General features: G+C 66.1%; 56 protein-coding genes (1 of these 56 cut by a window edge). 26 read left to right on the forward strand and 30 right to left on the reverse strand.

Features of this window, described 5'->3' with window-relative positions:
* The 6 genes from DFP89_RS20490 to DFP89_RS03930 form a co-directional block, all read left to right on the forward strand.
* A partial coding sequence (locus DFP89_RS20490) for a hypothetical protein (protein WP_220269805.1) occupies positions 1-533 on the forward strand: 533 nt, incomplete at its 5' end.
* Between the two features lie 407 nt (positions 534-940).
* The gene (locus tag DFP89_RS03910; protein WP_114348093.1) at positions 941-1,960 is read left to right on the forward strand and encodes a galactitol-1-phosphate 5-dehydrogenase; all 1,020 of its coding nucleotides are present in this window, start codon (positions 941-943) and stop codon (positions 1,958-1,960) included.
* Between the two features lie 27 nt (positions 1,961-1,987).
* Entirely contained in the window at positions 1,988-3,508 is a 1,521-nt protein-coding gene (locus DFP89_RS03915) for an FGGY-family carbohydrate kinase (protein WP_114348301.1), read from the forward strand.
* Positions 3,505-4,488, forward strand: coding sequence for a sugar-binding transcriptional regulator (locus DFP89_RS03920; RefSeq protein ID WP_114348094.1), 984 nt, complete (start codon positions 3,505-3,507; stop codon positions 4,486-4,488). Before DFP89_RS03915 ends, DFP89_RS03920 begins: the two co-directional genes overlap by 4 nt.
* Positions 4,478-5,467 (forward strand): deoxyribose-phosphate aldolase, encoded by a 990-nt coding sequence (gene deoC, locus DFP89_RS03925; protein ID WP_425452629.1) that lies wholly within the window; start codon positions 4,478-4,480, stop codon positions 5,465-5,467. The genes DFP89_RS03920 and deoC overlap by 11 nt, the downstream gene beginning before the upstream one ends.
* Positions 5,468-5,478: 11 nt before the next feature.
* On the forward strand, positions 5,479-7,839 hold the full coding sequence (locus tag DFP89_RS03930) for an aldehyde dehydrogenase family protein (RefSeq protein WP_114348095.1): 2,361 nt from the start codon (positions 5,479-5,481) through the stop codon (positions 7,837-7,839).
* 43 nt (positions 7,840-7,882) lie between these two features.
* On the opposite strand, the gene DFP89_RS03935 is transcribed toward DFP89_RS03930, so the two are convergent.
* The 4 genes from DFP89_RS03935 to DFP89_RS03950 form a co-directional block, all read right to left on the reverse strand.
* Positions 7,883-8,644, reverse strand: coding sequence for an HpcH/HpaI aldolase family protein (locus tag DFP89_RS03935; protein WP_114348096.1), 762 nt, complete (start codon positions 8,642-8,644; stop codon positions 7,883-7,885).
* Positions 8,641-10,068, reverse strand: a complete 1,428-nt coding sequence (locus DFP89_RS03940; protein WP_114348097.1) for an FAD-binding oxidoreductase — start codon at positions 10,066-10,068, stop codon at positions 8,641-8,643. Before DFP89_RS03940 ends, DFP89_RS03935 begins: the two co-directional genes overlap by 4 nt.
* A 55-nt stretch (positions 10,069-10,123) precedes the next feature.
* Complete coding sequence (locus DFP89_RS03945; RefSeq protein WP_114348098.1) at positions 10,124-10,822, reverse strand: GntR family transcriptional regulator; 699 nt, start codon at positions 10,820-10,822, stop codon at positions 10,124-10,126.
* Between the two features lie 114 nt (positions 10,823-10,936).
* Positions 10,937-12,385 (reverse strand): NCS1 family nucleobase:cation symporter-1, encoded by a 1,449-nt coding sequence (locus DFP89_RS03950; protein ID WP_114348303.1) that lies wholly within the window; start codon positions 12,383-12,385, stop codon positions 10,937-10,939.
* Between the two features lie 194 nt (positions 12,386-12,579).
* Between DFP89_RS03950 and DFP89_RS03955 the strand changes: the two genes are divergently transcribed.
* Together DFP89_RS03955 and DFP89_RS03960 are read left to right on the forward strand one after the other, a co-directional pair.
* Positions 12,580-13,230: a GntR family transcriptional regulator gene (locus DFP89_RS03955; RefSeq protein WP_245948587.1), complete on the forward strand. Its 651-nt coding sequence runs from the start codon at positions 12,580-12,582 to the stop codon at positions 13,228-13,230.
* A 151-nt stretch (positions 13,231-13,381) separates the two neighbouring features.
* The gene (locus DFP89_RS03960; RefSeq protein WP_114348099.1) at positions 13,382-14,644 is read left to right on the forward strand and encodes an imelysin family protein; all 1,263 of its coding nucleotides are present in this window, start codon (positions 13,382-13,384) and stop codon (positions 14,642-14,644) included.
* A gap of 31 nt (positions 14,645-14,675) precedes the next feature.
* Here the strand turns inward: DFP89_RS03960 and DFP89_RS03965 are convergent, their stop codons facing one another.
* From DFP89_RS03965 to DFP89_RS03995, 7 genes are all read right to left on the reverse strand, one after another.
* The gene (locus DFP89_RS03965; protein WP_114348100.1) at positions 14,676-15,737 is read right to left on the reverse strand and encodes a DUF1513 domain-containing protein; all 1,062 of its coding nucleotides are present in this window, start codon (positions 15,735-15,737) and stop codon (positions 14,676-14,678) included.
* 1 nt (position 15,738) lies between these two features.
* Positions 15,739-16,722 carry an imelysin family protein gene (locus tag DFP89_RS03970; RefSeq protein ID WP_114348101.1) on the reverse strand — a complete coding sequence of 328 codons (984 nt, stop codon included), beginning with the start codon at positions 16,720-16,722 and terminating at the stop codon, positions 15,739-15,741.
* The gene (locus tag DFP89_RS03975; RefSeq protein ID WP_114348102.1) at positions 16,722-18,236 is read right to left on the reverse strand and encodes a di-heme oxidoreductase family protein; all 1,515 of its coding nucleotides are present in this window, start codon (positions 18,234-18,236) and stop codon (positions 16,722-16,724) included. The genes DFP89_RS03970 and DFP89_RS03975 overlap by 1 nt, the downstream gene beginning before the upstream one ends.
* Before the next feature lie 87 nt (positions 18,237-18,323).
* Entirely contained in the window at positions 18,324-19,145 is an 822-nt protein-coding gene (locus tag DFP89_RS03980) for a metal ABC transporter permease (protein WP_114348103.1), read from the reverse strand.
* Positions 19,142-20,002, reverse strand: a complete 861-nt coding sequence (locus DFP89_RS03985; protein ID WP_114348104.1) for a metal ABC transporter permease — start codon at positions 20,000-20,002, stop codon at positions 19,142-19,144. The genes DFP89_RS03980 and DFP89_RS03985 overlap by 4 nt, the downstream gene beginning before the upstream one ends.
* On the reverse strand, positions 19,999-20,898 hold the full coding sequence (locus tag DFP89_RS03990; protein WP_281271195.1) for a manganese/iron ABC transporter ATP-binding protein: 900 nt from the start codon (positions 20,896-20,898) through the stop codon (positions 19,999-20,001). The genes DFP89_RS03985 and DFP89_RS03990 overlap by 4 nt, the downstream gene beginning before the upstream one ends.
* A 26-nt stretch (positions 20,899-20,924) precedes the next feature.
* Entirely contained in the window at positions 20,925-21,830 is a 906-nt protein-coding gene (locus DFP89_RS03995) for a metal ABC transporter substrate-binding protein (protein ID WP_114348105.1), read from the reverse strand.
* Positions 21,831-22,072: 242 nt separating this feature from the next.
* On the opposite strand from DFP89_RS03995, the gene DFP89_RS04000 reads away from it, so the two are divergent.
* The 3 genes from DFP89_RS04000 to DFP89_RS04010 all read left to right on the forward strand — a co-directional run bounded on the left by DFP89_RS04000 (position 22,073) and on the right by DFP89_RS04010 (position 23,799).
* Complete coding sequence (locus DFP89_RS04000; protein ID WP_114348106.1) at positions 22,073-22,612, forward strand: PepSY domain-containing protein; 540 nt, start codon at positions 22,073-22,075, stop codon at positions 22,610-22,612.
* A 73-nt stretch (positions 22,613-22,685) separates the two neighbouring features.
* Positions 22,686-23,198: a hypothetical protein gene (locus DFP89_RS04005; protein ID WP_181870239.1), complete on the forward strand. Its 513-nt coding sequence runs from the start codon at positions 22,686-22,688 to the stop codon at positions 23,196-23,198.
* A 22-nt stretch (positions 23,199-23,220) separates the two neighbouring features.
* Positions 23,221-23,799, forward strand: a complete 579-nt coding sequence (locus tag DFP89_RS04010) for a helix-turn-helix transcriptional regulator (RefSeq protein WP_114348107.1) — start codon at positions 23,221-23,223, stop codon at positions 23,797-23,799.
* An 87-nt stretch (positions 23,800-23,886) separates the two neighbouring features.
* Here DFP89_RS04010 and DFP89_RS04015 read toward each other — a convergent pair whose 3' ends face one another.
* From DFP89_RS04015 to DFP89_RS04075, 13 genes are read right to left on the reverse strand one after another with little or no spacing between them, the layout of a single operon-like run.
* Entirely contained in the window at positions 23,887-24,729 is an 843-nt protein-coding gene (locus DFP89_RS04015) for a fumarylacetoacetate hydrolase family protein (RefSeq protein WP_114348108.1), read from the reverse strand.
* Positions 24,730-24,741: 12 nt separating this feature from the next.
* Positions 24,742-25,479 carry an SDR family oxidoreductase gene (locus DFP89_RS04020; protein WP_114348109.1) on the reverse strand — a complete coding sequence of 246 codons (738 nt, stop codon included), beginning with the start codon at positions 25,477-25,479 and terminating at the stop codon, positions 24,742-24,744.
* A gap of 28 nt (positions 25,480-25,507) precedes the next feature.
* Positions 25,508-26,695 (reverse strand): UxaA family hydrolase, encoded by a 1,188-nt coding sequence (locus DFP89_RS04025; protein WP_114348110.1) that lies wholly within the window; start codon positions 26,693-26,695, stop codon positions 25,508-25,510.
* Complete coding sequence (locus tag DFP89_RS04030; protein WP_220269806.1) at positions 26,692-27,030, reverse strand: UxaA family hydrolase; 339 nt, start codon at positions 27,028-27,030, stop codon at positions 26,692-26,694. Before DFP89_RS04030 ends, DFP89_RS04025 begins: the two co-directional genes overlap by 4 nt.
* The gene (locus DFP89_RS04035) at positions 27,017-28,117 is read right to left on the reverse strand and encodes an enolase C-terminal domain-like protein (RefSeq protein WP_114348111.1); all 1,101 of its coding nucleotides are present in this window, start codon (positions 28,115-28,117) and stop codon (positions 27,017-27,019) included. Before DFP89_RS04035 ends, DFP89_RS04030 begins: the two co-directional genes overlap by 14 nt.
* 2 nt (positions 28,118-28,119) lie before the next feature.
* On the reverse strand, positions 28,120-28,770 hold the full coding sequence (locus DFP89_RS04040; protein WP_114348112.1) for an RraA family protein: 651 nt from the start codon (positions 28,768-28,770) through the stop codon (positions 28,120-28,122).
* 26 nt (positions 28,771-28,796) lie between these two features.
* Positions 28,797-29,915, reverse strand: coding sequence for a mandelate racemase/muconate lactonizing enzyme family protein (locus DFP89_RS04045; RefSeq protein ID WP_114348113.1), 1,119 nt, complete (start codon positions 29,913-29,915; stop codon positions 28,797-28,799).
* Positions 29,916-29,953: 38 nt separating this feature from the next.
* Positions 29,954-31,084: a CaiB/BaiF CoA transferase family protein gene (locus tag DFP89_RS04050; RefSeq protein WP_114348114.1), complete on the reverse strand. Its 1,131-nt coding sequence runs from the start codon at positions 31,082-31,084 to the stop codon at positions 29,954-29,956.
* Positions 31,081-32,217, reverse strand: coding sequence for an ABC transporter substrate-binding protein (locus DFP89_RS04055; RefSeq protein ID WP_114348115.1), 1,137 nt, complete (start codon positions 32,215-32,217; stop codon positions 31,081-31,083). Before DFP89_RS04055 ends, DFP89_RS04050 begins: the two co-directional genes overlap by 4 nt.
* Positions 32,210-32,791: a MaoC family dehydratase gene (locus DFP89_RS04060; protein ID WP_114348116.1), complete on the reverse strand. Its 582-nt coding sequence runs from the start codon at positions 32,789-32,791 to the stop codon at positions 32,210-32,212. The genes DFP89_RS04055 and DFP89_RS04060 overlap by 8 nt, the downstream gene beginning before the upstream one ends.
* Before the next feature lie 45 nt (positions 32,792-32,836).
* Positions 32,837-34,126 (reverse strand): TRAP transporter large permease, encoded by a 1,290-nt coding sequence (locus DFP89_RS04065; RefSeq protein ID WP_114348117.1) that lies wholly within the window; start codon positions 34,124-34,126, stop codon positions 32,837-32,839.
* A complete protein-coding gene (locus DFP89_RS04070) occupies positions 34,123-34,578 on the reverse strand; it encodes a TRAP transporter small permease (RefSeq protein ID WP_181870240.1) in 456 nt (151 codons plus the stop codon). The genes DFP89_RS04065 and DFP89_RS04070 overlap by 4 nt, the downstream gene beginning before the upstream one ends.
* A gap of 11 nt (positions 34,579-34,589) precedes the next feature.
* Complete coding sequence (locus DFP89_RS04075; protein WP_114348119.1) at positions 34,590-35,570, reverse strand: C4-dicarboxylate TRAP transporter substrate-binding protein; 981 nt, start codon at positions 35,568-35,570, stop codon at positions 34,590-34,592.
* A gap of 134 nt (positions 35,571-35,704) precedes the next feature.
* On the opposite strand from DFP89_RS04075, the gene DFP89_RS04080 reads away from it, so the two are divergent.
* On the forward strand, positions 35,705-36,163 hold the full coding sequence (locus tag DFP89_RS04080) for a MaoC family dehydratase (protein ID WP_114348120.1): 459 nt from the start codon (positions 35,705-35,707) through the stop codon (positions 36,161-36,163).
* Between the two features lie 77 nt (positions 36,164-36,240).
* Here the strand turns inward: DFP89_RS04080 and DFP89_RS04085 are convergent, their stop codons facing one another.
* Positions 36,241-37,032, reverse strand: coding sequence for an IclR family transcriptional regulator (locus DFP89_RS04085; protein WP_181870241.1), 792 nt, complete (start codon positions 37,030-37,032; stop codon positions 36,241-36,243).
* Between the two features lie 59 nt (positions 37,033-37,091).
* Between DFP89_RS04085 and DFP89_RS04090 the strand changes: the two genes are divergently transcribed.
* From DFP89_RS04090 to tssH, 11 genes are all read left to right on the forward strand, one after another.
* Positions 37,092-38,249, forward strand: a complete 1,158-nt coding sequence (locus tag DFP89_RS04090; protein ID WP_114348121.1) for a CaiB/BaiF CoA transferase family protein — start codon at positions 37,092-37,094, stop codon at positions 38,247-38,249.
* A gap of 176 nt (positions 38,250-38,425) precedes the next feature.
* Positions 38,426-38,998: a DUF6931 family protein gene (locus DFP89_RS04095; RefSeq protein WP_245948588.1), complete on the forward strand. Its 573-nt coding sequence runs from the start codon at positions 38,426-38,428 to the stop codon at positions 38,996-38,998.
* Positions 38,999-39,004: 6 nt separating this feature from the next.
* Positions 39,005-40,180: a type VI secretion system-associated FHA domain protein TagH gene (gene tagH / locus DFP89_RS04100; protein WP_114348123.1), complete on the forward strand. Its 1,176-nt coding sequence runs from the start codon at positions 39,005-39,007 to the stop codon at positions 40,178-40,180.
* 30 nt (positions 40,181-40,210) lie between these two features.
* Positions 40,211-41,548, forward strand: a complete 1,338-nt coding sequence (locus DFP89_RS04105) for a type VI secretion system protein TssA (RefSeq protein WP_114348124.1) — start codon at positions 40,211-40,213, stop codon at positions 41,546-41,548.
* A gap of 68 nt (positions 41,549-41,616) precedes the next feature.
* Complete coding sequence (gene tssB / locus DFP89_RS04110) at positions 41,617-42,141, forward strand: type VI secretion system contractile sheath small subunit (RefSeq protein ID WP_114348125.1); 525 nt, start codon at positions 41,617-41,619, stop codon at positions 42,139-42,141.
* Positions 42,141-43,631 carry a type VI secretion system contractile sheath large subunit gene (gene tssC / locus DFP89_RS04115; protein ID WP_114348126.1) on the forward strand — a complete coding sequence of 497 codons (1,491 nt, stop codon included), beginning with the start codon at positions 42,141-42,143 and terminating at the stop codon, positions 43,629-43,631. Before tssB ends, tssC begins: the two co-directional genes overlap by 1 nt.
* Positions 43,632-43,669: 38 nt before the next feature.
* The gene (locus DFP89_RS04120) at positions 43,670-44,167 is read left to right on the forward strand and encodes an Hcp family type VI secretion system effector (RefSeq protein WP_114348127.1); all 498 of its coding nucleotides are present in this window, start codon (positions 43,670-43,672) and stop codon (positions 44,165-44,167) included.
* 111 nt (positions 44,168-44,278) lie between these two features.
* Positions 44,279-44,860 (forward strand): type VI secretion system baseplate subunit TssE, encoded by a 582-nt coding sequence (locus tag DFP89_RS04125; RefSeq protein ID WP_181870242.1) that lies wholly within the window; start codon positions 44,279-44,281, stop codon positions 44,858-44,860.
* Positions 44,857-46,767, forward strand: a complete 1,911-nt coding sequence (gene tssF, locus DFP89_RS04130) for a type VI secretion system baseplate subunit TssF (RefSeq protein ID WP_114348129.1) — start codon at positions 44,857-44,859, stop codon at positions 46,765-46,767. The genes DFP89_RS04125 and tssF overlap by 4 nt, the downstream gene beginning before the upstream one ends.
* Positions 46,764-47,768: a type VI secretion system baseplate subunit TssG gene (gene tssG, locus DFP89_RS04135; protein ID WP_114348130.1), complete on the forward strand. Its 1,005-nt coding sequence runs from the start codon at positions 46,764-46,766 to the stop codon at positions 47,766-47,768. The genes tssF and tssG overlap by 4 nt, the downstream gene beginning before the upstream one ends.
* Positions 47,765-50,398, forward strand: coding sequence for a type VI secretion system ATPase TssH (gene tssH, locus DFP89_RS04140; protein ID WP_114348131.1), 2,634 nt, complete (start codon positions 47,765-47,767; stop codon positions 50,396-50,398). Before tssG ends, tssH begins: the two co-directional genes overlap by 4 nt.
* Here the strand turns inward: tssH and DFP89_RS04145 are convergent.
* Genes DFP89_RS04145 through DFP89_RS04165 form a run of 5 tightly spaced genes read right to left on the reverse strand, consistent with a single transcriptional unit; the run spans position 50,395 to position 53,367 of the window.
* Positions 50,395-51,414 (reverse strand): dihydrolipoyllysine-residue succinyltransferase component of 2-oxoglutarate dehydrogenase complex, encoded by a 1,020-nt coding sequence (locus DFP89_RS04145; RefSeq protein ID WP_114348132.1) that lies wholly within the window; start codon positions 51,412-51,414, stop codon positions 50,395-50,397. The genes tssH and DFP89_RS04145 overlap by 4 nt on opposite strands.
* Positions 51,411-51,806, reverse strand: a complete 396-nt coding sequence (locus tag DFP89_RS04150; protein WP_147273267.1) for an ExbD/TolR family protein — start codon at positions 51,804-51,806, stop codon at positions 51,411-51,413. The genes DFP89_RS04145 and DFP89_RS04150 overlap by 4 nt, the downstream gene beginning before the upstream one ends.
* On the reverse strand, positions 51,803-52,285 hold the full coding sequence (locus DFP89_RS04155) for an ExbD/TolR family protein (RefSeq protein WP_114348134.1): 483 nt from the start codon (positions 52,283-52,285) through the stop codon (positions 51,803-51,805). Before DFP89_RS04155 ends, DFP89_RS04150 begins: the two co-directional genes overlap by 4 nt.
* A gap of 3 nt (positions 52,286-52,288) precedes the next feature.
* Complete coding sequence (locus DFP89_RS04160) at positions 52,289-52,918, reverse strand: MotA/TolQ/ExbB proton channel family protein (protein WP_114348135.1); 630 nt, start codon at positions 52,916-52,918, stop codon at positions 52,289-52,291.
* Positions 52,918-53,367 (reverse strand): DUF2059 domain-containing protein, encoded by a 450-nt coding sequence (locus DFP89_RS04165; RefSeq protein WP_114348136.1) that lies wholly within the window; start codon positions 53,365-53,367, stop codon positions 52,918-52,920. The genes DFP89_RS04160 and DFP89_RS04165 overlap by 1 nt, the downstream gene beginning before the upstream one ends.
* Before the next feature lie 223 nt (positions 53,368-53,590).
* Here DFP89_RS04165 and DFP89_RS04170 point away from each other — a divergent pair, with 223 nt between their 5' ends.
* The 3 genes in view from DFP89_RS04170 to DFP89_RS04180 are tightly spaced (at most 18 nt apart) and all read left to right on the forward strand, a layout consistent with a single transcriptional unit that may run on beyond the window.
* Positions 53,591-54,004, forward strand: a complete 414-nt coding sequence (locus tag DFP89_RS04170; protein ID WP_245948589.1) for a DUF1036 domain-containing protein — start codon at positions 53,591-53,593, stop codon at positions 54,002-54,004.
* An 18-nt stretch (positions 54,005-54,022) separates the two neighbouring features.
* Positions 54,023-54,829 (forward strand): peptidoglycan-binding domain-containing protein, encoded by an 807-nt coding sequence (locus DFP89_RS04175; RefSeq protein WP_114348137.1) that lies wholly within the window; start codon positions 54,023-54,025, stop codon positions 54,827-54,829.
* Between the two features lie 4 nt (positions 54,830-54,833).
* Positions 54,834-55,882, forward strand: the 5' end (the start) of a protein-coding gene (locus tag DFP89_RS04180) for a M23 family metallopeptidase (RefSeq protein ID WP_114348138.1). The gene runs 1,135 nt beyond the window's last position; only the first 1,049 of its 2,184 coding nucleotides appear in the window; its start codon is at positions 54,834-54,836; its stop codon lies beyond the right edge, outside the window.

The following is a 55,882-nucleotide window of genomic DNA, read 5'->3' on the forward strand; positions in this document are numbered from 1 at the left end:
CCCCAGCTGGTTCAAGCCGGGGCAAGGTTGCACATGGGTCAATTCTCAATGACAATTTCCGCTGTTGCCGGGTCAAATCTCAGTGGCAATCAACAGGCAGGACCGCCAGGCGCTTCCACCCCAAATGTCAGCCAAAGCCGACTCACTTGGCTGGATTCCAGGCGCCTTCTATGCGGGACGAAGCGGATGCCCGTTTGGCGAAGGACTCAGCTGTTGGTGTAGACAAGTCGGAGCATGTGCTCCCCGACAGCTTCATACTTTACGCGCGCCCAAAGACCGATGAGCATCTCCTCATCCGACAGTTCTCGGTCAAATATGTACGACTTTCGAATTTTTCTGTCCGGCAGAACCTCATCGAGTTCGTGAATGCGCGGCGTCAGATCCGAGAAAGACAGATACATATAGGCGAAAACGATCAATTGCCTCTTCCCAAGACGCGCAAGGTGAGCTTCGATTTCCGCACATACTTCGAGCACGCCGTCAAAGCTTGCCGTCCCTTTGACGCGCTCAAGCTGTACGAAGAGAGAAAATAGCTCAACATCAGTCAACGTTATTCGACCGTCCGCACTGCGGTTGACACCGTGCGCGATAAGCCTGGTTCTCGTTGTTTTATAAATCATCGTTCATTTGGGGAAGCTAGCACAGGATTGCGCGTACTTTCGACCATCCGCAAAGGGCTCTTCGCGTCGATGATCTGATACCCGCTGCATTGCGGTCTGGGTCAGATATCTGACGGAAAGCCAGATATCTCTGACAGACGATAATAATGACAGGGCAGGGGGCGGTCCGGCGGCGGTCCGCGCCGTTTTCATATCCGGTCCGCAGCGGGTCGCTGGCACGTATGTGTCCGTATGTCACGAGTGTGAAAATCCCTTGCCCGAATCGCGGCGGCGGAATACCACATTCGTGATATCGTGCCACATGTGTAACGGAGGAACCCTTGCGCGCCATCGTCCTGCACGCCCCCAAAGACATCCGGCTTGAAGAGCGGCCCGTCCCCGAGGCCGGTCCCGGCGAAGTCGTCGTTCGCGTGGCCTCGGTCGGGGTCTGCGGCTCGGACCTGCCGCGCATGCTGGTCAAGGGCGCCTGGAAGATGCCGCTGATCACCGGGCACGAATTTTCCGGCCATATCACCGCGATCGGCGCCGGCGTCGAAGGCTGGGCGATGGGCGAGCTGGTCGCCGTCGCGCCTCTGATCCCTTGCAATGACTGCGACCAGTGCCGGACCGGCAATTATTCGCGCTGCCGGGATTACGACTATTTCGGCAGCCGCCGGGACGGGGCCTATGCGGAATATGTGGCCATCCCGGTGGGCAATCTGCTGAAGGCGCCGCAGCATGTCGATCCGCGCGCCATCGCCATGACCGACCCGGCCTCGATCGCGCTGCATGCGATCTGGAAGGCGGGCGGCATCCGCATCGGGCAGACCGGCGGGGTCATGGGCTGCGGCCCGATCGGGCTGTTCGCGATTCAATGGCTGCGGCTGATGGGCGCATCAGAGGTGATCGCGGTCGACATCTCCGAGGAAAAGCTGGCTCTGGCGCGCGAGGCGGGGGCCACCGTCACCGTGCTCTCGGGCGATCTGGCACAGAACGAGACCCGCGCCGATCTGGTGATCGAGGCCGTGGGCATCGACGCCACCATCAATGCTGCGGTGATGCTGGCCGGTCCGGGCGGGCATGTCGCCTTCATCGGGATTCCGGTCCCGGATGTGCGGCTTGCCAATGCGAGCTTCCAGTATTTCCTGCGTCAGGAGATCTCGCTTCACGGATCCTGGAACAGCTTTGGCCCGCCATTCCCCGGCCCGCAATGGACCACCACGCTGGAGAAATTCGGCACCGGCGAGCTGAAATGGGAATTCATGATCTCGCATGATCTGGATCTGGCCGAGCTGCCGGGCATCTTTCAGCGCTTCGACAACAAGGATCTGCACTTTTCGAAAGTCCTGTTCCGACCGTAAGAAGATGCTGGGATGGGAGGCGCGCGCATGACGACGGTTCTGACGCTGGATCTGGGCACCAACGGCGCGCGCGCCGGGATCTATGACATCGAGGCCCGCCGCCTGATCGCCCGGGCCGAAGCCCGCTACCCGACCCGGCACCTGCCGCCCAACCGCGCCGAACAGGACCCCGGCGACTGGTGGCGCGCGCTGGGGGATTGCGTGCGCGGTGCCATGGCCGAGGCGGGTCAGCCCGCCATCGCGGCGATCGCGGTGGCGGCGTTTTCCTCGACCGTGGTGGTCGCGGACCGGACCGGGCAGCCGCTGGCGCCGGCAATCCTGTGGATGGATGCGCGCGCGGCCTCGGAATCGCTGGCCTCGGCGGCGGTCGATCACCCGGTGATGGACTATTGCGGCGGCGCGAATGCGGTCGAGTGGCTGGTGCCCAAGGCCATGTGGCTCAAGCGTCACCAGCCGGACCTGTGGTCGCGCGTCGAGGTGATCTGCGAGGCGCTGGACTGGGTCAATTTCCGCCTGACCGGGGAATGGGCCGGTTCGCTGATGAACGCCACCTGCAAATGGAACTATGACAGCCGCGCCCGCGCCTTCGTCCCCGAGCTATATGCGCGCTTCGGCTTGCCCGATCTGGCCGCACGCCTGCCCCAGCGCATCGTCGATATCGGCGCGATCATCGGCCCGCTGCTGCCCGAAGTGGCGCGCGACTGGGGAATTTCGGGCAGTCCTGTGGTCGTGCAGGGCGGGATCGACGCGCATATGGGCACGTTCGGCGCCGATTGCGTGGCGCCGGGCGCGATGCTGCTGATCGGCGGCACCTCGAATGTGCATCTGACGCAGGTGCCCGACGATGGCGCGCGGATCACCGGGGTCTGGGGTCCCTATCCGCATGCGCTGACGCCGGGATTGCGGATGATCGAGGGCGGGCAGGTCTCGGCCGGGTCGATCCTGAAATGGCTCTCGCAAGAGATCTTCGGCATCACCAATGCCGATATGGCGCCGCTTCTGGCCGCGGCCGAGGCCATCGAGCCGGCCGAAACCCGGCTGCTGGCGCTGGATTTCTGGATGGGCAACCGCACGCCCTACCGTGATGCCCGCCTGCGCGGGGCGTTTCTGGGGCTGTCGCTGTCCCATGACCGCGCGGCGATCTATCGCGCGGCGGTGACGGCGGTGGCGCTTGGCGCGGCGAATGTGGTGTTCGATCTGGAGCGGCAGGGCGTCGGCATCGACCGCATCGTGATGGCGGGCGGCATCATGCACAATCCGGTCTGGCTGCAGGCGACCGTCGATGCCATCGGCAAGCCGGTCGGGCTGGCGCCGGACGACAATCTGACGCTTTACGGCAATGCCGTGGCGGCGGCGGTGGGACTGGGTCTGTGGCCGGATCTGACCGCGGCGGCGCGCGCGCTGGCGCCGCAGGTCTCGGTTCTGCAGCCCGATCCTGCGCGGCATGCGCAATACCGCCGCCTGCTGGCGCAATACCGGCAGGCGGTGGACCTGCTGGCGCCGATCCTTCATGCTTTGGCCGATGGCACGACCGGGGATGACGCATGAACGATGACCCTTCCCGCGCTTCGGCGCGCCTGCCGGTCGACGAGAGCCGCGAGCATCTGATGGTCGGGATCGCGCGGATGACCTATCAGCAGGACAAGACCTTGACCGAGATCGCGGCCGAGACCGGCCTGAACCGCTGGCAGGTCAGCCGGCTTTTGCAGGAGGCCCGCGATCTGGGCATCGTCCGCATCGAGATCGTGCCGCGCACCCTGCGCCATCCCGGTCTCGAGACGCGGCTGACGCGCACCTTCGGCCTGCGCGACGCGGTGGTCGTGCCCGGCCCGGTCGAACAGGGCGTCGAAAGCGTGGCGCAGGCGGCCGGGCAATATCTGGCGGCGATGAAGCCCAAGCCGCGCGTGATCGGCGTGTCCTGGGGCCGGACCATGGCGGCGGTCGCGCATTGGCTGCCGCCGGACTGGGCCGACGGGGTCACGGTCGTGCAGATCAACGGCACCGTCGCGCCGGTCCCCGGCATCGCCTATCACAATGATGTCGCCGAGATCTTTGCCCGCAAGGGCCGGGGCCACATGATCCCGCTGCCGGTTCCCGCCATTGTCGGCGAAAGGCTGACGCGCGAGGTGCTGGAAAAGGACCGCATCGTCTCGGATGTCCTGGCCCGCGCTAGGGCGGCGCAGGTGCTGGCCTTCTCGCTGGGGGTGGCGGGCGACGATTCGGTGCTGATGCGGTCGGGAAACGTGATGAAATCGGAAATGGCGGCGCTGGTGCAGGCCGGCGCCGTGGGCGACGTCCTGGGCCATTTCATCGACCGCAGGGGCCGCATCGTCGATCCCGATCTGGACGCCCGCACCATCGGCCTGACCCTGCCCGACCTGACCGCGCGTGAGCGGGTGATCGGCATTGCCGCCGGCCCCAGAAAGCGCGAGGTGACGCTGGGGGCGCTGAAGGCCGGGCTGGTGAATATCCTCGTCACCGACGAGGCGACTGCAACTTTCGCATTGGAGCATGCACATGACCGTTGAAACCGCCGTGCCCGCACCGGCCGCGGCCAATGACCTGCGCAATCCCGGAATGGCGCTGGATCTGGCCATGTTCGAGGGCCATGCCGTCAATCGCAGCGCGGCCGAGCGTCGCGCCGCCTCGCTGACCACGCGGCGCAGCGTCAAGAAGGACTGGCAGGCGGCATGGCTGATCAATGCCGTGCGCTGCATCGACCTGACCACGCTGGCCGGTGACGACACCGCCGAGCGTGTCCGCCGCCTTTGCGCCAAGGCCCGCCAGCCGCTGGCCCCGCATATCACCGAGGGGCTTGGCATTGCCGGGATGCGCCTGACCACCGGCGCGGTCTGCGTCTATCCGACCATGGTGACCCATGCCGTCCGTGCGCTTGAGGGCAGCGGCATCCCGGTCGCCTCGGTCGCCACCGGCTTTCCCGCCGGGCTGATGCCCCTGCATCTGCGGCTTGAGGAAATCCGCTATGCCGTGGCCGAGGGCGCCGAGGAAATCGACATCGTCATCACCCGCGAACACGTCCTGAGCGGCAACTGGCCCGCGCTTTACGATGAGGTCGCGGCGATGCGCGACGCCTGCGGGCCCGCGCATCTGAAGGCGATCCTGGCCACGGGCGATCTGCAAACGCTGCGGAATGTCTATGCCGCATCCATGGTGGCGATGCAGGCGGGCGCCGATTTCATCAAGACCTCGACCGGGAAAGAGGGGGTGAATGCCACCCTGCCGGTCAGTCTGGTGATGGTGCGGGCGCTGCGCGACTACCTGGACGCAACCGGCCACCGCATCGGCTTCAAGCCGGCGGGCGGCATGAAATCGGCCAAGGACGCGCTGAACTGGCAGTTCCTGATGCGCGAGGAAATGGGCCGCGACTGGCTGGACCCGCATCTGTTCCGGCTGGGGGCCTCGTCCATGCTGGGCGATATCGAGCGGCAATTGGAACATCATGTCACCGGACGCTATTCGTCCGCATCGCGCCTGGCGCTGGCATAAGGGGAATGGGCATGAACAAGATCATGGAAGTGCTGGACAACATGGAATACGGCCCCGCCCCCGAGGACAGCGCGATCGTCCGCGACTGGCTGGCGTGCCACGAGGCGGGCTTTGGCCATTTCATCGACGGCGGCTTCACCAAGCCTTCGGACCCGTTCGAGGTGACGAACCCCGCGACCGGCAAGGTCATCGCCCGCGTCTCGCAGGGTGCGGCGACCGATGTGGATGCGGCAGTCAAAGCCGCCCGCGCCGCGCAACCGAAATGGGCGGCGCTTTCTGGTCATGACCGGGCGCGGCATCTCTATGCACTTGCCCGTCACATCCAGCAGCATGCCCGCTTTCTGGCGGTGCTGGAAACCATCGACAACGGCAAGCCGATCCGCGAAAGCCGCGACATCGATATCCCGCTGGTCATCCGCCATTTCTATCACCATGCCGGCTGGGCCGAGATCATGGCGGATGAATTCCCCGGCGCCACTCCGCATGGCGTCTGCGGACAGGTGATCCCGTGGAATTTCCCGCTGCTGATGCTGGCATGGAAGGTCGCGCCGGCCCTCGCCGCCGGCAATAGCGTGGTGCTGAAACCCGCCGAATACACGCCTCTGACCGCGCTGGCGCTGGCCGAAATCGCGCGCGAGGCCGGGCTACCCAAGGGCGTTCTGAACATCGTCACCGGCGACGGCGAAACCGGCGCCCTGATCACCGGCCATGACGGCATCGACAAGGTGGCCTTTACCGGCTCGACCGAGGTCGGGCGCCTGATCCGCCGCCAGATCGCCGGCTCGGGCAAGGCGCTGACACTGGAACTGGGCGGCAAGTCGCCCTTTATCGTCTTCGCCGATGCCGATCTGGATGCGGCGGTCGAGGGGGTCGTCGACTCGATCTGGTTCAATCAGGGGCAGGTCTGCTGCGCCGGTTCGCGCATTCTGGTCGCGGAATCGGTGGCGGCGCGCTTTACCGAATTGCTGTCGCGGCGCATGGAAACGCTGATCACCGGCGACCCGCTGGAGAAATCCACCGATATCGGCGCCATCGTCCATCCCGTGCAACTGGCGCGCATCCGCAGCCTTGTCGAACGGGGCCGGGCCGAGGGCGCGCAGATCCATCAGGGCAGCGCACCTTCGGGCTGCTTCTATCCCCCGACCTTCGTGACCGAGGTCGAGCCTGCCTCGACCCTTGCGACCGAGGAAGTCTTTGGCCCGGTGGTCACGCTGACCCCGTTCCGCACCCCCGAGGACGCCGTGGCGCTGGCCAACAACACCCGCTACGGGCTGGCCGGCTCGGTCTGGTCGGAAAACATCAATCTGGCCATCGATATCGCGGCAAAGATCAAGGCCGGGGTCATCTGGATCAACTCGGCCAACCTCTTTGACGCCGGTGCCGGGTTCGGCGGCTATCGCGAAAGCGGCTTTGGCCGCGAGGGCGGGCGCGAGGGCATGAGCGCCTATCTACGCCACCCCGCGCCGCGTGCGAAGAAGCCGGAAACCGCGCCGCCCGCGCCCGTCGCCACCCCGGTCGAGGGCATGGCCGCCAGCGCCATCGACCGCACCGCGAAACTGTATATCGGCGGCAAACAGGCGCGGCCCGACAGCGGCTATTCCTATGCCGTCGCGGGCGCCAAGGGGCCGGTCGGGCTGGCCGGTCTGGGCAACCGCAAGGATATCCGCAACGCCGTCGAGGCCGCGCATAAGGCGACGGGATGGGGGGTGCAGACCGGGCATAACCGCGCGCAGGTGCTGTATTATCTGGCCGAGAACCTCTCTGCCCGCGCCGAGGAATTCACCGGGCGGCTGAAATCATTCGGTCACAGCGGTTCTGCCGCGAAAACCGAGGTCGAGATCTCGATCCGTCGCATCTTCTGGTATGCGGCGCAGGCCGACAAGTTCGACGGCGCCGTGCATCAGACCAAGTCCGCGCATGTGACACTGGCGATGAACGAGCCGCTTGGCGTCATGGGCATCGCCTGCCCGAATGCCTATCCGCTTTTGGGTTTCGTGTCGCTGGTCTTGCCGGCGATCGCGATGGGCAACCGCGTCGTGGCGCTGCCCTCGCAGACGCATCCCTTGGCGGCGACCGATCTTTATCAGGTCATCGACACCTCGGACGTGCCGGGCGGCGTGGTCAATATCGTCACCGGCGAGCGCGATCCGCTGGCGAAAACGCTGGCCGAACATGATGATGTCGATGCGCTTTGGTACTTCGGCACCGCAGCCGGCGCGGCGATGGCCGAGGCGGCCTCCGCCGGGAACCTGAAACAGACCTGGTGCGAGGATGGCGCGGCCCGCGACTGGACAACGGCGCAAGGGCAGGGCCGGCAGTTCCTGACCCGCGCCACGCAGGTCAAGAACATCTGGGTTCCCCACGGCGAATGATCCCTGTCCGCTGCGGGCCGAGACCCGGCCCGCAGCGAAATGATCAGCCCTTGCTCGCCTCGGCTGCGGCAGCGCGGGCGCCCGCGATCAGGAACGAGACATCATTCGGGCCGACAACCAGCCCGTAACCCTTTGCGGTCAGGTCCGCCCAGCTGCGGCCCGGCCCGGTGATCGTGCCCAGCCATTTGCCCGCCGCCCGTGTCGCCGCCTCGACCTGCGCGAAAGCCGCGTGCAGGGCGGGGGCCTCAAGCTGTTCCAGCAATCCCATCGATCCGGCAAGGTCATTGGGCCCGATAAAGACCATGTCGACGCCATCCGTCCCGGCCAGCGCCGCGATATCGGCGACGGCATCCGCATGTTCGCATTGCACGATCAGCAGCAGATCTTCGGCGGCCGCGCCGGTCCCATAGCCGGGCACGGTGCCGAAACCCGACCCCCGCACCACCGGCGCCGCATAGCCGCGCCGGCCCAAAGGCGGATAGCGGCATGCGCCCGCGATGGAGGCCGCGTCCCGCGCCGAATTCACCATCGGCACGATGATCGAGCGAAACCCCCGGTCCAGCACCCGTTTGAGCAGCGCGTCCGAGCCTTCGGGCACGCGCAGCACCACCTCGCCCCCCGCTGCCTCGATGGCGCGGGCAACAGTGACCCAGTCCTCAAGCCCGCCGACGCCGTGTTCACCGTCGATGACGATGACCTCCCAGCCATGGCGGACCATGATTTCGGCGGCATCGGGGCTGGCAAGCTCGGCCCAGGCCGCCTTGACGGTTTCACCGGCGGCCAGCCGGGCTTTCAGCCTGTTCATGGGGCCTCCTCCAGATCGATGACCTTGCCGGGGTTCAGCAGCCCCTGCGGGTCCAGCGCGCGTTTCAGCCGCCGCATCAAGGCCAGTTCGCCCTTGGACCGGCTGAGGGCCAGATAGGGTTTCTTGACCAACCCGATGCCATGCTCGGCCGAGATGGTGCCGCCATGCGCCTTGACCGTGCGATAGACAATTTCGGAAATGGCCTTGCCGGGCTGCTCTGCGGCGCCCGGCATCAGCGCCACGATATGCATGTTGCCGTCGCCGATATGGCCGTAATAGACCGAAAGGCAGCCCGGCAGCGCCTTCGAGAGCGCCGCCCGGCATTCTTGCGCGAACTGGTCCATCACCCCCACCGGCAGGCCGATATCGAATGAGGAATGCCGCCCCAGAAAGGTGACGAATTCCCCCGCCGCATCGCGGGTGCGCCAGAAGGCCGCGACATCCGCCATGCTTTGCGCAATCGCCGCATCCTCGATCAGCCCGGCCTCGAACTGCGTCTCAAGCCAGGCTTCAAAGCGCGGCGCGTCCAGTTCGGCCTCCATCCCCTGCATCTCGACCAGCACGTAAAAGGCGTGATCGCCGGTGATCGGGCGGCGGACATTCGGCACGGTGACAGTGGCCTCGTGCCAGTAATCCGCCCACATCACCTCGAATGCAGACAACATCGGCCCCAGCCCGCGCCGTGCCGCGCCCAGCAGGGCCAGCACATCGTCATAGCGGGCAAGGCCGCAGATCGCGGCGCAGGTGCAGCCGGGCTTGGGATAAAGCCGCAGGACGGCGCGGGTGATCATGCCCAAGGTGCCCTCGGAGCCCATGAACAGCTGTTTCAGGTCATAGCCCGCGTTGTTCTTGATCATCTTGTTCAGTCCGGTGACCAGCGTGCCGTCGGGCAGGACATATTCCAGCCCCAGCACCATCTCGCGCGCCATGCCGTAACGGATGACGCGGTTGCCGCCGGCATTGGTGCCCAGATTGCCGCCGATCAGGCAAGAGCCGCGCGCGCCCAGATCCAGCGGGATGAAGAACCCCGCCTCATCGGCGGCGCGCTGGACCACCTCAAGGGGGGTGCCCGCGCGCACGGTCATTGTGGCCGAGGCCGGGTCGATTTCCTCGATCCCCGAAAAGCGCTCGAACGAGATGGCGACCGCGCCGGCGATGGGCTGCGCGCCGCCGGCAAGTCCGGTCAGCCCGGCCTGCGGCACCACCGGGACGCCGTGGCTGGCGCAGATCGCCATGGCATCGGCAAAGCCCTGCGGGTCGTTCGGGCGCACCACGCCAAGGGGCGGGGTGGGGGGCAGATAGCCTGCGTCATGAAGGTTGCGCGCGGGAATATCCGCCCCCTCCAGCCAGGCGGCCTTGTCGAACCGCCGGGCCAGCGCGGCCTTGCATGCGTGTCTGTCGGAGATTCCTTGCGATCCGCCCATCTGCGTCCTTTCTGTCAGCAAAACCCCGCCGCATCCCTGACGGCGGGCATGTCCATTATCGCGCGGCAGCCGCGTCGGCCTTGGTCTTGAACCTCTGCAGTTCCCGGGTGGCGATGCGGCGGGTGCGGTTGATATGTTCCGACAGCGTGGCCCGGAACCCGTCCAGATCGCCGCGGCCCAGCTGTTCGGCCATCGCCAGATGTTCGCGGAAACTGTCGGCGCGGTGGCGGTCCGAGGGCGCGGTCAGCGCCGTGCGCAGCGTGGCGATGCGGGCATCGGCCAGCGCATAGGCATCGCAGACCAGAGGGTTGCCGCAGAACTCGAAGAACGCCGCATGATAGGCGGTGTCGGCATGGGCGTAATCGGCGTGATCGCTGTCTTCCTCGGCCCGGGCCATGCGCGCGCAGATCGCCTTGAGGCGCGCAACCAGCAGATCGGGCGCGGCGGCCATCGCGAGCGTCGCCGCCTCGCGCTCCATCATCAGGCGGAAGGCGCAAAGGTCTGCGACCTCGGCATCGCCGGGCAGAAAGACGAAACTGCCGCGCTTGGGCACGATCTCGACCAGTCCGGCGAATTTCAGCGCGTTCAGGGCATCGCGGATCGGCGAGCGGCTGACCCCGAACAGCGCCGTCAGCCGCTCTTCCGAGATGTTTTCGCCCATGGCGAACTGCCCGTCGATGATCGCGGCGCGCAGCCCGTCGCGGACCTGATCGGCCACGCTTTTGATCGGCGGAATGGGCAGGATTCGTCGCATGTCGCCTCCATTACGCCAAGTCTTACATGTTACATGTTAGATTGATCAAGACAGATGTTGCCCGGATATGAAAACGGCCCCGCCAGGGCGGGGCCGCTGCAAAATCTCTGGCGTTCAGGCGGTGCGGGTCTGACCGGCCGCGCCGCGCATCAGCATGACGTGGAAGCCCCCGCCCAGTACCGCGCCGATGACCCAGCCAAAGCCCGAGAGGCTGGCCAAGGCCGGCACCCAGACCGTCGCGACCGAAAAGACGGCGGCGCAGGCAAAGGCCATGATCGCCTTTTTGTTCCAGCCGCCCTCATAGTAATAGGGCCCCTTGGGATCGGCGCTGAAGAGCGCGTTCAGGTCGATCTTCTGGCGGCGGACCAGATAGTAATCGGCGACCAGAATCCCGTAAAGCGGCGCCAGAACCGCGCCCAGCGTGTCAACAAAGGCCGCGATCCCGACATTCGAGATGAACGAGACCCAGAGCGCGCCGATAAAGAAGGCGATGCCGGCGGTGATCAGCCCGCCCGTCCTGGCCGAGATGCGGTCGGGGGCAAGGTTCGCGATGTCATAGGCCGGCGGGATGAAATTCGCGACCAGATTGATGCCGACCGTCGCGGCAAAGAAGGTCACCGCCGCAATCAGCGTCAGCGCGGTATTGTCCACCCGCGCCACGATATCAGCCGGGTTCACCAGCTTTTCGCCAAACAGCACCACCGTCCCCGCCGTCACGAACAGCGCGATGAACGAGAACAGCGCGATCGAGACCGGCAGCCCCCAGAAATTGCCCTTTCGCATCGCGGTCTCGTCCTTCACGAAGCGCGAGAAGTCACCGAAATTGATCACCACGGCGGCGAAATAGGCGATCATCGTGCCCATGACGGTGACGAATGCCACGACCGGCCCGCGCGGATCGGTCGCATCCGAGCCCTCGAAGATCGATCCCAGCGCGGCAAAGATGCCGTTACCGGCCTGCCACCAGATCATCAGCATCAGCGCGATCATCACCGCATAGACGAAAGGCCCGGCCCAGTTCAGGAAGCGCCCGACCCATTCGATGCCCATCATGAACAGCCCGACCTGAAAGACGCAGACGATGACATAGGACAGCCAGTCGATGCCGGTCATGCCCAGAAATGTCGCCCCGCCCTCGATGCCCAGAAGCGTGTTCAGCAAAAGCGCCACCGCGGTCGAGGCGAAATAGGTCTGCACCCCATACCAGAAGATGGCGACGAAGCCGCGCACCAGCGCCGGGAACTTGGCGCCGTAAACCCCCATCGAGGCCCGCGCCATCACCGGATAGGGCACCCCGTAACGGACCGAGGGCCGCCCGGTCAGGTTCACCAGAACCATGACAAAGAACCCGGCCAGCACGATGGCCGCAAAGACCGCCCAGCCGTTCAGCCCATAGGTGATGAACAGCGACGCCGCCAGCGAATAGCCGAACAGGCTTTGAATATCATTGTTCCAGACGTTGAAGATCTCGAAGGCGCCCCATTGCCGCTTCTCGGCGGGAATGGGGGCCAGATCCTCGTTATAAAGCGCGCCGTCCTGCGCCCCTTGCGGCGGATGTGCCATCGCAAACCTCATTCTGTTGGGTTGGTGCCGATCCGCCATCATCTTGACCGCGCCGGCCTTCTGGTCTTTCATCTGAAATGTTAGTCAGAATGTTGCTTAATCGCATACTCGTCATTTCAGAAAACACCTTATCCGATTTCTTGAAAATGCGAAGGCCGGCAATGGTATCTGATGGGGGCGAGGAAAGGATTGCCATGTCCGAAGACAAGATGCTGAATACCCGGGCACAGCTGTCGTTGACCGAGGCATTGCGGCGCGGGGACCTGCGCGCCGGTCAGTTCCTGTCCATGCCGCAGATGGTCGGGATCCTTGGCTATCCGCTGGCCGCCGTGCGCGAGGCGGTGCGCCATGCCGGGGCCTCGGGCTGGCTGGACATCATCCCCAAGCGCGGCGTGCAGGTGCTTGAGGCGCGCCCCGACACCATCCGCGACACGCTGGATGCGCGCATGGTGCTGGATCAGGAAGGCGCGCGGCGGCGCATTGCGGCCGGTGTGCTGGACGGGCTGTCGGATCTGCGCGCCAGCCATCAGGCGCTGCTGGCCGAGACGATGGGGCAGGGCGAGCCAGAACTGTCCTCCCGCGCCATCGGCATCGACCTGTCGCTGCATGACTATCTGGCCGACGGTCTGGGCAACCCGCTTCTGCGCGCCGCCTATGAGGCGAACCGCGTCCGCATGGCGATCTTCCAGCGCGTGCGGCCATTCGTGCAGGAGCGGATCAAATCCGCCATGCAGGAACATCTGGCCATCATCTCGGCCCTGGAGCGCCGCGATGGGGGTGCCGCCGTCGCCGCCATCGCCCATCACTGCGAGCGCACCCGGCACTGGTGGGGCGTGCCGGCATAAGCCCGCCGCAGACGGGCCGCGGCACAGGAAGTCGTTGACAAATCTTATTTCCGATAAGAAAACTCGGACATCTTCCTGCGGGCGGATCGCCGCTGCGTGGCGCGGGCCGCAGCGGTCTTTTCCCGCTGTCCCTGACCCAAGAGGCCCTGCCATGAAACCGACCCTGACCGCCCTTTTGCTGACCGGCACCCTGCTGGCAAGCCCCGCGCTGGCCGTGGAAAAGGCCGATGTCGTCAAGACCTATGCCGATATCGCCGCCGCCGGCTATGCCGACAGCCTGACCAGCGCGCAGGCGCTGCAAACCGCTGTGGACGCGCTGATCGCCGCGCCCTCGGACGAGACGCTGAAAGCCGCGCGCACGGCCTGGCTCGCGTCGCGTGTGCCCTATCAACAGACCGAGGTCTTTCGTTTCGGTAACCCCATCGTCGATGACTGGGAGGGCAAGGTGAACGCCTGGCCGCTGGACGAAGGGCTGATCGATTACGTCGACAACAACGCCTATGGCGGCCCGTCCGAGGAAAACCCGCTCTCGACCCTGAACGTGGTCGCGACCCCGGCCTTCAAGATCGGCGCGACCGAGGTGGACGCCGCCACCATCAGCGCCGACACCATCCGCAGCCTGCACGAGGCCGACGGGATCGAGGCAAACGTCGCCTCAGGCTATCACGCCGTGGAGTTCCTGCTTTGGGGGCAGGATCTGAACGGCACCGAACCCGGCGCCGGGGCGCGGCCCCATACCGACTATATTCAGGGCGAGGGCTGCACCGGTGGCAATTGCGACCGCCGCGCCGCCTATCTCAAGGCCGCGACCGATCTGCTGGTCGCCGATCTGCAGGAAATGTCCGCGAACTGGGCCGAAGGCGGCGCCGCCCGCGCCGCCGTGACCGAGGACCCGGCCAAGGGCGTGCAGGCCATGCTGACCGGCATGGGCAGCCTGTCTTACGGCGAGCAGGCGGGTGAGCGGATGAAGCTGGGCCTGATGCTGAACGACCCCGAGGAAGAGCATGACTGCTTCTCGGACAACACCCAGAACAGCCATTATTATGACGGTCTGGGTATCCGGAACGTCTATCTGGGCAGCTATACCCGGCCCGACGGCTCGGTCGTCTCCGGCCCGTCGCTGTCGGAACTGGTCGCCTCGGGCGATGCGGCGGTGGACACGCAGCTGAAAGCCGAGCTGGACGATTCCGTGGCCAAGCTCGCGGCGCTGAAAGCGGCGGCCGATGGCGGTTTCGCCTATGACCAGATGCTGGCACCGGGCAACAAAGAGGGCGAAAAGCTGATCATGGACGCGGTCAATGCGCTGGTCACGCAGACTGCCTCGATCCAGCGCGCGGTCGCGGTGGTCGGTGGCGACAAGATCGAATTCGAGGGCTCGGATTCGCTGGATAATCCGGACGCGGTCTTCCAGTAAGTCCCTACGGGGGCGGGCGACCGCCCCCTTTTCACCCCAGCGCCACCAGATGGTTGTCCCAGGCCAGATCGTGGCGTTGCAGCGGCACCAGCCCATCCGGGCCAAGGCGGCTGATCGCACCGGTCCCGTCCGTGACCATCAGCCCATCCGCCAGGGGCGCGACGCCCGAGGCATCCGTGCGCCGGATGGTTTCGATGAAATTCCCTGCCGTATCAAAGACCTGCACCACGCCACCGGGGGGTGAGGTCAGGGCGATCCGATCCCCGCCAAGCGCGATCGAGCCGGCATAGCCCTTCATCGCCCATGCCTCGTTTTCGGGGGTCGGGCACATGACGACCGGGTGGTCGCGCCGGTGCAGCGCCAGCAGCGGCACGGCCTCGGCGGGGTCCCCTTCCCATTGCAGGGCGCAGGCGACCGTGCCATCGGCGCCAAGCGCCAGATGCCGGATCGAGGCCTGATGCAGGTCGGGATGCAGCGTCACCTGATCCAGCAGCGCGCCCTCGGGCGAAAGATAGGTCAGGTTCGGGCGCATCGTGTCAAGGTTCAGCTTGCGCCGGTCGGCCGGGTCGGTCTGGATGCCGCCATTGGCCACGACCAGCGTGCCGTCGCCCATGCGGCGCAGCTCATGCGGGCCGATGCCGTGGCTGGGCCATTCGTCGATGCGGGCATAGCCCCGCGCGGCGTCCCAGACCCCGATGCGGCCCTCGCTGGTTTCGGCCACCACCTCGGAGTTGTAAAGCAGCAGGCCATCTGCCGAGAATGCGCCATGGCCGTTGAACTGGCGGCCTTCGGGCGGGGTCAGGCGGTGGGCAATCTCGCCCCGCGCGCAGTCGATGACCAGCGCAAAGGTGCCGGGGCGGCGGGCAAAACCCACGGCCTCGGGGCGGATCGGATGTGCGGCGGCGGCATGGCCGCGCGCGGGCAGGGGGATGCGAAAGACGATTTGTCCGTCCGGGGCAAGACCGCACAGGATAAAGCCGTCGCCCTGTTTCGCCGCCGCCAGAAAGCCCGGATTGCCGGCATCGGCCCAGCTGAGCCGGGGCACTGTCAGCGCCGCCGCGAATGAGGCCAGAAAACCGCGCCGTGTCGCCATCTCAGTCGCCATCCGCCGAATTGAAGCCGACCTCGACACCAAGCGCCGCGCCAGCCTCGGCACCGGCACTGTCCTGTGCGGTCCGCACCAGCCCCAGCAAGGCCTCGGCGCGGACATGGCCCTGAGGCTGGGCGAAGCCGGAAAAATCGGGGTCCTTCAGGGCCGCCGCAGCCGTCAGGGCCTGCGCGACATCGGCGCGGGTTTCGGGCAGCGGGCCGGCCAGCGCCTCGCCAAATGCCAGCAGGGATTGCAGCGACAATTCGACATTACGCAGCGAGCGGGCGGATGCGCGGGCCTCGGCCCGTTCCGGGCGCGGGCGCTCGAACGTGCCAAGCGGCCGGCCCAGCCGCTGGTCGGCGGTGAATTCAAAGCCGGTCATCAGCTGGGTATAAAGTGCCTGTTTGGCCTCGGCCTCGGTCAGATAGAGGCTGTTGCCGGGCTGGCCCGCGCTCAGCAGGGTCTGGGCGAAGCCGTCGCGCCAGCCCTGATCGATCTCGGCGGCCATGCGCGCCAGATCGGCGGCGGTGGCGCGGATCAGCGCGCAGGGGTAATCGCCGGTCAGCGGCTCAGTGGGGTAAAGCAGGCGTTCCAGCGCAAAGAACCCGCGCAGCGCGACCGAGCGTTCGGCAAAGCCCGCCGGATCGCCGACCACCGCGTCCTGGCTTTGCAGCAACTGGCGTTGCTGGCGGGCGCCGATGCCCTTGGGATCGGGCCAGAAGGCGATGGCAAGGATGCGGCCCTCATCCTCGGCCGGGCCAAGGCGCAGGAAGCTGACCGGCAGCCACGCATCAAAGGCCGCGTTCCAGACGGGGCGCAGCGTCTCGGGCGCGCAGGTTTCGGCGGCGGTCTCGGCCAATGTCCGGGTCGCGTCGCGGAATGCCCCCAGATCGGGCAGGATGCGGTTATTTATCGCCCCTGCCACATCGGCATGGGCGGGCGAAGCCAGCAGCAGCGCCACGGCCATGGCAAGATTTTTCAGTCCCATCAAAGACTTTCCAGAAACTCAAGGATCGCGTCGCGGTCGGCTTTCGTCATGCCGGCAAAGCTGTCGCGGGCGGCTTGCGCCTCGCCGCCATGCCACAGGATCGCCTCGGTCAGGTTACGGGCGCGGCCGTCGTGAAGCAACTCGGTATGGCCCGAGACGGTCTGGGTCAGGCCGATCCCCCAAAGCGGCGCGGTGCGCCATTCGCTGCCCGAGGCGCGACCTTCGGGGCGACCATCCGCCAGCCCCGGCCCCATGTCATGCAGCAACAGGTCGGAATAGGGCCAGATCAGCTGAAAGCTCTGCTCGGGCTGGTCTTTCAGGCGATGGGTGACGAATTTCGGCACATGGCAGGCGGGGCAGCCGGCCTGATAGAACAGTTCCTTGCCGCGCAGGACCTGCGGATCATCAAGGCGACGGCGTTCGGGCACGGCCAGATTGCGGGAATAGAAGGCCACCAGATCAAGGCTTTTCGCGTCCACCTCAAGCCCGTCGCGGCTGCCGGGTTCCTGCCCCACGGGGGCCGCGCGGCAGTCCGCCTGCGCGTCGCGGCATTCGCCATGCGGATCGGGGTTCAGCGGCGTCGACAGGCCCATATCGCCCGAAAACGCCCCGGCGGATTGTTCCTTGACCGTCGGCGCACCACCTTTCAGGCCAAAGCGGCCCAGCATCGGCACGCCGAATTCAGCCGAAGGCACGATGCTGGCGCGGCCCGATATGCCGTCGCCATCCGCGTCGTCGGGATCGGCATGGGCAAGGATATCGGCGGCGGGGATCGCCTCCAGAAGGCCAAGGCCGATCATCTGCGGCGCCACGCGCGGCGACAGCATGATCTGGTCATGCAGCGGCCCATAGCCGGGATCCGCGACCGAATAGACGGGCTTGCGCAAGGTGACCACGGTGCCGTCGCCCAGAGTTTCGGGCCGGTCCTGATAGGTGATGACCATGCGCCCCTCGGGCGGCAGGCCGTTCGAGGCGAAATCCTGCAATTGCCCGCCATAGGTCGGCTCGGGCTGGGTGGCCAGCCATTCCTTGATGTCGCCGGGGGCCTCGCCGCCAGGGATCGACAGGCGCAGGAACATCGACACCGCCGAGCCTTCGGGTTCGGGCACATGGCCGCGCCCGTCCTTGAGGTGGCAGTCCTGACAGCCGCGCGCATTGTAAAGCGGCCCCAGCCCGTCCGAGCCCTTGGTCGACGAGGGCGCGGCGACCCATGTCTTGCGGAAAAGCCCGTTCCCCAGCTTGAAATCCATCTCGCGCGCGAAGGGCATATTGGCCGAGGACAGCGAAAATGCGTCCGAGCTGTCGCGCGCCCGCACCGTCGCGGCACCGCCGGGCTTGGTCTCGAATTTCTCGGGTGCGGTGAAATCGGTGGCCGGGGCGGTGACGGCGCTGATGCGGGCCTGTTCCTTGGCGGTGCGGGGCAGAACGGGCAGATGGCGGTCGTCCAGATCCTGCGCCAGCGCGGGCAGGGCAAGGATCGCGGCAAGGCCAAGGCTGGCAAATCGGAACGTCATCGCGGGACCGGATTATTTTTCCTGAGTCTACTACTCTGGATTTTGGCGCAGGCCAAGCCGGGCTGGCTGGGACATCTTGTCCCGGTGTCAGATGGCGGCGCGCCGGACCCGCGCAAGGCGGCGCAGGAAGGCCGCGATAAAGATCGCCGTCAGCACAAGGATGATGGTGGGGGCAGGGGCGCTGTCCAGAAAATAGCTCAGATAGACCCCGGTCAGCATGGCGCCCAGACAGACCACGACCGCGACCGCCAGCATCTGGCCAAAGCTGCGCACCAGCAGGAATGCGATCGCGCCGGGCGCGATCAAAAGCCCCACGGCAAGGATCAGTCCCGTGGCGCTGAGCGTGGCGACGATGGTCAGCGACAAGGCCGTCAGCAGCCCGTAATGCAGCAAGCCCACCCGCAGCCCCGAGGCCCGCGCCTGCGCCGGGTCGAAGGCATGCAGCATCAGGTCTTTCCAACTGAGCAGCAGCACGCCCGAGACCACGGCGGCGATCAGCCCGGCGGTCCACAGGTCATGCGCCTGCACGCCCAGCATATTGCCAAACAGCACATGATCCAGATGGATGTCCGAGGTGATCGCCGTGTAAAGCACGATCCCCAGCCCGAACATGCCCGAAAACACCACGCCCATCACGGTATCTTGCTTGACCCGGCTGTTCTGCGCCAGATAGCCGGTCGCCAAGGCCGTCACCATCCCGGCCGCGAAGGCGCCAAGGATCAGCGGAAACCCCGCCACATAGGCCAGAACGATGCCCGGCAGCACGGCATGGCTGACCGCATCGCCCATCAACGCCCAGCCCTTCAGCACCAGAAAGCAGGACAAAAGCGCCGTCGGCACCGCCACCATGGCCGAGATCAGAAAGGCCTTTTGCATGAAGGCGAATTGAAACGGCTCAAGCAGGATCATGGCGCGGTCCCACTCAGCGCGGCGGCGGCCTTGCGGCGCGCGGCCAGAAGGCCATGTTTTGGCGCCCAGACAAAGGCCGCCAGAAAGACCAGCGTTTGCAGGCAGACGATGATACCGCCGGTGGCTCCGTCCAGGAAATAGCTGAAATAGGCGCCGGTAAAGCTGGTCCCCGCCCCGATGGCGACCGATGTCGCGATCAGGCGCGGGAAACGGTCGCAGAGCAGATAGGCGGTCGCGCCCGGCGTCACCACCATGGCGATGACCAGAAACGCGCCGACCGTCTGCATGGCCGCGACCACGCAGGCCGACAGCAGGACGAAAAACACCCCCTTCAGCAGCCCCGGCCGCAGCCCGACCGAACGCGCATGGCTTTCGTCGAAAAAGACCACCATCAGATCCTTCCATTTCGCCAGCAGCACCGCCAGCGACACGAAACCGATGATCGCCAGTTGCAGCGTGTCCTCAGGCGTGATGGCCAGAATATTGCCCATGGTGATGGTCTGGACCGAAATCGCCATCGGGTTGACCGAGACCATGAACAGCCCCAGCCCGAAAAAGGCCGAAAAGATCAGCCCGATCACCACATCGGGTTTCAGCCCCGAGCGGTCGGACAGAAACAGCATCGCCGCCGCTGCCAGCCCCCCCGACAGGAACGCCCCCAGCGCGAAAGGCAGACCCAGCATATAGGCGCCCGCCACCCCCGGCACGACCGAATGCGACAGCGCGTCCCCGATCAGCGACCAGCCCTTGAGCATCAGATAGGCGGAAAGAAACGCGCAGACCCCGCCCACCAGCGCCGAGACCCACATCGCGTTCACCATGTAATTATAGCCAAAGGGCTCGAGCAGCAGGCTCATTCGCCGCGCCCCGCGGTGTGGGTCTGGTCGCCATATTGCACCAGCGGACGTTCGTCATCGCTGATGATGGTGATGCGGCGCGGGTCGTCATCGTCATGCAACGCCTGCCCGCTGAGGGTAAAGTGGCGCAGAACGCCGCCGAAGGCCGCCTCGAGATTGTCGCGGGTGAAGGTGGTCTCGGTCGGGCCATAGGCCAGCACGGTGCCCTTGACCAGCACCACCCGGTCGCAGAATTCCGGCACCGAGCCAAGGTTATGGGTCGAGACCAGCATCACCCGCCCCTCGGCCCGCAATTCGCCCAACAGGGTGACGATCTGTTCCTCGGTCTTGACGTCGACGCCGGTGAAGGGCTCGTCCAGCAGGATGACGCGGCCGTCCTGCGCCAGCGCACGGGCCAGAAAGACGCGCTTTTTCTGCCCGCCCGACAATTCGCCGATCTGACGCTGGCGATAGTCCTGCATGCCGACGCGGGCCAGCGCCGCCTCGACCGCCGCCCGGTCGGCGGCAGAGGGGCGGCGCAAAAACCCCATATGGCCATAGCGGCCCATCATCACCACGTCCTCGACCAGCACCGGGAAGGACCAGTCGACCTCCTCGGCTTGGGGGACATAGGCGACAAGGCTTTGGCGCAATGCCTCGCGCACGGACATGCCCAAAAGCCGGATTTCGCCCCCGGCCAGTGGAACAAAGCCCATGATCGCCTTGAACAGCGTGGATTTTCCGGCGCCGTTGACGCCCACCAGCGCGGTCACGGTGCCGCGCGGGATCTGAAAGCTGGCATGGCGCAGCGCGGTCAGCCCGCTGCGATAGGTGACAGTCACGTCGCGCGCGAGGATGCCGCCGCCGGGGTCAGCTTCTGTGGCGGGTGGCGTCGCGGTCATGCTGTCCTGTCTCATCCTGTGGTCTTTCTGCCGCCCACGGCCTAGTCCATGCCCGCCTGCAGCCCCTCGGCCACGGTCTGCGAGGTGACCCGCAGCAGGTCCAGATAGCTGGGCACGGGGCCGTCCGGCTCGGACAGGCTGTCCACGTAAAGGACACCGCCGTAATGGGCGCCGGTTTCGCGCGCGACCTGTTCGGCCGGGGCAGTATTGACCGTGCTTTCGCAGAAAACCACCGGGATCTGGTGGTCGCGCACGCCGTCGATCACCGTGCGCACCTGTTTGGGCGTGCCCATCTGGTCGGCATTGATCGGCCAAAGATACAGCTCGCGCATGCCGTAATCGCGCGCCAGATAGCTGAAGGCGCCCTCGCAGGTCACCAGCCAGCGCTGATCCTCGGGGATCGCGGTGATCTGCTGGCGCAGCGGTTCGAGCGCCGCGCGCAGTTCCTGCTTGTAGGTTTCGGCATTGGCGGCATAGGCCGGGGCGTTGGCGGGGTCGTGCTCGGACAGCGCCTTGGCGATATTGTCGATATAGATCATGGCATTATCGGCACCCATCCAGGCATGGGGATTGGGCTTGCCCTCATAGCTGCCGCCCGCGATCGCGATGGGCGCGATGCCGTCGCTGAGCGTGGCCGAGGGCACGCCCTCGAGATTGCCAAGGAACTGCTCGAACCATTGTTCCAGGTTCAGCCCGTTGCGCAGGATCAGGTCGGCATCCTGCGCGCCGGCGATGTCGCGCGGCGTCGGCTCATAGCCGTGAATCTCGGCGCCGGGCTTGGTGATCGAGACGACATCGGCCGCATCGCCCGCGACATGGCGCGCCATGTCGGCCAGCACGGTGAAGGTGGTGACGACTTTCAGCCGCCCGTCATCGGCAAGGGCCGCGCCAACACTCAGCGTGCAGCCCGCCGCCGCCATCACCAGACGCGCCATTGCCCGTGCCATCCCAGCCCTTTCCTTCACGTTGTTTCCTGCATCATGTAAATGCAACGCATTCTCAACTGTCAAGCACGATCGTCTGCCCGCCGCTCACATGCGCGGGATCGGGACCAGCGCAATCCGGGTGGCATAAACTTCGGTTTATTTGCCGCCCATCTGCCTTGGGTGCAATGGCCAGCGGGCGGTTTCGGCGCTTGGCTGGTTCCAGGCCGGGCGATCCGGCGCAACACCATCAGGAGGAAACCCGAATGCGCAGACATATCCATCTTGCCGCGGCGCTGCTGGTCCTGGGGCCGTCACTTGCCCAGGCGCAGGCCCAGGTCGATGCAGATCGTATCGCCCGCGACCTGACCCGGCAGGGCTTTCGGAATATCGAGATCACCCGCGAAGACGGCCTGATGAAGGTCGAAGCCTGGCGCGGCGCGCATGAGCTTGAAATCACCTATGACCTTTCGACCGGCGCGGTGGTGAAGCAGGAAATGGAGCGCCACCCCGGCGCGCCGGGACGTGTCCGGGACCGCAACTCGGACGATCGCGGACGCGCGGATGACAGTGATGATGACAGTGACGACAGTGACGATGATGACAGTGACGACAGTGACGATGATGACAGTGACGACAGTGACGATGATGACAGCGACGACAGCGATGATGACGATGACGACAGCGGCCATGGCCGTGGCGGCAGCGATGACGATGACAGCGATGACGATGACAGCGCCGATGACGACAGCGACGACGATGACAGCGGTCGGGGCCGGGGTCGGGGCCGGGGCGGTGACGATTGAGGGGGACGGCCGGGTCTGACAGACCCCCGCCGGCCGTGCTATGATGCCGGACGCGTCGCGCTTCGGAGGCCGTATGAAGTTACGTCTGTATCTGCACGCTCTGCCAATGATGTTTTGCCTTGCGGGTGCGGCTCATGCCGCACCCGATTATGCGCGTCAGGTGGCCCGGCAACTTGCCGAACAGGGATACCGCCAGATCGAGGTGCGGCGCAGCCTTCTGGGCAAGATGATCGTGACCGGCACCCTGCCCGGCCACGAGCGCGAGATCGTCATCGATCCGCGCAACGGCGAACTGCTGCGCGATCTGGTGCGCCGCGGGTCGGGGGGATCCGCCGCGGTTTCGGCGCCGACCCTGTCCAGTCCGGGACAGGCAGGCACAGCCGGAAATTCGGATGATAGCAGCGGCAAGGGCAATGGCGACGATGATGATGACGACGATGACGATGACAGCGATGATGACAGCGACGACAGTGGCGGCAACAGCGGCAGCGGCAGCGATAGCGACGACGACAGCGACAGTGACAGCGGTAGCGGAAGTGATAGCGGCAGCGGCAGCGACAGCGACGGCGAGGATGGGGACGACTGATGCCGCGAACCAGGGCCGCGCAATGCTGAGATCCGCGCCGATCCTGGCCATTCTGGCGCTGCAGGCGCTTTGCGCGCTTTACCTGATGTCGGATATTCTCGCCTCGGTCCTTGGCATTTCCTATCAGCCTCCGGCCTGGCAATATGTCGAATACCTGCAGATTGGGGCCTCGCTGGGGCTGATCGCGGGCTTGGTGCTGGGGGCGCGGCTTTTGTCGCTGACCATACGCCAGCGCCGCCTGGCCGAGGACAAGCTGCGCCGCGCCTCGACCGCCCTCATGGAGCTGGTGCAGCAGCGTTTCGACGAATGGACCCTGTCCCCGGCCGAGCGCGACGTGGCGCTGTTTGCGATCAAGGGCATGTCGGTCGCCGAGATCGCCGTCCTGCGCGGCACCTCCGAAGGGACGATCAAGGCGCAGACGGCGGCGGTCTATCGCAAGGCGGGCGTGGCCAACCGTCACCAGCTGCTGAGCCTGTTCATCGAGGATCTGTTCGACCCGGCGCTGACCGGTGGCGGCGCCCATGCGCCTGCGGATCCCGCACCGGCACGCCCCGCCGGTCCGAATGCGGCCAGCCCGGATACCGCCGCCGATCGCCGCTGATCTGCCGCCCTCGGGAAAGTCACACCGGGGCCGGCCGGTGCCCGAGGCGGGCATTGCGCCCGCCTTGCGCCATCTTCGGGGCTGTCCTCAGTCGGCGATCACGTCCTGGCGCTGCTGGCCCAGCCCCTCGATGCCCAGTTCGACCACGTCGCCGGCCTTCAGATAGCGCGGCGGCTTTTGCCCCAGACCCACGCCCGGCGGCGTCCCGGTCGAGATGATGTCGCCCGGATGCAGCGTCATGAACTGGCTCAGATAGCTGACCAGATGGCGCACCCCGTAAACCATGGTCCGGGTCGAGCCGTCCTGCATGGTTTCGCCGTTCACCTTGAGCCACATGGCAAGGTTCTGCGGGTCGGCCACCTCGTCGCGGGTGACCAGCCAGGGCCCGATCTGGCCGAAATAGTCGCAGCTTTTGCCCTTGGTCCACTGGCCCGACCGCTCGGTCTGGAAGGCGCGTTCAGAGACGTCATTGGTCACCGCGAAACCGGCGACATGGTCCATGGCCTCGTCCTCGGTGACATATTTGGCGCGCTTGCCGATGATGACGGCCAGCTCGACCTCCCAATCGGTCTTTTCCGAGCCGCGGGGGATGACGATGGGATCCGTCGGGCCGCAGATGGCGCTGTTGGCTTTCATGAAGATCACCGGCTCGGGCGGGACATCCATGCCGCTTTCGGCGGCGTGATCGGCATAGTTCAGGCCAATGCAGATGAACTTGGTCGTGCCCGCCACGCAGGCGCCCAGCCGGGTGCCCTGCGCTACCACCGGCAGCGCCGCCGGGTCGAGGCCGCGCAACCGCGCCAGCCCCGCATCCGTCAGCACATCGCCCGCGATGTCTGGGACCACGCCCGACAGGTCGCGGATGCTGCCGTCAGCGGCCAGCAGGCCGGGTTTCTCGGCCCCTTCGGGCCCGTGTCGCAACAGTTTCATGTGATTTCCCCCTCAGGTATTGGACCAGCCGCCGTCGATGATATGGACGCCACCGGTCGTATAGGCGGATTCGTCGCCCGCCAGATGCACGACAAGCGCGGCGATTTCCTCGGCCTTGCCGACACGGCCGATGGGCTGGCGCGCGATGAATGCGGCCTTGGCACCCTCGTAATCGCCGGTCGCCCGCAGCCGCTCATGCAGCGAGGGGCTTTCGACCGTGCCGGGGCAGATCGCATTGGCGCGAATGCCCCGCGTGACGTAATCGGCAGCGATGGATTTGGTCATGCCGATGACGCCCGCCTTGGTCGCGCCATAGGCAAAGCGGTTCGGCGCCGCGATCACCGAGGACGCGACCGAGGCCATGTTGATGATCGAGCCGCCGCCATGGGCGATCATGCCCGGCAGGAACGCCCGGCACATGCGAAACATCGCCGTCATGTTCAGGCTGACCGAGAAATCCCAGTCCTCTTCGCTGCAATCCAGCAACGCGCCATTGGCGACGACGCCCGCGCAGTTGAACAGGATGTCGGGCGCGGGGCAGGCCGCCACCGCTTCCGCGATGCTGGCCGGGTCGCGCACGTCCAGATGGCGGGTCTGGATGCCCTCGCCGGCCAGAGTGGCCAGCGCCTCGCGGTTCACGTCGGTGGCGATGACGCGGGCGCCCTCGGCCACCATGGCCAGGACGCTGGCGCGTCCGATCCCCTGCGCCGCCGCCGTCACCAGCGCGGTCTTGCCGTTCAGTCGTGCCATGTGTTTTCCCTTTTCATGATATGCCCGATCACGCCGGCAGACAGGCCGGGCCGATCGGCTCGAAGCTTTTGTAGGTCAGGATGAATTCCTGATGCCCGAGATCCTCGGAGCGGCTTTTCTCGCCCGAGGCCAGCGCCAGAACCTTGCGGTAGATTTCCTCGCCCACCTCGGCCAGCGTCGCGCCGCCGTCCAGAATCCGGCCGGCATTGATGTCCATGTCATCGGCAAGGCGGCGATACATATGCGGGTTCGCGGCGATCTTGATGACCGGCGAGATGGCCGAGCCAACGACCGAGCCGCGCCCGGTCACGAACAGTGTCACATGCGCCCCCGAGGCCATCATCTCGACAATCTCGGCATTGTCCGAGATGTTCGGAAAGCCGAAGCGCACCTCGCCATCGGGGACGACATCCATCAGGTAAAGCCCACCATGGGGCGGAATGTCACCGGGCTTGATCAGCCCCGAAATCTGCGACTGGCCGGATTTCATATAGGCGCCCAGCGACTTTTCCTCGATGGTGGACAGCCCGCCATCGGCATTCCCCGGCGCAAAGGAGCCATATCCCAGCGTCGCGTAATAGCGCGCGGCCTTTTCGACGCTGGCGCGCAGCTCGGCGGCCAGTTCGGGCGTGGCGGCGCGCGCCTCCATGATCGACTCGCAGCCGATCAACTCGCCGGTTTCCTCGAAGATGCAGGTGGCGCCGTCGGCCACCAGCCGGTCAAAGGCCAGCCCTGTCGCCGGGTTTCCGGTGATGCCGCTGGTCCCGTCCGAGCCGCCGCAGACCGTGCCCACCACCAGCTCATTCACGGCCATGGGCACGGTCGGCTGGGTGGCCAGTTCGCTGGCCTGTGCCGCGACCCATTCGCGGCCCGCGGCGATGGTGGCGCGGGTGCCGCCGTCATTCTGGATCGTCAGCACCTTGACCGGCCGGCCCGAATCCCGCACCACCTGTTCCAGCCGGTAGCGGTTGAAGCTTTCGCAGCCTAGGCTGACCAGCAGTACCGCGCCGACATTCGGATGGGTGCAAAGCCGCTCCATCATGCGCTGCGCGTAATCGTTGGGATAGCAGCCGGGGAAGCCGATCACATGCGCGGCCTCGGGGTCGGTGCCGGCGATCTGGCGCGCGACGTGATGGGCGCATTCGACCAGATAGGCCACGGCCACGACATTGCGGATGCCCTTGCGCCCGTCATTCCTTTGCCAACCGCGCATCATGACTGGATCTCCTGATCGGTTTCCGCCTGACTGCGCGCCGCTTCCAGCGTATGCGTCGCGGTGTAGTCGCTTTTCAGGTTATGGGTGTGGACATGCTCGCCCGGCGCGATATCCGTGCTGGCCGAGCCGATGGGTGCGCCGTATTTCACCACCTTGTCGCCGGGGCGATGCGCCCGGCGGGCGATCTTGTGGCCCAGCCCCAGCGCTTGGGGGATCGCCACCATACGGCCCTGAACCGTGATGGATTCCCCTTGGGCGATCTGGTCGCGCAGCACATAGACGCTGTCGTCCGCAGCCAGCAGCATCAGCCGCGGATCGGTGTCAGAGCGTTGCAATGGTCGTCTCCTCAATCAGGTTCCAGTCCAGTTCCATGCCAAGGCCGGGCGCCTCGGGCAGGCTGGCGATGCCGCCGGTGACCGGCAGCGCGCCGGCAAGACCGAAGGCAAAGCGGTCCATCGGCCAAAGCACCTCGAACATGCCGCTGTTCGAGACCGCCGCCGCGCAATGCAGGTTCATCAGCTCCAGCGGGTGAAAGATGGTCGAATGCAGCTCGCAATTCATGTGGAAGGCATCGGCCAGCGCTGCGGTGCGCAGAACGCCGGTGACGCCGCCCGACCAGCTGACATCGGCACGCACCGCATCGACCACCCGCGTCGCCACGCATTCGGCCACCGACCAGGGATGCTTGGCCAGCACCTCGCAGCCGACGACCGCGATATCCAGCTGCCGCGTCAGCTCGCGCAGCGCGCCAAGATTTTCATCCGGCAGCGGCTCCTCCAGCCAGGCATAGTTCAGCCGTTCCAGCACGCGGCCCAGTCGCAGCGCCTGATCGAAGTCATAGGGCTGCACCGGGTCCGACATCAGCGTGAAATCCGGCCCGGCGGCGGCGCGCACCGCCTCGTGGATGGCGATGTCCTGATCCGGATCGCGGCCCGGAGGATGGATCTTGTAGCCGTGCATCCCCGCCGCCTGCACGGCGCGCACCTCCTCGGCATAGGCGTCGGGTCCTTCCAGCACCAGCGACGAGGCATAGGTCTTGATCCGGTTGCGATGGCCGCCCAGATAGCGCCAGAGCGGCTGTTCCGCTGCCTGCGCCGCCAGAAGCCACAGGCAGCAATCGATGGGCCCGTAGCTGTAGATCGGCAGGTGGTGCCACCAGCGGTCGGTGCGCCGCCAGTCCTGCCAGATCCCTTCGCGTTCGCGGGCATCGCGCCCGACGACGAAGGGCCGCAGCGAGGCCGCCGCCAGATGCCCCGATCCCAGCGCCGAGCGTCCGGCGAAACCGAACATCGAGGCAGACTGCCCGCATTCGGTACGCAGGGTATGGACCAGAAATTCCAGCCCCTCGGCGGGGCCGTCCACAAGGCCAAGCGCCTCGGCCTTGACCCGGCAGGCCCGGATATCCAGCGCCGCGATCCGCATGGCTAGAACTTTCCGAAGCGCAGATAGGCTTCCTGCGGGTCGGTGCCGTCAAGGATGGCGGTGCGGACGCGGTTTTCGGCCTGCATCGCCTCGACCGAGGCTGCGATGACCTCGTCGAGAATATCGGCCGGGATCACCACCATGCCGTCGCGGTCGCCATGCAGCCAGTCGCCGGGACGGACCTGGCATTCGCCGATCATGATCGGCTGGTTCACCGCCGTGGGGCGCCAAAGCCCGACCACATCGCGCGGCGTGTGAAACGTCCGCCAGCTGCGAAACCCCAGTTTCAGGATGAAATTCGCGTCCCTCAGGCCACCGTCCAGAACGCAGCCCAGAACGCCCTTGCGATGCAGCGTCTCGGCCGACAGCTCGCCCATCTGGGCGACAAGCTGGTTATGCGGCTGGCTGACCCAGATATGGCCGGCGGGAGCCTGCGACAGCAGGCCGGTCCAGTCCAGCAGGGTCTGGTGCGGATCCGCGGTCTCGTCGATGCGGCCCTCGATGGTCAAGGCCGGGCCGGCCAGCACCGTGTCGGGCTGCAAGGGCGTGATGCGCGAGGGCAGGGTGAAGTTGCGCCGCCCCATGGCCCGCAGCACGTCGTGAATGACGCTGGTATAGACGCCCTCAAGCGTGGCGATGCGCGGATCCGTCATGGCGAAATCTCCTGAGTTCTTTCGGGTCAAGTGCTGTGATCGATGGTGACGTGGCTGCCCTCGACCCGGCGGGCGGTGATGGCGTCCCAGTCCCAGTCGATGCCCAGACCGGGGGTCATCGGCGCATGGGCGCGGCCCTCACGCAGGTCCAGACGCGAGCCGGTGATCGCGTCGAGCTGCGGGATATATTCCAGCATCCAGCCATTCGGCACCGCCGTGACCAGACTGACATGCAGCTCCATCAGGAAATGCGGACAGACAGAGACGTTATGAGCCTCGGCCAGATGCGCCACCTTGAGCCAGGGGGTGATACCGCCGATGCGGGCCACGTCCACCTGAATGATGCTGGCCGCGTCGCGGGTCAGGTAATCCTTGAACTGGCTGACGGAATACAGGCTTTCGCCCACCGCGATCGGCACGCGCGAGCGGCTGGCCAGCTGCGCATGCGCGCCGATATCATCGGCGGGCAGGGGTTCCTCGAACCAGCCGATGCCGTGATCGGCCAGCATGTCGGCGCGCATCAATGCCTGATGCAGCGAAAAGCCCTGATTGGCGTCGGTAAAGATGTGAAAGGCATCGCCCACCGCCGCGCGCACCGCACCCAGCCGGGCGCCGTCTTCGGACAGATGCGGACGGCCGATCTTGATCTTCGAGCCGGCAAACCCGGCCTCTTTCATCCGCAGCGCGTCCTCGACCAAAGCTTCGGTGTCGATATGCAGCCAGCCGCCCTCGGTCGAATAGACCGCGACGCTGTCCTTGGCGCCACCGGCCATGCGCCATAGCGGCAGGTTCGCCCGCCGGCAGCGCAGATCCCACAGCGCGGTATCGACAGTCGCCAGCGCCAGCGAGGTGATCGCCCCCACCGCCGTCGCATGGGTGGCGAACAGCAGGTCGCGCCAGATGGCTTCGATTTCCTCGGCCTCGCGCCCGATCAGGCGCGGCAGCAGCGTGTCGCGCAGCAGTGCGATCACCGCCGGGCCGCCGGTGCCGATGGTATAGGAATAGCCGGTGCCCACCGCGCCATCGGCATCGGTCAGCCGCAGGATCGGGGTTTCCTGACTGACAAAGGACTGGATCGCATCCGTGCGCCGCACCTTGGGCGCCAGATCCACCATCGAAAGCTCTGCCCGAATAATTTTCGCCATCTTCCTGCTGTCTCCTCCTGCTGTTGGGGCGCCCGCGCCTAGTGGCGGGCGAATTCCTTGACGATGCGCGCGCGGTCGGCCCCCAGACCGGGGGCGGCGCCGCCAACGGCCAGTGCCGCGCCACCAATCCGAAGCGGACCGCGCACGGTCCGAAGATTGCCGATGTCCTGCACCATATCCAGTTGCCGGAACGCGGCGCTGTCGATCAGGCCGGGCCAGTCCAGCACCTCGGCGCACCAGATGTCGGCAGGTTGCAGGATCGCCAGCCATTCGGCGGTGCTGCGCAGGGGTGTTGCCTCGGCGATCAGCGCCTTGATGGCGTCGCGGTCGCGGATGGCGCTGGCCGGATCGTCGCCGCATTCGGTCAGTGCCGGAATGCCCATCAGCCCGGCCAGCCCGGAAAGCGAGGGCACCATCGCCAGCGCAAGCCAGCCGTCCCGGGTCGGATAGACGCCATAGGGCGCGCCGATATAGGCATGGGCCCCGTTCACCCCGGCGCGGTCGGGCAGCTTGCCGCCATCATTCAGATAGGTGGTCAGCACCTCGAACTGGAACGAGACCAGCGCCTCGATCAGCGAGGTCTCGACATGGGTGCCGGTCCCGCCGCGCAGGGCGCCGACCAGCCCGGCCAGGATGCCCTGCACCAGCGCCTCGCCGGCCAGCATGTCGGCCGCCGCCAGCCCCATCGGCATTGGCGGATCGTCGCGGCTGCCGGTCAGCCACATCAGCCCCGAGCGCGCCTGCGCCAGCAGATCCTGCCCCGGCAGCGCTGCCCAGTCGGTCGGCCCAAAGCCGGAAATCGAGCCATAGACCAGTTTCGGATTGATCTGGCGGACGTCCTGATAGCCCAGGCCCTGCCGCTCGATCACGCCGGGGCGAAAGTTCTGGATCATCACATCCGCGCCTTGAATGATCTCTCTCAGCAGCGCGCGGTCATCGGGGTCGCGCAGATCGGCGGTCAGGCTTTCCTTGCCCCGGTTGATGGCGTGAAACAGCGTATTCTCGCCCCCGACCGGGTCCGAGATGTAGAGGTTGCGGCAGGGATCGCCCGCGCCCGGACGTTCGACCTTGATGACGCGCGCGCCCAGATCGGCCAGTTTCAGCCCGGCGAAGGGCGCGGAAAGATACTGCCCGACCTCAAGGACGGTGATGCCCTCCAGCGGTCTCATGCGCAGCTGTCCCGATAGGCGGCGTCCAGCGCATCCAGCGTCGCGGGGATGGTCGCCTCGCCGCGCAGGCAGGCATGGACGATGTCGCCGGCGCGGTCCTGCAGGCCCATATAGCCGTCATAGCGCGGCCGGACCCATGAGGTTTCCAGCGTCTCGCGGGTATTGGTCAGGAAATTGCGGCAGGCGGCGTTGCAGGCCGGGTCCTGCCATGCGGCGGCATGGCCGGGCTGGCCGCCGCTTTCAAAGAACAGCCCCTTTTGGCAATCCGCCCCGGCGATCCAGAAGGCATAGTCCACCGCCACGTCGCGCGCATTGCAGGCGGCCGATACCGCGATGCCGGTGCCGCCCAGCACGGTGCCGCGCGGACCATTGTCGCCAAGGCCGGGCGCGTCGGCAAAGACCAGCGGAAAGCGGCAATAGCCGTCGCGGGAATAGTTCGTATAGCCATAGCCAAAGGGCGAATAGGCGGGCGCGTCTGCCGTCCGGCCCATCCATTCATAGATGCCGATCGGGTCCAGCACCAGGCAGCGCGGGTCCATCAGCGCCACGATTTCGCGCATGTGTTCCAGCACCTTGGTGCCGGCGTCGCGGGCCAGCAGCTGCTCGGGGTTCTCGGCGATGGCGGCCAGATCGTTGCGCGCAAGCCCGAAGAAGGTCATCAGCGCATTGATCGGGATCAGCGCGAAACCGACGCGGCCCTGACGGGCCAGATCCAGCACCTGATCCCAGCGGGTGGGCGCGGCCTCCAGCAGATCGGGGCGGTAGCAGGCGACCGGGGTCGCCGCGTCGATGGCCAGCCCCCATTGCCCGCCGTCAATGGCATAGGACGGGTGCGAGGCCCCGACCGATCCGGCCGCCAGCGCCGCCAGTTCCGCGTCGCGGCCCTGGGCGGCGAAATCGACCAGATGCCCGGCGCGGGCCACCTCGCCGACATGGGGATGGTCGATCACCATCAGGTCGTATTCGCCCGCCATGTCGCCGATGGGCCGGTCGGCAAAGGCCTGAAGCGAGCGCTTTTCCCAGGTGATCGTGACGCCGGGATGGGCGGCCATATAGGCAGCCGAGGTCGCGACCATCGGGTCATAGCCGCGGGCGTGATCCCAGGTCATGCCGCGCAAGGTGATGTCAGCCATGGGTCTTCTCCTTTTCAGCGGCTTTTCGGGCCAGCCGGGTTTCGGCCTCGGCGCGGAAAGGGGCGGGGTCGCGGTAAAGCGCGGTCATCAGGTGCTCGGCGTAAAGCACCAGCTCGCCCTCGCCCTTGTAGACCGAATAGCTGACCCGCACCTTGCCCTGCCTGGTGTCGTGGATTTCCTTCGAGAGGTTCTCGCGGATCGTGTAGATGGTGTCGCCGATGAAGACCGGCGCGATGAAGCGCAGCCGGTCATAGCCATAGGAAAACGAATTCAGGCAGTTTGTCGCCGCCAGCCCAAGCCCGTAGGAAAACACCATGGCCCCTGCCACCAGCCGCCGCCCGAAGGCGCCCTCATGCTCGGCAAAGGGCTGGTCGCTGACATAGGGGTGATGGTCCATCACCAGCGAGTTGAACAGCATCGACTCGCCCTCGGAGATGGTGCGCCGGATCGAGCGGATCCTGTCGCCCGGTGCGAAATCCTCGAAATACCAGTTCTCGGCATTCCAGACCGGGATTTCGGCATGGGCCTGCGGCAGCCCCGGCAGGCCACGGGCATGTGTTCCGATATCGGCCATGTGATGGCTCTCCTGTAGGTGTTCTTTGGGGGGGTGGCCGGGTCCTTAGGACCCGAACACCAGATCGGGCAGGAACAGGGTGATGAAGGGCACGAAGGTCACCAGAACCAGCGCGACCATCATCGCGGCGAACAAGGGCAGGCCCTTTTTGGTGAAGTCTCCGACGCTGACCCCGGTGATCGAGCAGGTCGTGTACATCAGCGTCCCGACGGGCGGAGTCACCCCGGCAATGGTCAGGTTCAGCACCATGACGACCCCGAAATGCACCGGATCGATGCCAAGCTTGGTGATGACCGGAACGAAGAGCGGCGTCAGGATGATCAGCGCTGCCCCGCCCTCAAGGATCATGCCGACCACGACCAGCAGCAGGTTGATCAGCAACAGGATCATATAGGGGTTTTGCGACAGCATCAGCATCGCATCCGCCAGCTTGCTGGGCAGGCGTTCCCATGACAGGAAAAAGCCGAAAGCCTGCGCCGCGCAGATGATCAGCATGATCACTGCCGTGGCAATCGCCGCCTCGGTGAACATCGCGGGGATGCGGCGGATCGGCAGGGCGCGATAGACGACCAGCCCGATGAACAGCGCATAGCAGACCGCGATGGCGCCTGCCTCGGTCGGCGTGTACCAGCCAAAGCGGATGCCGCCCAGGATGCCCACCGGGATCAGCAGACCCCAGCCCGCATCCAGCGTCGCGCGGCCGCGCTCGGCCCAGCTGGCGGGGACATCGCGGGACGGCGGATAGCCCTCGGCGCGGCTGATGCGGCCGACGGCGACCAGCAGCAACCCGCAGATCAGCGCCCCCGGCACCAGCCCGGCGACGAACAGCCGCCCGATCGAGACATCGGCCAGAAAGCCGTAAAGGATCAGCCCGATCGAGGGCGGGATGATGGCGGTGATGATGGCCGAGAATGCGGTGACGGCGGCAGAGAACGCCTTGTCATAGCCGCGCGCGGTCATCTCGGGGACCAGCACCGTGCTTTGCATCGCGGCATCGGCATTGGCCGATCCGGACATGCCGCCCATCAGCGTCGACAGCAGCACGTTGACCCGCGCCAGCCCGCCGATCATGTGGCCGACCATGGTATCGGCCAGCTTCATGATGCGCCCGGTGATGCCGGCCTCGTTCATGACGACGCCCGCAAGGATGAAGAAGGGGATGGCCAGCAGCGGAAAGCTTTCCGTGGCGCTGACCAGACGCTGCACATAGGTCTGGACCGGCACGCCGGCGCCCCCCATGAAAAAGACCAGCGCTCCGATGGCCAGGCAATAGGCGACCGGCGCATTCAGCACCATCAGGATCCCGAGGACCAGGAAAGGCAGGATCTCGGTCATGGCTGGCCTTTCAGCATGCGGATGGCGTCGCGCAGGCAGCCCACCGCGATCGAGGTGAAACCGACAAAGACGGCGACATGGACGATCGACGAGGGCAGCCGCATCACCGGCGTCGGCCGGTTATAGCTTTTGATGCCGATCTGGACGGCCAGCCAGGCGATATAGGCCAGCGCCACGGCCAGAAACAGCGACACGCCGATGGCGATCCAGCGCTGCGCTGCCTGCGGCAGCCGCGCTGTCACCAGATCGACACCGATATGCAGGTGCTGGCGCGCGCCCGCGGCCGCGCCGACAAAGACGATCCAGGCAAAGCCAAGCGTTGCCAACTCGCCCGACCAGACGGCGGGGCGGGGCGAGACATAGCGCGCCATCACCCCCCAAGACACGGCGACAAAGACCACCGCCAGTGCCGCCGCCGCAACATGATCTTCCCAGTTCCTGAGCGCCCGCATGGCCTTTGCCCTCAGTTGTCCAGAATGGCGCGGACGGTCTCGTGCAGACCCGGCGTCCATTTGGGGAACTTGGTATAGACGACCTCGGTCGCGGCGCGGAACGCATCGGTATCGACGTCATCGACAAAGGTCACGCCCGCCCCTTCCAGATCGGTGCGCAGGGTCGTTTGCGATTCGGTCACCAGATCGGCCATGTACTTGCCGGCATCGACCGCTGATGAGGTCAGCACCTGTTGCAGTTCGGGATCCAGCGCCTGGTAGACGTCCTCGTTCAGGATCGGGCCTGAAAAGGCGATGAAATGGTTGGTCATCGAGACGGTCTTGGCGCTTTCGTATAGTTTCGAGCCCCAAAGCGACGACAACGGCGCCTCGGCCGCATCGACCACGCCCGAGGCAAGACCGGAATAGACCTCGGGCCAGGCCAGCGTCTCGCCACGCGCGCCCAGGGCGGCGAAGGTCTCGATCCACATCACGTTCGGCGGCACCCGGATCGACACGTTCTGCAGATCGGCCGGGGTGCGGATTTCCTTGTTGGTGATGATCTGGCGACCGCCGAACAGCCAGTTCAGGGTCAGCACGCGGATGTCGTGATCGGCGGCGATCTGGTCCGAGATTCCGGCATACCAGTCGCTGTCCAGCAGTTTCTGGAAATCGGCCGGTTCGTTCAGCAGATAGGGGCCGTTCAGGATGCCGAAATCGGGAACGTAGTCCGACAGATAGCCGGGATCCGAGATCTGCACGATGGGCGCGCCCATGCGCACCTGCTCATACATGTCGATGTTCGAGCCAAGCTGGCCGGCCGGAAACACCTCGACCGCGATCCGTCCGGCCGAACGCTCCTCGACCAGTTCGGCAAAGCGTTCGGATGCCAGATGCATCGGTTCGGTCGTCGACAGCACATGGGTCACGCGCAGCGTGAGTTCCTGAGCCTGAGCGGCGATCACGGGCAACACGGCAAGGGCCGCGGCCAGGGGCAACGCAGCAGTTTTCATGAGTCTCTCCTCCACATGACGGTGCGGCCCCTTCCTCCTCGGATCGGGTCCTGCTGGCGGCTGTATGGCGGATTATATTTCACTTGTCAAATTAATTTCTATATATGAAATGTCATGCAACAAGAGGAGGCATCATGGAACACGTGCGTTTCTACGAGGATTACGTGGTCGGCGAGGCTCGCGAGACCTTTGGCCGGACCATCACCGAGGCCGACATGGTCTTTCATGCCGGTCATTCCGGAGATTTCTTTCCGCATCACATGGATGCCGAATTCTGCAAGACCCAGCCGTTCAAGCAGCGCATTGCCCATGGCACGATGACCTTTGCCATCGGCATCGGACTGACCGCGACCGAGATCAATCCGCGTGCCTTTACCTATGGTTATGAGCGGTTGCGGTTTCCCAAGCCGGTCTTTGCGGGTGACACGATCCGCTCGACCGTGACCATCGGGCGCAAGGCCGAGGACCCCAAGCGCCCCGGCCACGGGCAGGTGGTCGAGATCGTCGAGACCAAGAACCAGCGCGGCGAGACGGTGATGTATTGCGAACATATCCTGTTGGCCGAACGCCGCACGCCCGCCAGCCCGGCATGACCGGGATGGCGGCAAGGGCATGGCTGACGCAGGGGTTCAGGCGGCGGGATGCCGGTTTTGCGAATCGCGTCCGGGGATCAGCTCTTTGCCGCGCCGCCGCCCAGCCCGCGGCTCAGCGCGGCGGCGGCCTCGATGACCGCCTCGCGGCAGATGTCGAAGCTGATCGGATCGCCGTAACGTTCCAGATGCGGGATTGTCAGCGCCGCCGCCGCATGGCCCGAATGGTCAAAGACCGGCACGCTGATATTGACGATGCCGCGCACCACGAAACTGTCGCGGGTCTCATGGCCGGTGGCGCGGATACGGGCCAGCTCGGCACGGACCTCGTGTTCGGTCAGGTTCGCGGGCATCGGGATGCGGGTGAAATAGTCGCGCAGGACGTCCTCGGGCTGATAGGCCAGGATGACCCGGCCCGACGAGGCGCGCCACAGGTCGATCTTGGCCCCCAGCCGGACCGACATGTTGTTGTTGCCGGGGCTTTGGACCTGTCCGATGACCAGCACGCTGTCCTCGGACAGGATGGCCAGATGCGTGGACTGGTTCACCTTGCGGGCCAGCTGCTGCATGATCGGCGCCGACAGCGTCGTCAGCCTGCGGATCGGCGGGGTGCGATGCGCCACCTCGAACAGCAGCGTGGTCAGCGCATAGCGGTCGGTCAGCGGGTCCAGCGCCACATAGGCGCGGTCCTGCAACACGACCAGCATCCGGAATATCTCGCTGACCGAACGGTCAAGCCGCCGCGCGATCTCGGTCTGGCTCAGACCGGCCTCTTCGGTGGACAGCAGCTCAAGGATATCGAGCCCCTTCTCAAGCGCCGGAGCAGAGTACTTTTTCGTCGTTTCGGCGAGCGAGTCGTCGGGTTGCCGCACCTTGCACCTGTTACGCTGTCGGGGATTGCGGCTTTTACAACCAAAATGGACCAAAGCCAATGACCGACCCTGATTCTGCCCCGCTTTCCGGCCTGCTTGTCGTCGATCTGAGCCAGTTCCTGGCCGGGCCATATGCCGCGTTGCGGCTGATGGATCTGGGCGCGCGCGTCATCAAGATCGAGCGCCCCGAGACGGGCGACCTGACCCGCAGCCTTTACCTGACCGATACCGAGATCGGCGGCGATTCGACGCTGTTTCACGCCATCAACCGCGGCAAGGAAAGCCTGGCGCTTGACCTCAAGGATCCGGGCGACCGCGCGGCGCTGACCCGGCTGATCGCGCGCGCCGACGTGCTGATCCAGAATTTCCGCCCCGGCGTGATCGAGCGTCTGGGCTTTGACTGGCAGACGGTGCGGCGGATCAATCCGCGCCTCGTCTATGGCAGCATCTCGGGCTATGGCGAGGACGGACCATGGGTGGATCGCCCCGGACAGGATCTGCTGGCGCAGGCGCGATCCGGGCTGATGTGGCTAAGCGGTGATGCAAGCGACGCGCCGGTGCCGATGGGGCTGGCCGTGGCCGACATGTTCGCCGGCGCGACGCTGGTGCAGGGGCTTTTGGCGGCGCTGGTCCGGCGCGGCGTCACCGGACGCGGCGGCCTTGTCCAGACCAGCCTGCTCGAGGCGCTGGTCGATCTGCAATTCGAGGTGCTGACCACGCATCTCAATGATGGCGGGCGGCGGCCCATGCGCGCGGCGCGGGGATCGGCCCATGCCTATCTGTCCGCGCCCTATGGGGTTTACCGCGCCGCCGATGGCTGGCTGGTCATCGCCATGATGCCGGTGCCCCGGCTGGCCGATCTGATGGGATTGCCGCTTGAGGAACGCTGGCGCGACGATCCGCGGACCTGGTTCACGGATCGCGACCGCATCCGCAGCCTGATCGCCGCCAAGATCGCGCAACGTCCGGTCGCGGATTGGCTGGCGCTGTTCGAGCCGGCCGATATCTGGTCCGCGCCAGTGATGGATTGGCCCGATCTGCTGACCCATCCCGGCTTTACCGGGCTGGGTCTGCTGCAGGACCTGCGCGGCGCCGCGCGCGATGTGACCACCACGGCCGCGCCGCTGCGCATCGACGGGGTGCGGCCGCATTGTGCGACGCCCTCGCCGCGCATCGGCCAGCACAGCGCCGCGATCCGGGCCGAATTTGGCCTGTGACGCTGCGCCGAACGCGGCATCCGCCGTAACGATCGGCATTGCGAAATCCGGCCGCTGAGCACAAAACGAAGTTAAGGTTGCACCTTCCGGCCCGGGAACTCATATTCCCGGCATAGTATAATGATGTCGATTGCAAGCAATCACGTTGACCAGAACGGCAAAGGATGACTTCGAACGTGGCCGACGACACGACCAGACCCCCGCGGCGAATGCTGCGCGATGCGCAACCGGCCGAGCTGTTCAGCGCGATTCCGCAATTGGGCGATCTGGTCAAGCTGCGCCCCCGCCCGGACGAGGACGGGCTGGTTTTTCTGGCCCGGCTGCGTGCCTCGACCACGCCGGAAGAGGCGGTGACCTATACCGCCTTCGCCGCCTTGCCGGGCGCCGCGACTGGCTGGGGCTATGAATGCCTGCGCCTGATGGCCGATCATCTGCAGCCGCAGGAACGCCAGACGATGCAGCGCATCGCGACCTGGCTGGCCGAACCCTCGATCCGGCAGCGCCACGAGATCATGCGCGAGGCGCTTTGGGCGCCGACCCGCAGCCCCTCGGTGCTGCTGGCGCTGGCGGTGGGCTGGTCGACCGGCGGTCCCGCCCCGAACGACCCCGAGCGCGCCCCGGCCCACAAGACCCCCGTGGCGCTGAACAGCGCGGTGCTGTCCTGCCTTGCGCGGGCGCAACTGTCGCGCCGGTCCTATTATCTCGCCCGATTCCTCGATATGGCCGAGGCGCTGTTTCGCGCCTATTGATGTGACATGACCCTGACCCTTCAGATCGAAAACTTTCACGTGCTGGACGATGGCGGGCCGGTCAGCATCCTGGTGCCGGAAACCGGCATTCAGGTCGGCCGCCGCTCGGGCATGAACTGGGTGCTGCCAGATGCCAGCCGCTATATTTCGGGCCATCATTTCGACGTCGCGCTTGAGGACGGCAAATGGTGGCTGCATGACCGCTCGACCAACGGCACCTTTCTGCAAGGGCACCGGCACCGGCTGGACGGCCCGCATGCGCTGCATCACGGCGACCGCTTTCAGGTCGGCCAATATGTGATCGTGGCGCTGTTCGACCTGCCGCAGGGCCACGCGATGACGCCCGGATCCTTGCCCGAGCATCGCATGGACAGCCCCGTGGACGAGCCGATGACCGATGATCCGTGGTCGGTCGGCGCGGTCCATGCCCCGATTGAGGTCTATCCGGTCGAGATCGCCCGCCGTGGCCCCGATTTCGCCCGCGATTTCGTACCCTTCCCGACGGTGCCGCCGACAGCCCCCGCGCCGGCTGCGGCGCCCGCGCCGCAACCCGCCCCGGCCCCTGTCCCGACTCCGGTGCCGGCGGCCGCCAGCCAAGCCGACCCGTCGGCGGTGCTGCGCGCCTTTTGCGAAGGGGCGGGGCTTTCGATCGAATATGCCAAGGATGTCCCGGCCGAGGATCTGGCCCGCAATCTGGGGCAGGCGCTGCGCGCCACGACCACGCATATCATGGCCGCCTTGCAGGACCGTGCGGCGGCGCGCCATTTTACCCGCGCGGGCGAACGCACCATGCGCGGCGCAACCGACAACAATCCGTTGAAATTCCTGCCCGATGCCGAACAGGCGATGGATGCGCTGTTCCTGCGTCCGCGCGCCGGCTTTCTGACCGGGGCCGACGGTTTCGATGCGGCGCTGTGGGACCTGCGCCGCCATCAAAGCGCGCTTTTCGCGGCGCTGCAGCCGGCCTTGCTGGCGCTGGTCGAGGATCTGGACCCCGGCAGGATCGACACCGAGGTCAAGGGCGCGGCCCTGATGGGCAATCGCAAGTCGCGCACCTGGGATGAGTTCGTGACCCGCTGGGACGCCAAGACCGCCAGCGAAAACGGCATGCTTGACGAGTTCATCCGCCTGTTCGCGCAGGCCTACCGCAAGGCCCATGACCGCGAGGGGCTTCCCGATTAGGCGCGGCGCCGCCGCAAATGAGGTCACGATTTGTCTGCATTCAACCTGCTTGAGCCGATTTCGCCCGACAGCCCCTGCGGCCCGGATCTTGAGCGTCAGGACGACCCGGATTTTCTGGACTACTATTTCGAGGCGGAATCGCGTCTGCCGGAACGCTATTTCACCCCCGGCCTTGCGCAGGACGGCCGCGAGGATCGCCAGTTCGATCCGCGTTCGGTTGATCTGGCAGCGGAAGCCAGCGCGATCAATGGCTTGCTGCAACGATCGCGCGATTTGCGGCTGCTGAGCCTGCTGGCACGCTTTCAAGTCCTGGCCGGCCGGCTGGAGGAATTTTCGGCCACGCTCGAGGATATGGCAGCGCTGATGGCGCAATGGCCTGACGAGCTGCACCCAAGGGGCTCCGAGCGCCGCGCGGCCATTGATTCGCTCAACAGCCAGCCCGCCGTGGTGATGCCGCTGCTGCATTTGTCCATTCTGCCCAATTCCGAAGTGACGCTACGTCGCTTCATGGTTGTTAACGGCAAGGCGGCGGCGCGCGCCTCGGAACGCGACCTTGAGGGCGCGGATTTTCTGGGCCCGCTGCGCGCCGAAACAAATCAACGCGCAGTTGTGGCGGCCCATGAGCGGCTGACCCGCGCCGCCGATGCGCTGCACCGTATTCAGCGGCTGGCGGCCAGCCATCCCGAGGCGCCCTTGCATCTGGATATGGGGGCGCTGAAGACCGCGATTGCGGATATGCAGGCGATGATCGCGACAGCCCGGCCCGAGCTGCAACCTTGGTCCGCCAGCGCCCTGCCGCCCGAGCCGGAACCCGAACCCGAGACCCCCGCACCGGGCGCGATCCAGCTGCCGCCGACCGCCAGCGCCGCCTTGGCCACCTCAACTGCACCGCTGAAGATCGCGAACCGCGCCACGGCCTCGGCAGCGCTGGATGTGGTCCGGGGCTGGCTTGCGGCGCAAGAGCCGTCCTCGCCGGCGCTGGTTCTGGTGGCGCAGGCGCGGGCGCTGATCGGCAAGCCGCTGGTCGAGGCGATCGAGGTCCTGATGCCGCGCGAGGCGGCGGGCGCGACCCTGCGGATCGGGCAGGGCAGCCCCTTCGTTCTGCCCATGGACCGGCTCAAGGCGCTGACCCAAATCGGGCTTGAAGGGCAGGGGGCCACTCCTCCTGCGGCTGTAGAGCTGCCGCCCATCACCCAGCGGTCGGAACTTGTCGCTAAATTACTTGAGGTTGAACGCTATTTCGCAGCCTGCGAACCGGCCAGCCCGGTTCCCTTGCTTCTTGCCAAGGCCCGTGAAATGCTCGACAAGCGCTTTGACGCTATTATCGCTGAATTGCTGGCTTCCCCGGCGCAAACCGGTCAAGCCTGATCGACGTTTTGGGGAATTGACTTGGTGGAAGTTTTAAAGTTTGCCTTGCGCAGTGGAGGAATAATCTGATGGCCTCGGACAAGTCGACCGATTTTCTCAAACGCAATCGCCCGCCCCGGGTGAACATCTCGTACGAAGATCCTTACGATTCGGAAAAGATGGTTGAACTGCCCTTCGTGCTGGGCGTGATGTCCGATCTGTCCGGTAATGCTTCGCAAGTCGAAAAGCCCGACATGGAAGAGCGCGACTTTGTCGACGTCACCGCAGCGACGCTGGACGACTATATGAAAAGCATCGCGCCGGGCCTGTCCTTCAATGTCGAGAACAAGCTGGGCGGCGAGGGCGACAGCCGCGTCGGCGTGTCGCTGAATTTCGAAAGCATGGACGATTTCAACCCCGCCGCGGTCGCCCGCCAGATCCCGGCGCTGAAAAAGCTGCTTGAGGCGCGCCAGCACCTGGCGAACCTGCAGCGCTACATGAATTCCAAGCCCAAGGCCCAGGACCAGATCCGCAAGCTGCTGAACGACCCCGAGTTGATGGCAGCGCTGGCCGAACGGGAACAGAAGAAATCGGCTGACGGAGAGGATAGCTGATGGCGAAGGAAACACAGGCCCGGGCCGCCGAGGCCACAGCCCTTACCGGCCTGGACGAGTTCTCGGACATTCTGAAACAGACCATCAAGCCGCGCACCGATATCGCCGCCAAAGAGGTCGATAACGCCGTCATCGCCCTGGTGCGCGAGGCGCTGGACGATGAAAGCCTGATCGCCGAGGACGTGATCGACACCATCGACGCGATGCTGTCGAAGCTGGACCAGAAGCTGACCGAACAGCTGAACGCGGTCATCCATAACGAGGAATTCCAGAAGCTGGAATCCTCGTGGCGCGGGCTGGCCTATACGGTCAACAACTCCGAGACTGACGCCTCGCTGCGCGTCAAGGTGATGAACGTCTCGAAGAAAGAGCTGCAGCAGTCGATGCGCCGCTATCCGGGCGCGAAATGGGACAAATCGCCCCTGAACATGCGCGTCTATGAGGCCGAGTTCGGCACGCTGGGCGGCAAGCCCTTTGGCGCGCTGATCGGCGATTATTATTTCGACCACGGCACGGCCGATGTGGCGCTGCTGCGCGACATCTCGAAAGTCGCGGCGGCCGCGCATGCGCCCTTCCTGTCGGCGGCGGCACCGGAACTTCTGGGCATGGACAGCTGGAACGAGCTGTCGACGCCCCCGGACCTGTCCGAGATCTTCGACACCCCCGATTATGCGGCCTGGAATGGCCTGCGCGATTCCGAGAATTCGCGCTATGTCGCGCTGGTTGCTCCGCGCGTGCTGGCGCGCGAGCCTTACGGCCAGAACTCGAATTCGGTGGTCGAGGAATTCAATTTCGAGGAAGAGACCGACGGCCACGAGGGCAAGAAATATTCCTGGATGAACGCGGCCCATGCCATGGCCGTGAACATCAACCGCGCGCATAAGGAACATGGCTGGACCGTGCAGATCCGCGGCGTGCAATCGGGCGGCGAGGTGCTGAACCTTCCGACCCACAACTTCGATAGCGGCGACGGCTCGAAGGATCTGAAATGCCCGACCGAAGTGTCGATCACCGATCGGCGCGAGGCAGAGCTGTCCAAGGCCGGACTGATCGGCCTGATCCATCGCAAGCATACCGACAAGGCCGCCTTCATCGGCGCGCAGACCCTGTATCGGCCCAAGAAATACGTTGATGAGCAAGCGACTGCTTCGGACAATATGTCCTCGCGGTTGCCCTATATTTTCGCGGTGTCGCGATTCAGTCATTATCTCAAGTGCATGGTGCGGGACAAAATCGGGCAAAGCCCCGACCGCCTGCAATTGCAGACCCAGTTGCAAACCTGGATCAACAAATATGTATCCGGGAATCCCGAAAGCGCGACCGAGCGCGAGAAGGCAAAGAAACCCTTGGCTGGCGCCAAGGTTGAAGTGGTGGAGGACGAAGAGAACCCCGGTTACTACATGGGGAAATTCTATCTGAAACCGCACTTCCAACTCGAGGGCATGGATGTTGGCATGTCGCTCGTATCCAAGCTGCCCAAGGGCAAGTAACTTTTTGAATAGTCTAGCGTAATCAAGGAGCTCATCTAATGGCTGTCGATATCTTTCTGAAGCTGTCGAACAATATCAAAGGGGAGTCGCAAGACGACACCCATCGTAATGAGATCGACGTCCTGGCCTGGAACTGGGGTCTGACCCAGTCGGGCACCACCCATGTCGGCTCGGGCGGCGGCGGCGGCAAGGTGAATGTGCAAGACATCACCCTGACCAAATATGTCGACTTGGCCTCGAACGACCTGATCAAGCGCTGCACCAACGGTGAGCACATCGAATCGGGTGAGCTGATCGTGCGCAAGTCGGGCGGCGCCGCGCCGGTCGAATATTTCCGCATCAAGTTCCAGAACATCATGATCACCAGCTATTCGACCGGTGGCGCCAAGGATGGTCTGGACCGCATTCAGGAAACCCTGACCCTGAACTTCCGCCGCTTCGAAGTGGCCTACACCCTGCAGGAAGACACCGGTGCCGCCGGCGCCGAGACCCTGGCGGGCTGGGACATTGCCGAGAACAAGGAATGGAGCGCCTAATCGGCGTTTCCTTCAGGCAGTTCTGGACAGGGTCGGTGCATGTTGCCGGCCCTGTTTCTTTACGCCCGCCCCGTTCTGCGGCGGGGCAGGCGGCCAGCAACGGGGCATGGCATGGCGAAGCGTCGTCAGTCCTCTGACAGGGATCCGGGCCGGGGCGGCCTGCGTGAAATGTCGCTGATGCATATCTTTCGCGATTCCGCCGCGCGGCGGGATTCGCGCGATCAGGGCCGCCGTTATACCGAGGGCGAGCGCGACCTGACCGTTCTCAGCCAGAAGCGCCGCGAAGGCGCCAGCGAGGAATCCCTGCGCCGCAACCTTGCCCGCGACATTGCCAGCCTGATGAACACGATCCGTCTGGATGTCTGCGTCGATCTGGCAGACAATCCCCGCGTGCGTAACTCGGTCATCAATCACGGTTTTCAGGACATGGACACGATCTGGCGCGAAAACCGCACGCCCGGCGATCTGGCCCATGCCATCCGCGAGGCCCTGATCCGCAATGAACCGCGCCTGCGCGCCGAGACGCTGGAGGTCCGTCTTGACGAGATCGCACCGACCGTCGACCAGCGCCTGACCTTTGAAATCATAGCCGAAATGATTGCCGATCCGACCGATATCCCGTTGCAATTCTATGCCGAGGTGGACCCCGCCGCCGGCAAGATCGCCATGAAACGCATGCAGGGCGACGCATGAAAAAGGCCTTTCGCGACGCCTATGAGCGTGAACTGGACATGCTTTACGAACGCTCGGCCGAATTCGCCGAGGAATTTCCGGGGCTGGCCGAACGCCTTGGCGGCGTGCTGCGCGAGAATATCGACCCGACCATCGCCGGCCTTCTGGAGGGCACCGCCTTTCTGGCCGCCCGCGTCCAGCTGAAACTGGACGAGGAGTTTCGCGGCTTCACCACCGAGCTGCTGGAACAGATCTTTCCCGATGCGCTGGCGCCTGTTCCCAGCTGCATGATGGTCGAGGCACCGCCCTTGACCCGCCAGACCGGCGATGGTGAGCCCAAGGTCTTTGCGCGCGGCGAATATCTGGATGCACGGTTTCGCGACGCCGACAAGCGCGTGACCTGCCGCTTCAGCCTGACCTCGCCCCTGGTGGTGCTGCCCCTGACCGTTTCGGATCTGGTCTATCACGACCGCACCACAACCTTGGGCGGGCTGGGGCAGGACCCCGACCGGCTGAGCAAGGCCGGGTTGCAGATCGACCTGCAGCGCACCGATGGCGAGCCGATGTCCAGCCATGCGCAGGATGCGCTGACCTTTCATTTCGCCGCCGATCACCAGCGTGCCATCGCGCTTTACGAACAGATCCATTGCAATGTGACGCGCGCCTCGTTGCGCTGGTTGCAGCCCAATGGCGATGCGGCCTTCATCCGGCTGCGCCCCGACCAGATCGGGCAGATCGGCTTTGAGCGCGACGAACTGCTCTTCGACCGCAATGGCCGCATGTTCGAAGGCTTTGCCATCCTGCGCGATTTCTTTGCCTTTCCACGCAAGTTCTTGGGCTTTCGCGTCACCGGGCTGAAATCCATGCTGGGCCGCATCCCGGCCGATCAGGTGCAGCTCATCGTCGAGTTCGACCGCGCCAGCGACGAACTGGCCCGCCAGACCCAAAAGGGCGATATCCGCCTGAACTGCGCGCCCTCGATCAATCTGTTCGAGGAAAGCTCGAACCAGGTACGGCTGGACGACCGCCGCCATGAATATGTGGTGACGCCCGATTCCAGCCCGATCACGCATTACGAGATCCAGCGCCTGCTGCGCGTCCATGCCAGCTATGGCACCGCCCATGACCGGGTCGAAGTGTTCCCGCTTTACGCCCTGCCGCAGAACGCGACCGCGCCCCGCGCGACCTATTACTATACCGCGCGCCGCAAGCAGCGCCGCCTGACCGAGACCGAGCGCCGCGCCGGGCTGCGCCATGATTATCGCGGCACCGAAACCTATATCGCCATCCATGAGCCGCCCGAATCCGTGGTCGGGCGCCGGGCGCAGCGGCTGCATATCCGCGCGCTCTGCTCGAACCGCCATCTGCCGGCGGCGCTGCCTCTGGTCGGCTCGAACGATTTCAACATGGTCGCCGATCAGGCGATGCCGCTGGCCTGCATCAGCGGCCCGACCCAGCCCCGCGAAGCCATGTCCGAGGTCGAGCGCGCCGGCCCCCATCGCATGGGTCAGGGCGATGTCTATTGGCGGCTGATCTCGTATCTGTCGCTGAACCATTTCGGGCTGGACGACCGTTTCGGCCGCGACGGCGCCGCCAGCCTGCGCGAGATCCTGACGCTGTTCGCCGATGCCTCGGACAATGTGACCGAGGCGCAGGTCGCCGGCCTGACCGGGCTGGTGGTGCGCCCGGTCACCCGCTCGATCCGCCGCCCGGAGGGGTTCTTTCCCGCCCGCGGGCTGGAGCTGACCATCACCTTTGACGAAACCGCCTTCGAGGGCAGCGGCATCATCCTGCTGGGCGCGGTGCTGGACCGGTTCCTGGCCGAATATGCCAATGTGAACAGCTTTACCCAGACCGTCATCAGCAGCCGCCAGCGCGGCTTGATCCGGCGATTTCCGCCGCGCACCGGGCTTGGTCCGCTGATATGACGCCTGCCGGACCGACGACAGGCGAGGCGGGTTTTCTGGCGCTGCTGCGCCGGCTGGAGCGCGAACAGGGGCACCGGCCCCGCATCGGCCGCTCGGTCCGGCGCGCGCAGGACATCGCCGATATCGGGCAGGACCCGCAGCTGGCCTTTCCGGCCGAGGAACTGCGCCAGCCCGACAGTCCCGGCGACCGCACCCGCATCCGCGCGCAGTTCATGGGCTTTTTCGGCCCGCAAGGCGCGCTGCCCCTGAACACGACCGAGGAAGTCCTGCGTTGGCAGGACGAGGGCGAGGACGGCTTTGTCCGCTTTACCGACATCCTGTCGGCGCGGTTTTACCAGCTTTTCTTTCGCGCCTGGTCGGATGCCCATGCCATCAGCCAGCATGACCGCCCCGACGAGGACCGGTTCGGCACCTATGTCGCCGCGGTGGCCGGGATGGGCTCGCCCGCGTTTCGCGACCATGACAGCTTTCCTGATATCGCGCGGCTGCCGCTGGTCTCGATCTTTGGGGGGCGGGTGCGCAGCGCGGTGCGGCTGCGCCAGATGCTGGCCAGCTATTTCGGCCATCCGGTCGATGTTCAGGAACATCTGCCCTGCTGGCTGGAATTCGAATCCGACGACCTGCGCGGGCTGGGGCAGGGCGGCGCGCTGGGTCAGGACGTCTATCTGGGCGCGCGGCTGCAATCGGTGAACGAAAAGATCTGCATCCGCGTGAACCTGCCCGATGTCAGCGAATATCGCACATTCCTGCCCGGCCAGTCCCGTCATCTGCGGCTGGCCGATCTGGTCTTCTGGTATCTGGGCAAATGCATCGAGGTCGATCTGGCCCTTTCGCTGCCCCCCGACGCCATTCCGCCCGCGCGGCTGGGGGGCGACGCCGCCATCGGCTGGCTTGCCGCCATGCGCCCCGAGGGCATCGACCGTGTTTCCGATTACATCGAAGTTGCCCGTTTCGCGCTAAGCCGCGATGCGGGCACGCAGACTGAAAGAGGCCAGGCATGACCGCAATCACCATCGAGAAATTCGCCGGCAAGATGAACCGGCTGGGCTATGAGGCCTTTTTGCAGGCGATGCGGCAGGCGCGCGGCGACGGCAACCGCAATGTCGAACTCAGCCATTGGCTGTTTCATGCGATCTCGCATCAGGACGCCGACATCTCGGTCACGCTGCGGGGTCTTGGGCTGGACCGGGGCCGGGTGCTGAAAGACCTTGGCCAGGCCATCGACCGGCTGCAGAAGAACGTGACCGAAACCCCCGGCATTTCCGAGCGGCTGGCCGACGGGCTGAACCACGCCTGGACCTATGCGACGCTGTTCTTTGGCGAGGCGCAGATCCGGACCGGGCATCTTCTGGTGGCGCTGCTGAATGACCTGACCCTGCGGCGCGAGATCGAGCAATATTCCCCGATCTTCGCCGACATGTCCGCCGAACGCATCGGCGCCGAGGCGCGCACCCTCTGGGCCGATTCCGAGGAAGAGGACATGCGCCCGATGGACGGCACCGGCATCGGTGCGGCCAGTGCGGGGCGGGCCGAGGGGCAGGGGGCCTCGACCGCGCTGGGGCGGTTCTCGGTCGACATGACCGCGCAGGCCGCCGAGGGCAAGATGGACCCGGTGGTGGGCCGCGATGACGAGATCCGCCAGATCGTCGACGTGCTGATGCGCCGGCGCCAGAACAACCCGATCCTGACCGGCGAGGCCGGCGTCGGCAAGACCGCCGTGGTCGAGGGCTTCGCCCAGAAACTGGCCGCGAACGAGGTGCCCCCCACCCTGCAAGGCATGCGCCTGCACATGCTGGATATCGGCGCCATGCAGGCCGGGGCCAGCATGAAGGGCGAGTTCGAACAGCGCCTGCGTTCCGTCATCGACGAGGTGCAAGCGAGCCCCGTCCCGATCATCCTGTTCATCGACGAGGCGCATACGCTGGTGGGTGCGGGCGGCGCGGCGGGCACGGGCGACGCCGCGAACCTGCTGAAGCCGGCGCTTGCGCGCGGCACCCTGCGCACCATCGGCGCCACGACCTGGGCCGAATACCGCAACTATTTCGAGAAAGACCCGGCGCTGACCCGGCGTTTCCAGCCGATCGCGGTGGATGAACCCTCAATCGAGGTGGCCTGCTACATGATGCGCGGGTTGCTGGGTCCGATGCAGACCCATCACAAGGTCCGCATCTCGGACGCGGCGCTTGAGGCGGCGGTGAAGCTGTCGGCGCGCTACCTGCCGGCGCGGCAATTGCCCGACAAGGCGGTGTCGCTTCTGGATACGGCCTGCGCCCGGGTGGCGGTCAGCCAATCCGCCATCCCCGCCCGCATCGCCGATCTGCGCGCCGAGATCGCATCTTACGAAAGCGAGATCATCGCCCGCGAGGCCGAGCGCGAGCTGGGCGAGGCCGACGAAGCCCGGCTGGAGGAAACCCGCCAGCGCCTGAAAACTGCGCAGGACAATCTGGCCGATCTGGACCGCGCCTATGCCGACGAGAAGTCGCTGGTCGAGCAGATCCTTGGCCTGCGTGCGCGCCTTGCCGAAAAGGCCGGCGAGGATTTCGACGAAGCGACCGTCCGCGCGGAACTGACCGGGGCCATGGACCAGCTTGGCCAGATCCATGCCGATGACCGCATGATCTGGCCGCATGTCGATGAACAGGCGGTGGCAAGCGTCATCAGCGACTGGACCGGCATTCCTGCGGGCCGTATGGTCGCCGATGAATTGCAGGCCGTGCTGGGTCTGGCCGACCATCTGCGCGAACGCGTCATCGGTCAGGATCAGGGCCTGCAGATGATCGCGCGGCGCGTCGAAACCGCCCGCGCCGGCCTTGGCAATCCCGAAAAGCCCATCGGGGTCTTCATGCTCTGCGGCCCCTCGGGCGTCGGCAAGACCGAAACCGCGCTGGCTCTGGCCGAGGCGCTTTACGGCGGCGAGCAGAACGTCATCACCATCAACATGTCCGAATTCCAGGAGGCGCATTCCGTATCGCTGCTGAAAGGCGCACCCCCCGGCTATGTCGGCTATGGCGAGGGTGGCCGCCTGACCGAGGCCGTGCGCCGCAAACCCTATTCCGTCGTCCTGCTGGACGAGATGGAGAAAGCCCATCCCGACGTCCACGAGCTGTTCTTTCAGGTCTTCGACAAGGGCCGGATGGAGGACGGCAATGGCCGCCCGATCAACTTCCGCAACACGCTGATCCTGATGACCTCGAACGTGGGGACCGGCACGATCATGAACCTTGCCCCCGAGGGCACGATCACCGACGCCGAAACCATGGAAGCCGCGCTGAAAGAGGAGCTTCTGGGCACCTTCCCACCGGCGCTCTTGGGCCGGATCGTCTCCATCCCCTATGTGCCGCTCTCGGCCGAGGTGCTGGGCGGGATCTCGCGGCTGAAACTCGGCTCGGTGGCGCGGCGGATGCGGGATTCGCATGGCACGCAACTGGTCTGGGACGGCGCGGTCATCGACCATATCGTGGCGCAATGCCGCGACCCCGACAGCGGCGGGCGGATGATCGACAATATCATCACCAACTCGATCCTGCCCGACCTGTCGCGTCAGGTGCTGTCGCGCATGGTCTCGGGCGAGCCGATGTCGGATGTGACGATCAAGGTGGGCGACGGCGGCTTCGCCTATGATTTCGCCTAGCGGATATAGACGCTGGCGACCCCGGTCAGGGCTTCGGGGCCGACCTCGCGGGCAAGCTGGTCAAAGAATGTCTCGGCCAGCTCGCCGGCGGCGCGGCTGACGGTCTCGGGGCGGGTGGGGGTTGCCACGGCGATCAGCAATTGATGGGTGTCGCGGGCGTCGCCGTCGCGCGCCACCGGCACCTCAAAGCTGATCTTTCCGCCTGAATTGACCAGAAAGCGACGCAGGTCGTGGGTGGCACCATTGTCATCGACAAGGATCAGGGAGACATGGCGCCCGGTCGCACCCGAAATCGTGCCGCGCAGGGTATTGCCGCTGGGCACGTCCTGCGCCGCAAGCTGCACCGCCAGCGGAAAGACCGGATAGCGCAGATCCCGCCGGGCAAAGGTCAGTCCGGGGCATTGCCGCGGATCCAGCAGGACCGCCTGTCCGGTGATCTCGGTTTCCAGCCCCTGCGTCAGATCGCGCAGCAGCCCCGGGATCTGGCCGTCATCCGAGGCCAGCAGGCTTAGCCGGATCTCGCCGTCAGCGGTCAGTGCCGGCAGGGCCAGCAGGCAGGGTGCGGTCAGCCGGGTGCGGATGCGCTCGAACAGCTCGATCAGGCGGGGATCGGTCTCGGCCGCAGTCTTGGCGGCGGATTCGGGGGCAGATTCGGGGCCGGGCGGGATCTCGGGCGCGGCGGGGGTGGGGGTCTCGGCCCCAGCCATGGGCAGGGCCATGTTGGGCAGGATCGGCGACATGCCCGCGACCGGGGTCTCTTGTTTGGTGGCGCCGGTTTCAGCCGCAATCTCGGGGGCGGGAACCGGGGTGGTGACGGGGGTCAGGATTTCCGCCGGGGCATTGTTGCCGGGCAGGGTCAGGGCGGTCAGCTGGATCGCAACCGGCGTCACCGGCTCATCCGTGGCCCAGGACCATGTGGGCCGCCAGATCAGCGCCCCCGCCGCTGCCGCATGCACGGAAAGCGAGATTGTCACCGCCAGCGTCCATCCGCGCGCGGTGGCTTGCGCCCCGATCATCCGCCCAGCCCCTTGATCGTGACCAGACGCAATTCATGCCCCGCCAGTTCCGGGCGCCGCATCAGCCCCACGAGCAGCCCCGCAGGCGCATTGCGGTCCAAAAGCAGATGCACCGGCCCCGGGCTTGCGGCCAGCGCGCCGGGCAGCGCCTCGGGCCGGATGGGCTGGCCGTTCAGCCGCCAGTCCTCGGGGCCGAGGACCTCAAGCACGGGCGAGGGCAGCGTATCAGGCGACAGCGTGGTGGTGGTCGCCAGTTCCAGCTGGGTCCGGACCTTGGAATCCTGCCCGGCCAGCAGGAAGTAAAAGATCAGCAGCAGCACGATATTGACGATCGCCAGCGAGGTATCGACTTGCACCTTGCGGCCCCGGCTGGTGGGTAGGCGCATGCTCATGGCGCGGCCCCCGGGGCCGAGGGTGCCTCGGCGATCTGGACCGAGGTGATGCCATGCGCCGACAGCAGTTCCAGCACCGTCGCGACGTTCTGGACCGGCACGTCGGGGCGCAGGATGATCAGCACATGCCGGGTCTGTTGCAGCGCAAGGGCGTCGGCCAGCGCCTGCATCCGGTCAAGGCCGAAACGCTGCCCGGATGCGACGATGCCATCCGGGTTCAGCGTCCAGATCGCGGTGGCGCTGGTCTCGGTCACGGCGGTCGAGGCGCTGGCCGGGGCCTCGCCGCCCCCATCGCCGCGAAGCGCACCGCTGCGCAGGGACAGCATGGAATAGGCCGAAAGGTTCGAGGACAGCATGAAAAAGATCAGCAGCTGAAACAGCACATCCGCCAGCGCCGTCATCGAAAAGGCGACACCCTTCCTGCGCCGGACCGGCAGGTCCAGCCCCGGCGCGCGCATCAGGCTGGGCGCGCCCTGCATCGCTCAGCCCCGCTGCGGCCTTGCGATCCGGCCATGGATCGCGGCCGAGACCGCCAGCTCGATGCTTTGGCGTTCGTCATCGATCCGCCCCTCCAGCCAGGCCGAGACGAAATAGGCCACCAGCGCGATGGCAAGACCGGCGGCGGTGGTGGTCAGGGCGGTCCAGATGCCCCCGGCCAGCAGCCGCGGGTCCGAGCTTTGCTGGCTGAGCGCAAGGCTGCCAAAGGCGTCGATCATGCCGATCACCGTGCCCAGAAGGCCCAGCATCGGCGCCATCTGCACCACGGCCTCAAGCAGGCGCATGCGCTGGCCCATCTGCACCAGCTCGGCCAGCGCGACCTGCCGGCCCAGCTCTTCGCCATAGGCGGGATCGCCGGGGCGGGCGCGCAGCCCGGACATGACCGCGCCAAGGACGCGCGACAGCACGGTCTTGCCGGCCTGCGCCTTGCGCTGCGCCTCGTCGGGACGGCCGTTCAGCCAGTCGTCCAGAATGGTTTCGCCCAGCTTGTGATGGCCCACGCCCATGCGGCGGAACTGCATCAGCTTGAAAATCACCACCGTCAGCGTCAGTATCGACAGCCCCGCAAGCGCGGCAAAGACGGCCCAGGTCGTAAGCGGCAGATCCCAGTGCATCACAGACCGAAATCAATATCCGTGCGGGTCTGGGTGGCCAGCCCGCCCAGGCAGATGTCGCGCAGATCGGCGCCGTCCTCGGCGCTGCATTCGGCGACATCGTTGACGACGATGCGACCGATATCGGCGCAGGGGCGGTCCGGCAGCGGGAACAGCCCGACGCGGGTCTTGCCGGCGATCATGCCGCCGAAATCAAGGATCGGCAGCGATTGCACGGCCCCGGCCTTGTCAAAGATCGCGACCTGCCAGGCGGCGCGCTTGATCCCGGTCTCCAGCTGATTCGTCGCCACGATGGTCAGCTGGCAGCCGCCCGCCTTGGTATCCGAGGCGCCATTCAGCTCCAGCATGACACGGCTGTCCGGGCCGGGCGCGGCCGCGTCCTGGGCCAGGGCAGGAGAGGCAAGGCCAAGGCTCAGCGCGATGAGCAACCTTCCAAAATAGCGCGGCATGGCAGTCCTTTCAGAGAACCGGTTAACAGGTCGGGTGCAGGGACATTGCCGAACCCCACACGCGCAAATTGTGATACATTCTTGTGGCGCCTCGCCGGAGTGCCGGGATGCGCCAAGGTTGCGAAAGCGGTCAGGATCGGTTTCATGGGAATGAAATCTCCTATGCCTATGGGCTGTAACACGGCTGGAAGCGTTGCTCAATCGGTGCTCTGTCAACCCTGCGTTGTATTTTTGCCGCCGTGGCCTGTTTGCGGCGCTGGTCGCGCTGCTTCCTGCCGGTGCCGCGCAGGCCGGGTTGCGGCTGTGCAACCAGTCCTTTGACGTGCTCAATGTCGCCATCGCCGCGCCTGCGGGCGAGGATGTCGTGACCCGCGGCTGGTGGCGCGTGGCCCCGAACCAATGTGCGACATTGCAGCGCGAGACGCTGACGTCACGCTATTATTATGTCTTTGCTGCGGATGTATTCGGTAATGAGGTTCTGGCAGGCGCGATTCCGCTTTGCGTGGCGCCGCGCCGCTTCGAGATCGAGGGTCAGCGCGATTGTCTGCTGCGCGGCTATCTGGACGCGCGCTTCGCCGAGGTCGATACCGGGGATCAGCCGAACTGGACGGTTTTTGTGACACCAAGACCGAATTGAGGGGTGAAGGGGTCGGGAATGGGCAAGAGGATGATCGTCGCGACATCTCGGATCGGGCTGGCCCTGGGCGGCTGGCTGGCCTGCGCAACGCTGGCATTGGCGCAGGGCGGGCTGGTGATCGCGCCGCTGCCCTCGGATGTGGTGATCGGTGCCCAGTCCAATGCGGCGCCGACGGAAACCGTGCTGCCCGCCGGCGCTGTGGTGACGGCGTTGACGCCGGCCGATCCCGGCCTGTCGGCCTTGCCCGCGGCGCCGCGCGCCGGACTGCCGCGCCCGTCGATCATCGTGGGCGACATGGCGATTCTGGCGGCGATGGAGCCGCGCGGGCCGCTGGGCCTGTCCTTCGCGCTGCGCGAGGTGATCCGCCAGCGCGACATCGCGCTGTTCGAGCGGCTGTTGGGCCGCGGCGTCCTGGACCCAGATCCCGACCGCATGGCCGAGGCGATCCAGACCGAATTGCGTCGCGCCGATTGCTATACCGGCCGCATCGATGGCGACTGGGGCAGCGGCTCGGTCCGCGCGGTCGAGCGCTGGCGGCAGGCGGCCGGGGCCTCGGTCGCGGGCGACCCGCAGCCGCAACTGTTCCGCGCCATTGCCCGCAGCGGCGACCTGCGCTGCGCCGCTATTGTCGCCCCCGTTGTCGTCGCCACGCCGCCCCGGGGCGGCGCGGGCGGGGGCGGCTCGGGCGGGGGTGGCGCGTCGGGCCGGCCGAAACCGGTCGCGGCAAAGCCCGCGCAACCGGCCAAGCCCGTCCAGCCGGCGAAACCCGCCACCACCTCGCCGCAGTTCAACCCCTCGATGATCGGGTCGGGGATGTTCCGCTGAACCGATGACCAGGGTCGATCCCCGCTTTCGCCAGATGGGCCAGGGGGCGCGTCGCCGCCGCCGGCGCGGACTGGCGCTGCGTACCGGGGCCGGGCTGGTGGTCTTCGCGGGTCTCGCGGTGCTGACCTGGCCGCGAATCGCGCCGCAGGTCTTGTCCTGGCTGCAGCCCGCGCCGGCGGCCACCATGGTTCAGGTCGAGACGGAATTCGACATCGCGCCGGTGGTTCGTGTCGATACCTTCGCCGATATTCCGGGCGATCCCTTGATCATCCCGGCGCCGCAGGACAACCAGCGCCCCGACATGCAGCGCCGCCCCGCCCCCGCGGCGCTGGCCGCGTCGCGCCGACTGCCCGCGCCGGCGGCCGAACTGGCGGTGCTCGACAGCCGGCTGATCGCGCAGGACCGCCAGCTCGTCGCGGCGCTGCCCTCGACCCGCGAGGAATTCGCGCTGTTTCAGGCCGAACGTGGCCGGGGGCGGCTGATGACCGCCGGCCTGAGCGGTGCCGAGGACGTTGCGGGCGTGACGCCCGAGGCGCAGCGCGCAAGTTCGGGCATCGCCTTTCTGCGCGATGCGGTCAGCCGCGTGCCGCTGTGGCGCGAGCTGATTCTTGAAACCACCATCGAGACCCGCCCCGAGGCTCTGCTGGCGGCGAATGGCTTCAGCCCGGCGCAGGCCGACCGCCTGGGCGCGCGCCTGCGCGGACAGCTTGAGCTTGCCGAGACGCTGCCAGCGGGCGCGGTGCTGGCGCTGCGCTATCGGCCGCAAAGCGGCTTGCGCGAGGTGATCCAACTGACGCTTTACGATCGCGGCGGATATGTCGGGTCGCTGGCGCTGTCGGCGGCGGGGCAGCTGGTGCCGGGGGCCGATGCCTGGGCGGACCAGCCGCTCTTGCAAAAGGCGCTGGCGGGCGACCCGGCCCCGGCTTCCGCAGGGCAGCAGCGTTTGCTGGACGTGATCTATTCCGCCGCTCTGCGCAACGAGGTGCCGACCGAGATCATCGGTGAGGCTCTGGCGCTGATGTCGCAGGTCTACGACCTTGACGGCTTTGCCGA

Origin of the sequence: Paracoccus lutimaris (assembly GCF_003337565.1) — a bacterium.
Lineage (GTDB): Bacteria > Pseudomonadota > Alphaproteobacteria > Rhodobacterales > Rhodobacteraceae > Paracoccus > Paracoccus lutimaris.

What these genes read in the sequence shown, in the direction of transcription:
- DFP89_RS03915 (WP_114348301.1), top strand. Translation starts at nt 1,988, where the DNA reads ATGACGACGGTTCTGACGCTGGATCTGGGCACCAACGGCGCGCGCGCC.
- DFP89_RS03920 (WP_114348094.1), top strand. Translation starts at nt 3,505, where the DNA reads ATGAACGATGACCCTTCCCGCGCTTCGGCGCGCCTGCCGGTCGACGAG.
- deoC (WP_425452629.1), top strand. Translation starts at nt 4,478, where the DNA reads ATGACCGTTGAAACCGCCGTGCCCGCACCGGCCGCGGCCAATGACCTG.
- DFP89_RS03930 (WP_114348095.1), top strand. Translation starts at nt 5,479, where the DNA reads ATGAACAAGATCATGGAAGTGCTGGACAACATGGAATACGGCCCCGCC.
- DFP89_RS03935 (WP_114348096.1), bottom strand. Translation starts at nt 8,644, where the DNA reads ATGAACAGGCTGAAAGCCCGGCTGGCCGCCGGTGAAACCGTCAAGGCG.
- DFP89_RS03940 (WP_114348097.1), bottom strand. Translation starts at nt 10,068, where the DNA reads ATGGGCGGATCGCAAGGAATCTCCGACAGACACGCATGCAAGGCCGCG.
- DFP89_RS03945 (WP_114348098.1), bottom strand. Translation starts at nt 10,822, where the DNA reads ATGCGACGAATCCTGCCCATTCCGCCGATCAAAAGCGTGGCCGATCAG.
- DFP89_RS03950 (WP_114348303.1), bottom strand. Translation starts at nt 12,385, where the DNA reads ATGGCACATCCGCCGCAAGGGGCGCAGGACGGCGCGCTTTATAACGAG.
- DFP89_RS03955 (WP_245948587.1), top strand. Translation starts at nt 12,580, where the DNA reads ATGTCCGAAGACAAGATGCTGAATACCCGGGCACAGCTGTCGTTGACC.
- DFP89_RS03960 (WP_114348099.1), top strand. Translation starts at nt 13,382, where the DNA reads ATGAAACCGACCCTGACCGCCCTTTTGCTGACCGGCACCCTGCTGGCA.
- DFP89_RS03965 (WP_114348100.1), bottom strand. Translation starts at nt 15,737, where the DNA reads ATGGCGACACGGCGCGGTTTTCTGGCCTCATTCGCGGCGGCGCTGACA.
- DFP89_RS03970 (WP_114348101.1), bottom strand. Translation starts at nt 16,722, where the DNA reads ATGGGACTGAAAAATCTTGCCATGGCCGTGGCGCTGCTGCTGGCTTCG.
- DFP89_RS03975 (WP_114348102.1), bottom strand. Translation starts at nt 18,236, where the DNA reads ATGACGTTCCGATTTGCCAGCCTTGGCCTTGCCGCGATCCTTGCCCTG.
- DFP89_RS03980 (WP_114348103.1), bottom strand. Translation starts at nt 19,145, where the DNA reads ATGATCCTGCTTGAGCCGTTTCAATTCGCCTTCATGCAAAAGGCCTTT.
- DFP89_RS03985 (WP_114348104.1), bottom strand. Translation starts at nt 20,002, where the DNA reads ATGAGCCTGCTGCTCGAGCCCTTTGGCTATAATTACATGGTGAACGCG.
- DFP89_RS03990 (WP_281271195.1), bottom strand. Translation starts at nt 20,898, where the DNA reads ATGAGACAGGACAGCATGACCGCGACGCCACCCGCCACAGAAGCTGAC.
- DFP89_RS03995 (WP_114348105.1), bottom strand. Translation starts at nt 21,830, where the DNA reads ATGGCACGGGCAATGGCGCGTCTGGTGATGGCGGCGGCGGGCTGCACG.
- DFP89_RS04000 (WP_114348106.1), top strand. Translation starts at nt 22,073, where the DNA reads ATGCGCAGACATATCCATCTTGCCGCGGCGCTGCTGGTCCTGGGGCCG.
- DFP89_RS04005 (WP_181870239.1), top strand. Translation starts at nt 22,686, where the DNA reads ATGAAGTTACGTCTGTATCTGCACGCTCTGCCAATGATGTTTTGCCTT.
- DFP89_RS04010 (WP_114348107.1), top strand. Translation starts at nt 23,221, where the DNA reads ATGCTGAGATCCGCGCCGATCCTGGCCATTCTGGCGCTGCAGGCGCTT.
- DFP89_RS04015 (WP_114348108.1), bottom strand. Translation starts at nt 24,729, where the DNA reads ATGAAACTGTTGCGACACGGGCCCGAAGGGGCCGAGAAACCCGGCCTG.
- DFP89_RS04020 (WP_114348109.1), bottom strand. Translation starts at nt 25,479, where the DNA reads ATGGCACGACTGAACGGCAAGACCGCGCTGGTGACGGCGGCGGCGCAG.
- DFP89_RS04025 (WP_114348110.1), bottom strand. Translation starts at nt 26,695, where the DNA reads ATGATGCGCGGTTGGCAAAGGAATGACGGGCGCAAGGGCATCCGCAAT.
- DFP89_RS04035 (WP_114348111.1), bottom strand. Translation starts at nt 28,117, where the DNA reads ATGCGGATCGCGGCGCTGGATATCCGGGCCTGCCGGGTCAAGGCCGAG.
- DFP89_RS04040 (WP_114348112.1), bottom strand. Translation starts at nt 28,770, where the DNA reads ATGACGGATCCGCGCATCGCCACGCTTGAGGGCGTCTATACCAGCGTC.
- DFP89_RS04045 (WP_114348113.1), bottom strand. Translation starts at nt 29,915, where the DNA reads ATGGCGAAAATTATTCGGGCAGAGCTTTCGATGGTGGATCTGGCGCCC.
- DFP89_RS04050 (WP_114348114.1), bottom strand. Translation starts at nt 31,084, where the DNA reads ATGAGACCGCTGGAGGGCATCACCGTCCTTGAGGTCGGGCAGTATCTT.
- DFP89_RS04055 (WP_114348115.1), bottom strand. Translation starts at nt 32,217, where the DNA reads ATGGCTGACATCACCTTGCGCGGCATGACCTGGGATCACGCCCGCGGC.
- DFP89_RS04060 (WP_114348116.1), bottom strand. Translation starts at nt 32,791, where the DNA reads ATGGCCGATATCGGAACACATGCCCGTGGCCTGCCGGGGCTGCCGCAG.
- DFP89_RS04065 (WP_114348117.1), bottom strand. Translation starts at nt 34,126, where the DNA reads ATGACCGAGATCCTGCCTTTCCTGGTCCTCGGGATCCTGATGGTGCTG.
- DFP89_RS04070 (WP_181870240.1), bottom strand. Translation starts at nt 34,578, where the DNA reads ATGCGGGCGCTCAGGAACTGGGAAGATCATGTTGCGGCGGCGGCACTG.
- DFP89_RS04075 (WP_114348119.1), bottom strand. Translation starts at nt 35,570, where the DNA reads ATGAAAACTGCTGCGTTGCCCCTGGCCGCGGCCCTTGCCGTGTTGCCC.
- DFP89_RS04080 (WP_114348120.1), top strand. Translation starts at nt 35,705, where the DNA reads ATGGAACACGTGCGTTTCTACGAGGATTACGTGGTCGGCGAGGCTCGC.
- DFP89_RS04090 (WP_114348121.1), top strand. Translation starts at nt 37,092, where the DNA reads ATGACCGACCCTGATTCTGCCCCGCTTTCCGGCCTGCTTGTCGTCGAT.
- tagH (WP_114348123.1), top strand. Translation starts at nt 39,005, where the DNA reads ATGACCCTGACCCTTCAGATCGAAAACTTTCACGTGCTGGACGATGGC.
- tssB (WP_114348125.1), top strand. Translation starts at nt 41,617, where the DNA reads ATGGCCTCGGACAAGTCGACCGATTTTCTCAAACGCAATCGCCCGCCC.
- tssC (WP_114348126.1), top strand. Translation starts at nt 42,141, where the DNA reads ATGGCGAAGGAAACACAGGCCCGGGCCGCCGAGGCCACAGCCCTTACC.
- DFP89_RS04120 (WP_114348127.1), top strand. Translation starts at nt 43,670, where the DNA reads ATGGCTGTCGATATCTTTCTGAAGCTGTCGAACAATATCAAAGGGGAG.
- DFP89_RS04125 (WP_181870242.1), top strand. Translation starts at nt 44,279, where the DNA reads ATGGCGAAGCGTCGTCAGTCCTCTGACAGGGATCCGGGCCGGGGCGGC.
- tssF (WP_114348129.1), top strand. Translation starts at nt 44,857, where the DNA reads ATGAAAAAGGCCTTTCGCGACGCCTATGAGCGTGAACTGGACATGCTT.
- tssG (WP_114348130.1), top strand. Translation starts at nt 46,764, where the DNA reads ATGACGCCTGCCGGACCGACGACAGGCGAGGCGGGTTTTCTGGCGCTG.
- tssH (WP_114348131.1), top strand. Translation starts at nt 47,765, where the DNA reads ATGACCGCAATCACCATCGAGAAATTCGCCGGCAAGATGAACCGGCTG.
- DFP89_RS04145 (WP_114348132.1), bottom strand. Translation starts at nt 51,414, where the DNA reads ATGATCGGGGCGCAAGCCACCGCGCGCGGATGGACGCTGGCGGTGACA.
- DFP89_RS04150 (WP_147273267.1), bottom strand. Translation starts at nt 51,806, where the DNA reads ATGAGCATGCGCCTACCCACCAGCCGGGGCCGCAAGGTGCAAGTCGAT.
- DFP89_RS04155 (WP_114348134.1), bottom strand. Translation starts at nt 52,285, where the DNA reads ATGCAGGGCGCGCCCAGCCTGATGCGCGCGCCGGGGCTGGACCTGCCG.
- DFP89_RS04160 (WP_114348135.1), bottom strand. Translation starts at nt 52,918, where the DNA reads ATGCACTGGGATCTGCCGCTTACGACCTGGGCCGTCTTTGCCGCGCTT.
- DFP89_RS04165 (WP_114348136.1), bottom strand. Translation starts at nt 53,367, where the DNA reads ATGCCGCGCTATTTTGGAAGGTTGCTCATCGCGCTGAGCCTTGGCCTT.
- DFP89_RS04175 (WP_114348137.1), top strand. Translation starts at nt 54,023, where the DNA reads ATGGGCAAGAGGATGATCGTCGCGACATCTCGGATCGGGCTGGCCCTG.